Here is a 43,091-nt window from a genome sequence, read left to right on the forward strand (position 1 = left end):
GCCGAAACCGAGCTGGCCAAGATCATGGAGGCCAAGCCGGAGATGGTTGTCACCGTGCTCGACGAGGCGCAGCGCAGCTGTTTCAAGGACGCCGCCGCAGAGGTCGAGGCGAAGTTTGTCGAGATGACCGGCGACAGTGGTGCCGCCATTCTGGAGCAGCTGAAGGCCGATCTGGCCGCGACCGCCAACTGAGGCAGGACATCGTGCGGAAGCGGACCGGGTCAGTGTGCCCGGTCCGTGACACCGCGGGGAGTTTCACATGAACAATCCGAATGAGGTGGTCCTGCCGGGCGGGCTGGGGCTTCTGGATCGCGCCATCAGCAGGGCAGAGTCGGTCCTGTTGGCGGTCGGCGTGCTGCTGATGGCGGCAAATACGGTGGCCAATGTGGTCGGGCGCTACGTGCTGGGGCAGTCGATCTTCTTCTCGGAAGAGCTGAACCGGGTGCTGATCATCCTGATCACCTTTGCCGGGATCAGCTATGCGGCCCGCCAGGCGCGCCATATCCGGATGTCGGCCATCTATGACGTGCTGCCCGTGGGGCTGCGCAAGGTGCTGGCGGTCGTCATCGCCCTGGTCACCGCCGCGTTCATGTTCCTGCTGTGCTATTATGCGGTGAAATACATCGCCGCGCAGGCCGGTCGGGGGCGGGTGCTGCCCGCCCTGCGCATTCCGGTCTGGATCATCCTCGTCTGGGTGCCAGCGGGGTTTTTCATGACCGGCGTGCAGTACCTGCTGACGGCGCTGCGCAACATGACCTCCCCAAATATCTATCTCTCCACCCATGTCCAGGATGGGTACGCACGCGACGAAGAAGAACTCGAAATCTGAGGGCACGGCCATGGCTGCAACGATATTCCTGACCATGATTGTCCTGCTGTTGCTGGGCTTTCCGATGATGATCCCGCTGATCGCGGGGGCCTTTGTCGGCTTTGTGATGCTGTTCGGCGATCTCGCCCGCACCGAGACCATGGTGCAGCAGATGGTGGCGGGCATTCGTCCTGCCTCGCTGATCGCGGTGCCGATGTTCATCTTTGCCGCCGACATCATGACCCGGGGGCAATCCGCCGGGCGGCTGATCAATGTGGTCATGGCCTATGTCGGGCATCTGCGCGGCGGGCTGGCGATTTCGACGGCGGCGGCCTGCACCATGTTCGGCGCGGTGTCGGGGTCGACCCAGGCGACGGTGGTGGCGATCGGATCGCCGCTGCGGCCGCGGATGCTGCAGGCGGGCTACAAGGACAGTTTCGTGCTGGCCCTGATCGTCAATGCCAGCGACATCGCCTTTCTGATCCCGCCCTCGATCGGCATGATCATCTACGGTGTGGTGTCGAGCACCTCGATCGCCGAGCTGTTCATCGCCGGCATCGGGCCGGGGCTGCTGATCCTGCTGTTGTTCTCGATCTACTGCTACATCTACGCGGTGCGCAACAACGTGCCGACGGAGCCCAAGGCCAGCTGGCAACAGCGCCTGAGCACGATGCGTGCGGCGCTCTGGCCGATGGGGTTTCCGGTCATCATCATCGGCGGCATTTACGGCGGCATCTTCAGCCCGACCGAGGCGGCGGCGGCCTGCGTGCTCTATGCGCTGATCCTGGAGGTTCTCGTGTTCCGCTCGATGTCGCTGCGCGGGGTCTATGACACCGCCAAATCGACCGGGTTGATCACAGCGATCGTGTTTATCCTGGTGGCGGCGGGCAGTGCCTTTTCCTGGGTGATCTCCTTTGCGCAGGTGCCGCAGCAGATCCTCGGCGCCGTGGGCGTGGCGGAGATGGGCGAGATCGGCATCTTGTTCGTGATCTCCATCGCCTTTTTCATCGGCTGCATGTTCGTGGATCCGATCGTGGTGATCCTGGTGCTGGTGCCGGTCTTTGCCCCCGTGGTGGCCTCTGCCGGGATCGACCCGGTGCTGGTGGGGACGATCATCACGCTTCAGGTGGCGATCGGGTCGGCGACGCCGCCGTTCGGGTGCGACATCTTCACCGCCATCGCCGTGTTCCGCAGACCTTACGTAGAGGTGGTGCGCGGCACGCCCCCTTTCATCCTGATGCTGATGGGGGTTGCGGTGGCGCTGGTCTTCTTCCCGCAGATTGCGCTGTTCCTGCGCGACCTGGCCTTTGGCAAATAGGAGGCGCGTGCAATGTTCAAATCCATATTGGTTCCCTTCGACGGCTCTCAGGGCGCCGAAGGGGCGCTGGCCAAGGCGGCGGAGCTGTCGCTGCTGTGCGATGCGGAGCTGACCCTGCTGACGGTCTACCGGCATCATTCGCTGCTTGAGGCCTCGATGCATGTGGTGCAGGCCGAAGCGCCGGACGACCTGGACGCGATGATGCGCGCCCATGCCCGCGAGGTGGCGGAGCGGGGCAAGACCCTGGCGCGCGAGGCCGGGGTCACCCGGCTGCGGGGCTTCGTCAAGGGCGGTCCGGTTGCCCGCACCATCACCGGATTTGCCCGGGATCATCAAAACGACCTGATCGTCATCGGCAGCCGAGGGCTGGGATCGCTGGAGGGGGTGTTGCTGGGCAGCATTTCCCACAAGGTGACCAGCTTTGCCGAAATGCCGGTCCTCATTGTCTAGGAACAACCATGCCGCTTGATATTCATGTCTCCCCCTCTGGCGCTTCGATGCGGCTGGAGGAACGCCCGGTGCGGCGCCGCATTGCCCTGGTGGTGCTGGCCACGGATCACACCTCGGAGCGCGATTTTGCCCGCATCTGCGACCCGGTAGAGGTTGGCGTCTATACCAACCGCATTGCCTTCGAGAACCCGACCACGCGCGACAGCCTGTTGCGCACCGGACCGCGGCTGACCGAGGCGGCGGCGCAGATCCTGCCGGGAGAGCCGGTCGATGTGCTGGCCTATGGCTGTACCGCGGCCTCCATCGTGCTGGGCAACGTGGCGGTGACCGATCACCTGCAGGCGGCCAAGCCCGACACCCCCTGCGTGACCCCCAGCAGCGCCGCGTTTGACGCCTTTGCCGCATTGGGGGTGGGCAGGATCGCGCTGCTGGCGCCCAACAGCCTGCCGGTGACGGAGGATCTGGCGCAGTATTTTGCCCAGCACGGCCCGGATGTGCTGCGCGCCACCGCGCTGGGGCTGGAGGACGATCGCGAGATGGCGCGGATCTCCGAGGCCAGCATCATCGAGGCGGCGCTGGCGGCGGATGATCCGGCCGCTGAGGCGCTGTTTCTGTCCTGTACGGCGCTGCGGGCGCTGCCCTGCATCACACGGATCGAGGCGGCGCTGGGCAAGCCGGTGGTCAGCTCCAATCAGGCCATGATCTGGCGGTCCCTGCGCCTGTCAGGCGCGCGGCAGCCCGTGCCGGGCTATGGCCAACTTTTCACCCTCTGAACAAGACAAGACATCTGCCATGACATCATTTCCCACACTTCAGGACAGTTTCGCCGCCCGGGCGCGCATTGCCGGCGGCATTCGTCAGACGCCGCTGGTGGAGTCTGACGCCCTCAGCGCCCTGACCGGCGGTCGGATCGCGCTCAAGCTGGAGCAGTTGCAGATCACCGGCAGTTTCAAGCTGCGCGGTGCCACCAATGCGGTGCTGTCGCTGAGCGATGCGCAAAAGGCGGCGGGCGTGGTCGGGGTTTCCACCGGCAACCACGGGCGCGGTCTGGCCTATGCGGCGGCGGGCGCCGGGGTGCGCTGCATCATCTGCATGTCGGAGCTGGTGCCGCAGAACAAGGTCGACGGCATCCGGGCGCAGGGCGCCGAGGTGCGGATCATCGGCCGCTCGCAGGACGATGCGCAGCTGGAGGTCGACCGGCTGGTGGCCGAGGGCATGACCATGCTGCCGCCCTTTGATCATCGCGATATCATCGCCGGGCAGAGCACCCTGGCGCTGGAGTTGATCACGCAGGCGCCGGATCTGGACACCGTACTGGTGCCGCTGTCGGGCGGGGGGCTGATGTCCGGCGTCGCCATGGTGATGAAGGCCGTCAATCCCGCGATCCGCATCATCGGCGTATCGATGGAGCGCGGCGCTGCCATGCACGCCAGCCTTGCGGCCGGCAAACCGGTGCAGGTCGAAGAGCAGGAGACCCTCGCCGACAGTCTCGGTGGCGGCATCGGGCTCGACAATGCCTATACCTTCGAGATGACACGGCGGCTGGTCGACGCGGTGGTGCTGGTCACCGAAGCGGAAATCGCGGCGGCGATCCGGCACGCCTATGTCGCGGAGCGCCAGGTGATCGAAGGCTCCGGCAGTGTCGGCATCGCCGCGCTGCTGGCGGGCAAGATTGACACCCCGGGGCGCTGCGTGGCGCTGATTTCCGGCCAGAACATCGACATGGCGCTGCACAAGCGGATCATCGACGGCGAGGACGTGGATGTGGCGGCGCTCGCCCGGACCAAAGGAGGCGCGGATGCCTGATATCAAGATCCTGACCGAAACCGATCTGCGTGCCGCGATCCAGCTGGATCACGATGCGGTGGCCTGCGTCGAGGAGGCCTTTCACCTGCTGGCGACGCGGGAGGTGCAGATGCCGCCGATCCTCAGCTTTCACGTGCCGGAGCACAATGGCGAGGTGGACGTCAAAACCGCCTATGTGCCGGGGCTGGAGGGGTTTGCCATCAAGATGAGCCCGGGGTTCTTTGACAATCCCAAGCTGGGGCTGCCCAGCCTGAACGGGCTGATGGTGCTGTTTGATGCCAAAACCGGCATTGTGCGGGCGGTGCTGCTGGACAATGGCTATCTGACCGATGTGCGCACCGCCGCCGCCGGGGCCGTTGCCGCCCGGCATCTGTCGCGCGCCGACTGCAGGGTGGCCGGCATTCTGGGCAGCGGGCTTCAGGCGCGGCTGCAACTGGAGGCGCTCTGCCTGGTGCGGGACATCAAGCGCGCGGTGATCTGGGGCCGGGATGCGGATCGGGCCGCGGCCTGCGCGCGGGACTGTGCCGCGCGTCTCGGGATCGAGGTCACGACCGGCAGTATCGCCGAGGTCATGGCGCAGGCGGATGTTGTGGTCTCCACCACGCCTTCCACCACGCCGTTGATCTCTGCCGAGATGCTGCGCCCGGGACAGCACGTCACGGCGATGGGCTCGGACGCGGATTACAAGAGCGAACTGGCGCCGGATGTGATCCCGGCGGCCACGGTGTTTGTCTGTGACCGGCTGGCGCAATCCGTCGCCCAAGGCGAATTGCGCCCGGCGCTGGCCGCCGGCACGGTCACCGATCCGCAGATCTATCCCGAACTGGGGCAGGTCATCGCCGGCACTCGCCCGGGGCGGGGCTCGGATCAGGACATCACGGTCTGTGACCTGACCGGCACCGGCGTCCAGGACACCGCCATCGCAACCCTTGCCGGAACCCGCGCCGCAGCGGTCGGGGCCGGAACCCTCATCACCAGCTGATCAATCAGGACATACCCCAATGGCAGAGCCCAAGCTGCATTTCTCCCGCGCTGAATTCCAGCAGCGGATCGACCGGACGCGCGCGGAAATGGTCCGCAACGGTCTGGATCTGTTGATCGTGACCGATCCCTCGAACATGAACTGGCTGACCGGCTATGACGGCTGGTCTTTCTACGTGCACCAATGCGTGGTGCTGCCGCTGGAGGATCCGCCGCTCTGGTTTGGCCGGGAACAGGACGGCAATGGCGCCCTGCGCACCTGCTTCATGGGAGAGAGCCAGATCATCGGCTATCCGGACCACTACGTGCAGTCCAGCGTTTGCCATCCGATGGATTACCTCTCGGCGCAGCTGGCGGACCGGGGCATGGATGGTGGCAATATCGGCGTCGAGATGGACAACTACTGGTTCACCGCTGCCGCCTACGGGTCCTTGCAGAAGCATCTGCCGAACGCAAACTTCGGCGATGCCAACGGGCTGGTGAACTGGCAGCGCGCGATCAAGTCCGACGCCGAGCTGACCTATATGCGGCAGGCCGGGCGCATCGTCGAACGCATGCACCAGCGCATCTTTGACAAGGTCGAACCGGGCCTGCGCAAGAGCGACCTTGTGGCCGACATCTATGATGCCGCCCTGCGCTATGACGCGGAGACCGGTTTCGGGGGCGACTACCCGGCGATCGTGCCACTGCTGCCCTCGGGCGCCGATGCCGCCGCGCCGCATCTGACCTGGGACGATGAGCCCATGCGCCCGAACGAAGGGACTTTCTTTGAGATCGCAGGTGTGGTGAAACGCTACCATTGCCCCCTGTCGCGCACCGTGTTCCTGGGCAAGCCGACGCCGGCGTTCCTGGATGTCGAGAAAGCGGTGCTGGAGGGCATGGCCGCCGGGCTGGAACAGGCCAAGGTCGGCAATACCTGCGAGGATATCGCCAATGCCTTTTTTGCGGTGTTGCGAACCCATGGGATCGAGAAAAACAGCCGCACCGGTTATCCGATCGGTGTCAGCTACCCGCCGGACTGGGGCGAGCGCACCATGTCCCTGCGTCCCGGCGACCGGAGTGAATTGAAAGAGAACATGACCTTTCACTTCATGACCGGATTGTGGACAAAGGACTGGGGCTTTGAAATCACCGAGAGCATTCGCATCGGTCACAACGGACCCGAGTGCCTGGCCAATGTGCCGCGTAAGATGTTGATTAAGGACTGAGAGATGAAAGCGAACCCGATAAGCGCGACAATTCCGTTTGACGAGGACGGGGTGCACCACGGCTTTCTCAAGCTGCCCTACAGCCGCGATGACAGCGCCTGGGGATCGGTGATGATCCCGCTGACGGTGATCCGCAACGGCGCAGGCAAGACCGCGCTGCTGACCGGGGCCAACCACGGCGACGAATACGAAGGTCCGGTGGCCCTGCAGGAACTGGCCAGCCTGACCCGCGCCGAGGATGTCACCGGGCGGCTCATTATCGTGCCCTATTTCAACTACCCGGCCTTTCGCGCCGCAACGCGGACCTCGCCGATCGACCGGGGCAACCTCAACCGGGCCTTTCCCGGCCGTCCCGACGGCACCGTGACCGAAAAGATCGCCGACTATTTCCAGCGCACGCTGTTGCCGATGGCGGATCTGGCGGTGGATTTCCACTCCGGCGGCAAGACGCTGGATTTCGTGCCCTTTGCCGCCGCGCATATCCTCGATGACAAGGCGACCGAAGCGGCCTGTTTTGCCGCCATGCAGGCCTTCAACGCGCCCTATTCGGTGCAGATGCGCGAGATCGACAGCGTTGGCATGTATGACACCGCGGTGGAGGAGATGGGCAAGGTGCTCGTCACCACGGAGCTGGGCGGGGGCGGCATGTCCACCGCCCGCAGCAACGCCATTGCCAAGAAAGGCCTGCGCAACGTGCTGATCCACAGCGGCATCCTGCGCGGCGAGATGCAGATCGACCCCACCGTGGCGCTGTCGATGCCGGACGATGAGTGCTTTGTGTTCAGCGAAGGCGACGGTCTGTTCGAGGTGATGAAGGATCTGGGCGAGCCGGTGACCAAGGGCGAACTGGTGGCCCGGGTCTGGCCGCTGGATCGCACCGGCCAGCCGCCGGAGGAGTATCACGCACGCCGGGACGGTGTGCTGATCAGTCGCCATTTCCCCGGTCTCATCAAATCCGGCGATTGCGCCGTGGTGGTGGGCGTGGTCGAGCGCTGACATGCAACTGGACCAACGTGATCTGGAAATCCTGCGCGTCCTGTCCACCGAGGGGCGCATCACCAAGGCGGCTCTGGCGGACCGGATCGGCCTGTCGCCGACGCCCTGCTGGGACCGGCTGAAGAAACTGGAGCAGGCCGGGCTGATCGAAGGCTATGGCGCACGCCTGAACCTGAAAAAGCTCGCCCCGCATGTGACGGTGTTCGTCGCGGTGGAGCTGGCCGATCACACCGCGCCGAGCTTTCAGTCCTTCGAAATCGCCATGCAGCGTTACGAGGAAGTCGTGGCCTGCTGGGCCCTGGGGGGCGGGTTCGACTACCTGTTGCAGATCGTCACCCGCGACATCGACGCCTATCAGCGCCTGATCGACGCGATGCTGGATGCCCGGATCGGGTTGAGCCGCTATTTCACCTATGTGGTGACCAAACCGGTCAAGGGCCAGAGCGCGCCGCCGTTGCAACTGCTCCTGCAAGGAGAATAGCCACGGCGCGTTCCCCCGCTGCTGCGGCGCCCGGTTGCGGGGGCACTGGCACGCCCGATGACCTGTCCTCTGACCGTGGCTCTGCGCAGGGCTTTCCTCTGTCAGCTGCGCGAACTTCAGCCACATCTTCTGTCGGGTTCAGGCAGAATCCTCTGCAAGTCAAAGGAGGATTGTGATGACTGAGACCGCTCTCTCGGCACGTTCGGACATTATGGACAAGGCGCTTGTGCGTTCTTTTTCCTACGTAAATGGCAAATGGTGCGCGGCGTCGAACGGGGAAAGCTTCCCGGTTCTGGATCCCGCCAATGGGGCCGAGCTGGGTCACGTCGCCAGCCTCACCGCCGAAGATTCCTCTGCCGCCGTGGATGCCGCGCAGGCGGCCTTCGCGGATTGGGCGGCGATGCTGCCGCAGGACCGCTCTGCCATCCTGCGCCGTTGGTTTGACCTGCAAATCGCCCACAAGCAGGATCTGGCGCGGATCATGGTGCTGGAGCAGGGCAAACCCCTGTCCGAAGCGCTGGGCGAAATCGACTATGGCGCGGCCTTTGTCGAGTTTTATGCCGAAGAGGCAAAGCGGCCCAATATCGAAGGCGTGACCAGCCATCTGCCCGATGCCGAGGTCGAACTCTGGCGCGAGCCGGTGGGCGTTGCGGCGCTGATCACGCCCTGGAACTTTCCGGCGGCGATGCTGACCCGCAAGGCGGCGGCGGCGCTTGCGGCGGGCTGTACCGTGGTGGCGCACCCGTCGGGAGAGACGCCGTTCAGCGCGCTGGCGCTGGCGGAACTGGCAGAGCGCGCCGGGTTCCCGCCCGGGGTGTTCAACGTGGTGACCGGCAAGGCCGCCACCGTTGTCGAGCCCTGGACGCGCGACACCCGGGTGCGGGCCCTGTCGTTCACCGGCTCCACCGAGGTGGGCAAGCTGCTCTATCGTCAGTCCGCCGAGACGGTCAAACGGCTGGTGATGGAACTGGGCGGCCATGCGCCCGTCATCGTATTCAAGAACTCCGACCTCGACCGCGCGGTGGCCGAGACCATCAAGGCGAAATTTGCCACCTCCGGGCAGGATTGCCTCGGGGCGAACCGCATCTTTGTCGAACGCGCCATCTATGACGAGTTCTGCACCCGCTTTGTCGCGGCGACGCAAGCGCTGACCGTGGGTAAGGGGATGGACGATCCCGACATCGGCCCCCTGATGAACGAAAAAGCGGTGCAAAAACAGGAACAACACGTGGCCGACGCGCTGGAAAAGGGGGCGACCCTCGCTTGTGGTGGCAAACGCCACGCGCTGGGGCCGCTGTTTTATGAACCCACCGTGTTGACCGATGTGCCCGCAGATGCGGCCATCCTGCGCGAGGAGACCTTTGGCCCCGTCGCGCCGATCACGCCGTTTGACACCGAGGAAGAGGTGATCCAGCGTGCCAATGACAGCGAATATGGCCTCGTCGCTTATGTGCACAGCCACGACCCGCGCCGGATCTATCGCCTGAGCCGTGCGTTGCAGTTTGGCATGGTGGCGGTCAATCGCACCAAGGTCACCGGCGCGCCGATCCCCTTTGGCGGCACCAAACAATCCGGCATGGGGCGCGAGGGCGCACGTCTGGGCATGGAAGAGTTTACCGAGGTCAAATACGTCTGCCGCGACTGGGCGTAACCCTCGATGGATACGAGATTTTCCACCCCGCGGGTGGAGCACGGAAATAGGAAGGACACGAAATGCTGAAGAACGATCAACTGGACCAATGGGACCGCGACAACTTCTTTCACCCCTCGACCCATCTCGCGCAGCACGCGCGCGGTGAGAGCGCAAACCGCGTGATCAAGACCGCCTCCGGCGTCTTTATCGAGGACCGCGACGGCAACAAGCTGTTGGATGCGTTTGCCGGGCTTTACTGCGTCAACGTCGGCTATGGCCGTCAGGACATTGCCGAGGCGATCGCCGATCAGGCACGCGAGCTGGCCTATTATCATTCTTACGTGGGCCACGGCACCGAGGCGTCGATCACGCTGGCCAAGATGATCCTGGATCGCGCGCCCAAGAACATGTCGAAGGTCTATTTCGGCCTTGGCGGGTCGGACGCCAATGAAACCAACGTCAAACTGATCTGGTACTACAACAACATCCTTGGCCGCCCCGAAAAGAAAAAGATCATCTCGCGCTGGCGCGGCTATCACGGCTCCGGGCTGGTTACCGGCTCCCTGACGGGGCTTGAGCTGTTCCACAAGAAATTCGACCTCCCCGTCGAGCAGGTGATCCACACCGAGGCGCCTTATTACTTCCGCCGCGAGGATCTCAACCAGACCGAAGAGCAGTTCGTGGCCCATTGCGTGGCTGAGCTGGAAGCGTTGATCGAGCGTGAAGGTGCCGACACCATCGCCGCCTTCATCGGTGAGCCGATCCTGGGCACCGGGGGCATCGTGCCGCCGCCCGCAGGCTATTGGGAGGCGATCCAGACAGTTCTGAAGAAACACGACATTCTGCTGGTTGCGGATGAGGTCGTCACCGGCTTTGGCCGTCTGGGCACCATGTTCGGGTCGGATCACTACGGTCTGGAGCCCGACATCATCACCATCGCCAAGGGTCTGACCTCCGCCTATGCGCCGCTTTCCGGTTCCATTGTCAGCGACAAGGTCTGGAAGGTGCTGGAGCAGGGCACCGATGAAAACGGCCCCATCGGCCACGGCTGGACCTACTCCGCGCACCCCATCGGCGCGGCGGCGGGTGTGGCCAACCTGAAACTCATCGACGAGCTGAACCTTGTCAGCAACGCCGGCGAGGTGGGGGCCTACCTCAACGCCACCATGGCCGAGGCGCTGGGTGAGCACGCCAATGTGGGCGATGTGCGCGGCGAAGGCATGCTCTGCGCGGTGGAATTTGTGAAGGACCGCGACAGCCGCACCTTCTTTGACGCCGCCGACAAGATCGGCCCGCAGGTTTCGGCCAAACTGCTGGAGCAGGACAAGATCATCGCGCGCGCCATGCCGCAGGGCGATATCCTGGGCTTTGCGCCGCCCTTCTGCCTGACCCGCGCCGAGGCCGATCAGGTGGTCGAGGGCACTGTGCGCGCGGTGAAATCCGTGCTCGGCTGAGATCCCGCCCGTCTTGCAAGAAAGCACTGTCCCCCGGTTGGCCGATGCCAGCCGGGGGATTGCATTTGGGCGTAGCTCTTCGGGGCTGGCCGGACAGGGATACGTCGCAGGTTCACACCGGCTCTATCGCAACACAGCCGCAAAAATCCGTGGCCCTTGCACATTCTGCGCGACAGGGTCCTTCGTGTCATGGTTGTGATAGGGGGATGTATCCAAGCTTGAGACCAGAGCAGATTTGGAACGGACGTTCCTGTTCGCCCGGGCACGCCGCAGTCGCGGTCGGACGGAACCGGGTTCAGAGCAGGGGCCGCAGCAGGGGGACCAGATGAGCAATACTGATGATCCGCAGGAGGCCGGGATAAAGGCCAGCGCCATCGCCTGGGCACGCACCATGTATGACCTGTCCGGCTGGGTCTGGGACCACACCGGGGGCAAGCTGGCCTCCGGCGCCGAAAGCACCGAGGCCATCTCAGAGACCGCGATGCAGAAGATGCGCGCGCGCATGGATCCGCGCCCCGTCAAAACGGTCGTGCCGCCGGGGGCATCGTCGCAGGAGGAAGCGGCGATCGACCAGCTCTTTGCCGATTTGCTGGATCACCTCGACACCCATGCCGGGAGCGAGGATCCGACGCAGGCCAAGCAGATGTTCGTCGCGGTGGTCAATCGGGTGGATCAGGCGAAACAGGATATTGCACAGCGTGCGCTTGAGGCAAAGAAAGTTGAGCTGTCGGACCGGCTGAAGGCCATTCCCTTTTCGACCGAGGTGACAGCCACCGAGGCACGCGCCTTTGCCAAGAGCCGCAGCACGCTGTCACGGGTGATTGCCGGGGCGACCGACCTGTCCAAGCTGGAGCCCGTCGATCCTGCCCTGACCAAGCTTGAAAAGGCGGTGACGGCTGCCTTGGCGATGGTGGGACCACGCCAGCAGGCGCAGGACCAGATCACCGCCGCACGCAGCGCGCGCGACGCGATGGCCAGGGTCGTCGACAGAGGCTACTACAAGGCCGTCACCGATGCGATCGCGGCTGCGGACAAGGCATTGCACGCGGCCAAAACAGCGTCGGAGATCACATCGTTGCGGGCCGCCTTGAAGGCGGTCATGGACAAGGAAGGCGACGCGCGCGCCTATGCGGCGGAATATGAGAGCAAGTCGCTCAAGGTCGAACTGTATCTCTCCGTGCACGCGCCCGACCCGGACCGCGACAACCGCAGCCCCGCCCATGCGGCCTGGATCGCCCTGGCCAAATCCGCGGCGCAGAAATCGGCCGCGCTTGATTTCAGCGGCGCGCGGGCGGAACTGGCGAAGTTCGAAACCCATTCTGCGGTTTCCGGTGATGGCGCAAACGTCAGTGATTGCGGGAGTTTCGCCGCCGCCTACGACAGCTTCATGGCGAACTATGATGACAAACGCCTGTTTATCAAAGGCTCCAAGATCCGGGGCGCGGGCGCGATGGATGCGGATCTGGCGGCGGCGCGCAAGAAAGGCATCTGCGACACCGACTGGGCCGCGGCAAAAACACTGCTGGAGGATTTGCAGGACAAGATCGACAAGCTGCATCCGGTCGCTGTCGAATGGCGCAAGATCTATCCGCTGACATCGTCTCTGGCCAGTTCCGATCCCTTGCGGCAGGCGGTGGACACGGCGAAGTCGAAACTGAAATCGGACGGCAGCGGCGATCATGCAGCGGCAAAGGCCGCGTTGACCGGGGTGTCGGGCACAGAGCGCAAGCGCGCGGCCACGCTGGCGCGGCTGGCGGCGGTTAAGAAACGGGTAGAAGGCATCGACACCAGCGCCTTTAGCGCGGCGCACAGCTATGCCAACGGTCTGGTGTCCGGCGTGGAGGGCGATATTCCCGGTGACCTTGATGCGGCCAATACCGGGCTGGATGCGCTTGAGCCGAAACTGGATGCGATCGAGGCCTGGATGCCGCTGATGACGGATGCGCGTGCGGCGCGGGCGATGCAGGATGCATCGGATACCTATGGGTTCCTGGATGACGCCATTACCGAGGCCGGCAAGAACGACTATGCCAAGGCCAGGACAAAGGCGGCAGCAGCCCTGACCAACTATCAACTGCTGGCGCGGTATCAGCCGCTCCGGGCGCAGGTGACCGGCGTGCGGGACTGCCAGACATCGGGAACGCCCCCCCATGATCAGGTGGATGCGGCGCTGACAGAGGCGCATGACCTGGCGACCGTGCAAAAGGATCTGGCGAAGGCGATCACCCGTCTGCAACAGGTGCTGGCGGACCCTGCGCTGGCCGAATTGGCGCATGAGATCGGCCTGTGGCAACAGCAGTATCCGCGCGTGAAGAAACAGCACGACAAGATCACCACCGGGATGGAACCGGCCGCGGCCAAGAAGACCCTGACCGATGCCATCGCGACGGTCGAAGACAAGGCGAACACCGATCACGATTACCCTGCGGCGATGGAGCTGCTGGAGACCCATCGCCAGGCGCTGGTGGCCGGGCGCGCCTATGTCGCCGATCGCAAACGCGCGAAGTCGTTGAAAAAGGCGCTGGACCGGGCGGTTGCGACCTTTTCCGGCGTGCCGGATGTGGAACAGAAACTCTATGGCCACACGGACGACAGCAAGCTGCGGGCGGCGATGAAGGCGGCAGATGATCTCGCCATTGCGGGGCAGGTGGCGGATGCGGCCAAGGCCTATGCGGCGCTGCTGACATCCTGGCAGGGTTTTGCCAAGGAAACCGCCAAGCTGCACGAAGCCGCAGATGCGGTGGGGTCAAACGCGGGCCATTCGATCGACCGGCATGGCGCTGATGTCACGGACGCGGAGCTGCTGGCGCGACTGACCACCGGGGTTGCGCCGGATGGCAAGACCTCGACGACCAGGGCCTCGTCGAAATTCGACACGTTCGAAGCCTGGTTGCAGGCGCGTGAGGAAGGTGCGGCGATGCTGGAGCAGAAATCGCACCCGGGCAGCAGCGACACCATCAAGGTCTCTGACACCTCGGTACCGGCGGATGTGAATGCGGTGGTGGCGATGAAGGCGGAGATCGACCATCAAGGGCCGATCGACAAGGCCTATGTCGGGGTGAAACCCGCCCCGGGTGTGGATCCGGTCAAGGGCAAGATCGGCAAGGGCGATACCTACGAGACCTATGAGGCGCTCAACGGGATCACCCGCAGCCAGACGCTGTGGCTGTTCGAGATTGACTTCTCCGGGCTGACGATCCCGCCGGTGGGTCATGTCTCGCCGCCGGATTTCAGGCACAAGGGCGACCCCAAGGCCTATATCGACATCTACACCACCGAGCATGGTGCGGCACCGGCGAGCATCCCCGGCAAGTGGGTGATGATGCAACTGTTCCCGCTGGTCGACAAATGGAACCAGGAGCTGCAGGATTATGAAACCTAGTCAGAGGTTTGAGAGATGAAGATCAACTATTACGTGGTGCGGCGCTACCTGAGCTGGCTGACAGAGGGGCGTGCAGCCTCCGACCCGGATCGCCTCGATGACTGGGAGAGCTATGAGCCCGACATGGACCAGATGATACGCGAGGCCCGCGAGGCAGGCGACGAGGTCCTGCTCAAGCGATCCCTGGATTCGCTGATCGCCGACCCGGACGGGCGCATTGATGCCTTTGCCGGCCAGGTGCACGGGTTCGACGAGGATGATCTGGTGGCGCTGTTTACGGCCGCGTTCGACTATCTGTGGCCGGACGAGATGCTGAGCGAGCCGGGCGCGGGGCCGGCGCTGGAATTCGTGCCGATGTCGGATGAGGAATGGGCCGCGCGGCAAGGGCAGGGCTGAACCGGAGGAGGGTGCTATGGCGACGGGCGACACTGATCCCAGCTTCGATCTCGATGTCATTCAATCACTGATCAAGAAGGGCAAGGCGGGCGGGGGGCCTTTTCCCTTTGCCTTTGGTCTGGCGGCCAAGCCGGAGGCCTGCGGGTTCCTGCCGCATCTGCGCAAACCGGTGAAGGCGCTGAAATCCGAACTCAAATCCTCCAGCCCGGCGATCAAGAAAGTCTGCGTCGGAACCTTTACCGTGGAGGAGGGGCAGCTTCGGCTCAGCTGCGAAAAGCCGATCAAGGGGATCATCCGGCAGCTACGGGTTCGGTTTCGCAAGGCCGGGCTGGGCAAGTTCAAACCTGTGCTGGTGGGCCCCGATGGGCAGGAAATCGACGAGGACAGCCTGCCGGATGACGATGGCGCAGAGGAGCGCCAGCCGGCGGATCACACTGCATCGGATACGGCCACGGCAGATGCTGCAGCGCCATCGGAGGATGGCGGGGCCACCCTGAAAGCGCAGCTGGTGTCATTGAATGCGCGGCTGAAAGAGGCGCCCGAGGATCAGCGCGCCAAAATGGCAAAGGTCCTTCAGCTCGCCGTTGCCAAGCTGAAGGCGGGGGATATGGCCACCGCCCAAAAGGCCGCGGATCAGCTGGCTGCTGCGCTCGACCGCAATGGCGCCGAGACCGAGCGCGAGACTGGCAACACCGCGGCCCCCGGCGCGCCGCTGGACATCTGGATCGCGGCCAAGGACACGGTCGACGGGCAGATTGGGCAATTGCAATCGGCCTTGCGGGGGATCAAGCATCCCGCCTTTGACAGGATTGCGGATCTGGGGCTGGCGGGTCTGTCCGGGGGGACGGTGAACACAACATTGATGGCTGCCCTCTATGATTACAGGGACGCGCCGGCATCCCGGCAGGAGGACAGCCGCACGGCATTGCGCGCCGCCGTCGGGACCTATCGTGCGTTCCTGCACTCCGATCCCGTTGTAGCCCATTGCGAGAACAACCCCTTTGGCGTGCGCCTTACGCTGATCGAAACCCTGGGCGGGGCGCTGGATCGCATCGAGAGCGAGTTGAAAACCTAGAGTCCGGCACCGGGGCTGCGGGCTTGGCGGGGTCGTGCTTCAGCGCCGCCTGTGCCCTGCCGTGGGTCGACGGGTGAAATCTGCGCTTTGCCGATCGTCGCGGGTTGATCCTTCTGTCCCGGTGGCGATAAGCTCGCTGTCCAATATGACCCACGCCCCAGATCCCACTGATGAACCCTGTTCCGATGCGACCGCCCCTCCGGCGCCGCTCTTGACGTTCGAGCTGTTCGTACAGCCCGGGTTCTCGCAGCAGGAGCTGTCGTCGATCCTGGCGGTGCTGGAGGCGGCCAATGCGATGGAAACCGGGGCCTATTTCACCTGGCAGATCACCTCCGACTCGCCCGGGCTGCTGGCCAGCAACGGCGACATGCTGGTCCGGGCAGAGCCGGCGATCGGGGTGCAGTATCTGCGTGATGTTCTGTTCGTCGTCGGTGGGCGCAATTGCAGCGGCGGCAGCTGGCTGCCACGGGCGCGCGCCATGCAGAAGGAACGGCGCCCGGCCTTTCTGTTGTCGGAGGCGGCGGCGGAGTATATCCGGCGATCCGCGCCCCTGTCCGGACCGGTCACCACCCATTGGCTGGAGGCGCGCACGCTGCAGGAGACCGGAGACTATCCGACGCTCTCCAACCATCTGGTCGAGGACAATTCCGGTCTGCTGACCTGCGCCGGTCGCGGCCACACGGCAGAGCTTGTGATCCGTCTGCTGGCACAGGTCCTGTCGCCGCAGGATTGCGCCGAGTTGACCAGCCTCCTGGTGCTGGAGGCCACTCGGGGCTTCAGCGGCGAGCAGCCCAAGGGGGCGGCCCGGAATACCAATCTGCTTGAGGCCCGTCTGGTCAAGGCGATGGCGGTGATGGAGGCCAATGTGGAGCATCCGCTACCCACCGCAGAGATCGCCGAGCACGCCGGGGTGTCGATCCGGCATCTGGAGCGCCTGTTTCTGACCCATCTGCACACGACGCCGGCCAAACACTATATGAAGCTGCGGTTGAAACTGGCCAACAAGCTGATTTCGGACACCAATCTGCCGATTGCGGAGATTGCCTTTGCCAGCGGCTTTGCCTCTTCGACGTCGCTGGCACGGGCCTATCGCCGCGACTATGGGATGACGCCCTATCAGGTGCGCGCCCGCGATCGCGGTGTCTGACCGATCCGCCGCGCACTCGCTCCGCCGGGGTTTGTCAACAATTAACCGTCTTCTGCTAGGGTCGATGCGGGTCCAGAAGGTCGCTGACGCCGGCGGCGCCACCACGGGCAGGCGCGTGGCTGCCGGGGCGCCTGCGCCCTGCGTCGGGTTGGAAAGCAGAGACGATCATGACGGTATATGTCGTTACGGCATCGAACTATAACGAGCCTGCGTTCTGGGCAGGAATTGCCGAAGCGGAGGCGGGGCACACGCTTGATTTCAGCCCGCTGCCGCCGGGGTTCGAATTCTCCGTAAACGCCGCGACCAACAGCATTTCAATCTGGAACGGTGTGTCCTGGTACAGGATCGGATCGCGGGGCAACGCAAGGGTGGATGCCGTTCTGGGCGGTGCAACGCGCACGGATCAGTTTACCACGCTCATCGGGCGCGACCGAGACGGCGCGCGCCAGCGGATGGTCCTCGGGCAGGAGGCTGCGCCGCAGCCGCTGCCCCCCGGCGCGGTCACCACGCTGGAGGTCAGCAACGTCGCAGAGGCGCCGGTCGCTCTCTATGTGATGCGTGGCGCGGGCGAGCCGCTGCACATCGCCGACATCCCCGGAGGCGCAACCTATATCGCCACAACTGCGGCCGGAACGCGGTGGATGTTGCAGGACGGTGCTCGGGCAGAGCGGGTGTGGATCAACGTCGATGGCCCCACCCGGATCACGACCCGCATCACCACCCAGAGCGCCTCGGAACCGGTGGCCGTCGGGGAGATGCCGGTGACGTCTGCTGCGGCGACCGGATGAGGCAGGACGACCGGCATACTGCATGGTCCCTTGACCGCTGCGATCTATCTGGTCGCGACGGGCCGGAGGATCCCGGACCCGGAGCGGAAGCGACGGCGCCTGAATTGCCGGGGGCGCCACCTGCTGATGCCAGCGCCGCTTTTGCGGATGATAGGCAGCCGGTGATGCGGGCGGCGGGCACAGAAGACCAGCCGCCATCGGTGCAGCATTGCGCGCCGGGGGTGCCCTGTTTCACCCCGGGAATTCGCATTGCCACGGCGCGCGGGGCCATTCCGGTGGAGCAGATCGCGGTGGGGGATCTGCTGCAAACCGCAGACAACGGGTTTCAACCTGTGATCTGGGTCGGACGCCGTGATCTGAGTGCGGCGGATCTTTGGTCCCATCCGCATCTGCGCCCGGTTCTGCTGTCCCCGGGGGGGCTGTTGGCGAATGAACGCGCCTTGCTGGTGTCTCCGCAGCATCGTTTCATGCTCAACCGGCGGCGGCTGGGCGATCTCGGCGCGGTCGGCGAGGCGTTCCTGCGTGCGCGCCTGTTGCAGCACGTCGCGCCGCAGACCGCCTGTGTCCAGACAGCGGATGTGCCGGTCAGCTACGTCCATCTGATGACCGAGCGACATCAGGTGGTCTTTGCGGAAGGGGTCGCGACGGAGACCTTCTGGCCGGGACCGGAGGCCCTGCGCGGCCTCTCCCTGGCGGATCGGCAAGAGTTGTTCGATCTGTTTCCCGAATTGCTGCCCGCCCTGCGGTTGCAGGGCGCGGCGGGGCGGCAGTTTGTCGATCTGCGCTATTGCAGTTTGGCACGACAGGATGTGTCCCGCGGGGATCTGGCCGCATTGGCGCCGGGTGGGCAGGCGGTGGCGGCGCGATCCGGCGCCGTTGCCGGACCGCCGCGCCGTGGCGCCTAGGCGGCCTCGGCGCGTCCCTTGAGGAACTCACAGGTCACCTGGACGGCGGCGGCCATATCCTCGGCGCTGGCGAATTCTTCGGGCCGGTGGCTGATCCCGTCGCGACAGCGCACGAACAGCATGGCGGTCTCGCAAAGCGCCGCCATCGCCGACGCATCATGGGTCGCGCCGGAGGGCAGTCGCGGTGCCGCAATGCCGCTCTGGCGGCAGGCCGCCTCCAGCGTGTCCATCAACGCGGGGGCGCAGGGCACGGCCGGTTGCGCATAGGTGCGGCTCATGGAAAAAGCGGTGCCGCGGGCAGCGGCGATTTCGGTGCCCCAGACCTGCGCTTCGGCGGCAAACGCCGCGCGTTCCTCATCCGACAATGCCCTGATTTCAAGAGTGAGCTCGGCCTCGCGCGGGATTGCGTTCACCACGGCGGGTTTCAGGTTGAGCGTGCCGACCGTGGCCCGGAGCCCGTCGCGGCCCGCTGCCGTGTCATGCACCCGGGCGATGAAATCCGCGGCGGCGACCAGCGCATCGCGGCGCCCCTGCATCGGGACCGTGCCCGCATGTCCGGTTTCCCCGCTGAAGGTGATGCTGTTGCGCTCGATGCCGCAGATGCCGGTGACGATGCCGCATGGCACATTGTCCCGTTGCAGGACCGGCCCCTGTTCGATGTGGATTTCCAGATAGGCCTGCACGCTGTCACGAGGCCGGCGCATCTGACCCAGCGCATCCGGGTCGCCCCCGAACTGCGCGAGCGCCGCGCGCAGGGACACGCCATCGGCATCCGTCATCTCAAGCGCGTCGGGATCAAGCTGCCCCGTTAACGCCCGTGGTCCGAGGAGCGCGGTGGGAAATCGCACGCCTTCCTCGTCGGCGAAGGCCAATACCTCCACCGGAAACGGCAGTTGCACCCCCTCTGCGGCAAGCTGCTCCAGCGCGAGGCAGCCGATCAGGACGCCCATGACGCCGTCGTAACGCCCGCCTTCGCGCACGCTGTCCTGATGCGATCCAATCAACACCGCCGGTGCGCCGGTCGCGGAGGCGCTGCGTCCGATCAGGGTGGCGGCGGCATCCATGTGACAGGACAGGCCGGCCTGTGTCATCCAGCCCCGGATCACATCGAGGGCGGCCGCATGTTCGGGCGTGAAGGGGAACCGGGTCACCCCCGGTCCGGGTGCGCTGCAGGTTGCGATTTCATTCAATCGGCGCTCGGCCTCTTTGCCCCAGTCCATCGTGGTCCCCAATTTATAATGATTAATTTAGCTCTATCGTTCGCAGGTTTTCCTGTCTATGCTTTTTATCATGATAAAAGGCGGCAGAAGATGAGCAAACCGACCCGTGCCCCGGGCCAACCGCGTCGCTCGCGCCCGGTGCGCGTGGCGGATGAAATCAAGACCTGGGTGGTGGAACGCGACCTCCAGCAGGGGGACAAATTGCCTAATGAAACGGAGATGATCTCTCTGTTCGGCGTGTCCAAGGGGACGGTGCGCGAAGCGATGCGGATCCTCGAAGCGCAGGGGCTGATCCTGACCCGTACCGGCCCGGGGGGCGGCAGTTTTGTCGACAAGGTCTCGGCCGAGCGGGCGCGCTCCTTGCTGGCCAACTACTTCTATTTCCAGAACCTTTCGATCGCCGACATCTATCAGATGCGCCGCGCGCTGGAGCCGGAACTGGCCGCAAGCTTGGCCGGGACGCTCAGCGAGGAGCAATTGGCCGAGATGGAAGCGCTTGCCGCGCGCTATCCGGAGCCTGCGCAATCTGCCGAGGAAGAGAAAGAACAGCATATTGCATCGCTCGACTTTCACGCCCGGCTGGCGGAGTTCTCGGGCAATGCGCTGCTGGGCTTTGTCATTTCCTTCATGGCGCGGGTTCTCACGGACATGACGATCTATCGCAAGCTCTACGAGCCGCCGAACCACGAGTTGTGGCGCCGGGGGCGGGAGCATCAGATGCGGCTGGTGGAGGCCCTGCGCCACGGCAATGGGGATGAAGCGCGGCGGATCATGGCCTCGCATATGCAAGGGGCCGAAGACCTGATGACCGCGCAGGAGGCACAGCTGGCGCGGCGCTTTATCGGGGAATAACCGGCGCCGCTAGCCCGCTTCGGGAAGCACGGCGCGGCTTCTGTCGGTCAAGGTCGGAACCTCATCCAGCCAGTCGAAATAGGGCGACCGATGGGCGCGAATGCACAGGGCGCGCAGGGCGGAAAGGGGTTCTTCGCTGAAGTCGATCCGCAGATCCAGCGGCGGATGGTCCGGCCTCAGCACCAGCAGCGCCGCCGATTGCAGACCACGGGTGTCCCCGCCAGCCGAGGCCGCCGCATCCAGCACCGCAAGCATGTGATCGGGCAGGGTGGCAAATTCTGACTGCGCCGTCTGCTGCATCACGTCCAGCACATTGGCCCCGGACAGCATGTTGCCCGCCACCGCCAGGTTTGGCGCGATCCGGTGGCCGGCGTAGGCGATGCTGTCCCGTCCGGTGAACCCTGCGCCCTGGCCAGTGCGGTCCAGCGCCAGCATCTGCCGGTGGTGGCGGCCGGTGTCCGCCTGCGTGACGGCCTCCACCGCCTGTGTGGCGCTGCGTCCGTTGTACATGTGCCGCAGCCCGTCATCGCGCCAGAATGTGCTGGGGGCCGTGCCCTGCGACGCCACCAGCCCTGATTCGATGTCTCCGCGCAGGACCCAGCCCCCGACACAGAGACTCCCGGTTGCCGCAGCCGCCGCGAAACCGCCTGTTTGGGGGTCATGCATCAGTATTGAAAAGGTCATGGCGGTCTCCGAACGAATTTGGTGCAGGTTTAGACTTGTATTTATCATGAAAATTTGCGTGGATACAATTAATCATGAAAAATAAATCTCAGCAGAGAGGATCCGACATGAAATTTCTTGAGATGACGCGGCGCGGCGCGATGGCCGCGATGTTCGCGACGACGGCTCTGGCCGGTGTAGCGATGGGCGTGGCACCGGCGGCGGCGCAGACACCGCCGGGCGTGTTGATCGTCGGCCAGATCGCAGAACCCAAAGCGCTTGACCCGGCGGCGGTGACGGCGGTGAACGACTTCCGCATCCTGATGAACGTCTATGACGGCCTCGTGCGCTACAAGGACGGCACGCTGGAGGTGGAGCCTGCCCTGGCCACCGACTGGAGCATTTCCGAGGATGGCACCGAATATACCTTCAGCCTGCGCGAGGGGGTGTCCTTCCACGATGGCAGCGCCTTTGATGCCGAGGCAGTGGTGTTCAACTTCGAGCGGATGCTCAATGAGGATCACCCCTTCCACAACACCGGCCCGTTCCCGTTGGCCTTTTTCTTCTCCGCTGTGGAGAGCGTCGAGGCGGTCGATGATCTGACGGTGAAATTCAAGCTGAACGCGCCCTATGCGCCGTTCCTGTCGAACCTTGCCTATCCCACGGGCCTGATCGTGTCGCCTGAGGCGGTCAAAAACCATGGCGCGGAGTTTGGCCGCAACCCCTCCGGCACCGGCGCGTTCAAATTTGCCGAGTGGCGCTCCAATGAGGCCGTGGTGGTTGAGAAAAACCCCGACTACTGGGATGGCGCGGCAGAGCTGGACGCGGTGGTCTTCCGCCCGATCACCGATGCCAACACCCGCACGGCAGAAATGCTGGCCGGTGGCATTGACTTGATGGTCGAGGTGCCGCCGGTGGCGCTGTCGGAATTTCAGGGCGATGCTTTCACCGTGCATGAACAGGCCGGTCCGCACGTTTGGTTCCTGATCCTCAACGCCAAGGAAGGCCCCTTCGCCGACAAGCGCGTCCGCCAAGCGGCGAACTACGCGATCAACAAATCTGCGATCGTGAACGATGTGCTGGAGGGCACCGCCGAGGTGGCCGCAGGCCCGACCCCGCCCGCCTTTGCCTGGGCGTATAATGAATCGCTCGAACCCTATCCCTATGACCCCGACAAGGCGCGTAAACTCCTGGCCGAGGCGGGCGCAGAAGGGGCGGAACTCACGTTCTATGTGACCGAGGGCGGCTCTGGTATGCTTGATCCTATCGCCATGGGTACCGCCATTCAGGCCGATCTCAATGCCGTGGGGCTGGATGTGAAGATCGAAACCTACGAGTGGAACACCTTCCTGGGCGAGGTCAATCCGGGGCTGGAGGGCAAGGCCGACATGGCTGAGATGGCCTGGATGACCAATGACCCGGACACATTGCCCTTCCTTGCGCTGCGCACGGATGCATGGCCCGACAAGGGCGGCTTCAACTCCGGCTATTATTCTAACCCGAAGGTGGATGAGCTGTTGGAAGCGGCCCGTGTTGCGACCGATCAGGACGAGCGCGCCAAGCTCTATCAGGAGATGCAGACCATCGTGCAGGAAGATGCGCCTTGGGTCTTTGTCGCCAACTGGAAGCAGAACGCGGTGACCTCGGACCGGGTGGGCGATTTTGCCCTGCAGCCCTCGTTCTTCCTGCTGCTCGATGATGTGACCAAGAACTGATGAAAGGTTTCGGATCGGGCTTTGCCCGATCCGACCCGCGCGCCCCCCTGCGGGGCGCGCGCGGCCCCCGTTTCCCCGGAGTTTCTGCTGAAGCCTACCCGGAAACACGCTCCCCCCAATCGGCAGAGCAGGAAGGCACGCCATGACTGGCTACATTATAAAAAGGCTCATCTCCGCGGTGCCGGTCCTTCTGGGGATCTCGGTCATCGTGTTTCTGATCATGGCGATGATCCCGGGCGACCCGGCCACGGCGATCCTTGGCTCCTATGCGACGCCCGAGAATGTTGAGAAGCTCAATCGCGATCTCGGCCTCGATAAGCCCTTGGTGCAGCGGTACTTTATCTGGCTCGGCAATATGTTGCAGGGCGATTTTGGCCGCAGCTTCTCGCTCAATCGTGCGGTTCTGGACGAGGTGCTGGAGCGGTTCAATGCAACGCTGGTGCTGGCGGGCACATCCTTTGTGATCTGTTCGATCCTTGGCGTTGCGGCAGGTGTGGTCTCGGCGGCGCGCCAATACGGGCTGGCGGATAAGGCGATTACATTTGCAGTGCTTCTGGGCATTTCGATCCCGTCGTTTTTCCTCGGCATGATGATGATCCTGATATTTGCGGTGAATCTGCGCTGGTTTCCGGTGTCCGGCATGTGGCCCATATACGGCGCGCGGGATCTGTCGGCGCTTGTCAGCCATCTAACCCTTCCGGCCATTGCGCTGGCGGTGGTGGCCACTGGCGTCATCGCCCGCCTGTCACGGTCCGCCATGCTGGAGGTCCTGCGGCAGGATTTCATCCGCACCGCCCGCGCCAAAGGCGTGCATGAGCGCAGCGTGATCTGGCGCCATGGTCTGCGCGCGGCGATGGTGTCGATCATCCCGGTGCTGGGCATTCAGGCCGGGTTTGTGCTCTCGGGCGCAGTCTACATCGAGATGGTGTTCCAATGGCCCGGCGTCGGGCGCATGCTGGTCGATGCCATCCTCAAACGTGACATTCTGCTGGTGCAGGGCGGCGTGGTCTTTGTCGCTGCTTGCTATGTGCTGTTCAACATTGCCGTCGATGTCGCCCAAAGCCTTCTGGACCCGAGGATCAAAGCATGAGCTTCCTGCGTCTTTTGTCCCGCAACCGCCTGGCGCTCGCGGGGCTCATCGTGATGTCGGTGGTGGTGCTGCTGGCGCTGCTGACACCCATTTTGCCGCTGCCCGACCCGGATGTGACGAACACGGCAGAGCGGTTCAAGAAACCCTTTAGCGAAGGGGCATTGCTGGGCACCGATCACCTTGGTCGCGATCTCGCCAGCCGCCTGATGTGGGGCACGCGGCTGTCGCTGGCGGTGGGCTTTGCGGCGGCGGTGGCGGCGGCCACCATCGGGGCGGCGATCGGCGTGATCGCCGGGTTTTACGGCGGGCGCGTGGACAATGTGATCATGCGCGGCGTCGATATGCTGATGGGCTTTCCCTATATTCTGCTGGCGCTGGCGATTGTCGCCGCGCTCGGTCCGGGGCTGATGAATGCGCTGATCGCAGTGGCCGCCGTCAACATCCCCTTCTTTGCCCGCAACATTCGCGGTGTCACCGTCGGTATTGCGCATAAGGAATTTGTCGATGCGGCGCGGCTCTGCGGGATGTCGAATGCGCGGATCATTATCACGGAGGTGGTTCCGAATGTGATCCCGGTGATCGTGATCGCCATGTCCACCACCGTCGGCTGGATGATCCTTGAGACGGCAGGACTCAGTTTCCTTGGCCTTGGCTCGCAACCGCCGCAGGCGGACCTGGGCTCCATGCTGGGGGAGGCGCGCTCGGCGCTGATTACCAATCCGCATACCTCCGTGGTGCCCGGCGCGATGATCCTTGTGATCGTGATGGCGATTAACCTTCTGGGCGATGGCGTGCGCGACGCGCTTGATCCGCGTCTGAAGTCCGGCGCGCTCAGCCGTCCGATGCCGACCACCATGGTGCGCCGCAACGACCCCGTGCCGCAGCCCGAAGGCGACGGCATCCTGAGCCTGCGCGGCCTGCAAACCCAGTTCCACGTGAAGGATCGCATCTACAAGGCCGTGGGAGGAGTTGACCTCTCGGTAAGGCCAGGCGAATGCCTTGGGATCATTGGTGAAAGTGGCTCTGGTAAATCCGTGACGGCGCTGTCGATCATGGGATTGGTCGCCTCGCCCCCCGGTGTCATCACCGGCGGTGCGGTGCATTACAAGGGCGAGGATCTGATCGGCGCGCCCTATGAGACCCTGCGCCGCCTGCGCGGTGACCGTGTGGCCTATATCTTTCAGGATCCTCTGGCGACGCTGCACCCCCTTTATACAGTCGGCGCGCAGCTCATCGAGGCGATCCAGTGCCATCATCGCACCAGTAACTCCGAGGCCCGCGCCCGCGCGATAGAACTCTTGAAATCCGTGCGCATCCCCAATGCCGAGGCGCGGGTGGACAATTACCCGCATGAGATGTCGGGCGGCATGCGCCAACGGGTCGGCATCGCCATGGCGCTGGCCAATGACCCGGAGGTGATCATCGCGGATGAACCCACAACCGCGCTCGACGTGACGGTGCAGGCGCAGATCCTTGCGCTTTTGGATGATTTGCGGCGCGAGCGGGGCTTGGCGATCATCTTCATCACCCATGATTTTGGCGTGGTGGCGCAGCTTTGTGACCGGGTGGCGGTGATGTATGCGGGCCGCATTGTCGAGGAAGGCCCCACCGATGCCATCCTCAATGCGCCCGCCCATCCTTACACCGCGCGGCTGATGGCCTGCGTGCCGGAACTGGGTCAGGGCAGACGCCAATTGGCAGCCATTCCCGGTCTGCCGCCAGTGGTGGACAAACTGCCCGCAGGCTGCGCCTTTGCGGATCGCTGTCCCAAGGCCGCAAGTGCCTGTCGCAGCGGGGATATTGCGCTTGGTGCCTTGGGGCCCGCGCGCAAGATCCGCTGTATCGACCCTGAAATCCCAGTGCAGGAGGCCACGGCATGAGCGCGGCACTGAAACTCACCGACCTCAGCAAGACTTTCCCGGTGGGCAAGCGCCTGTTCGGCGCACCCAAGGCGGGCGTCAAGGCGGTGCAGCCACTCTCGCTGACGGTGGAGAAGGGCGAAACCCTCGGCATCGTGGGTGAGTCGGGGTGTGGAAAATCCACATTGGCGCGGATGTTGGTGGGCTTGCTGCCGCCCACCACCGGCCAGATTGAGATCGACGGCGCACCGCTTGATAACGCGGACCCGGCCACCTTTGGGCAGAAGATCCAATATGTCTTTCAGGACCCGATCAGCAGCCTCAACCCGCGTAAAACCATTCGCCAGATCATGGACGCGCCCCTGCGGCATCTGCACGGCATGGACGCCAAGGCGCGCACCACTCGCATTGCAGAGATCTTTGCCGCGGTGAACCTGCGCGAGGAGTTTCTCGACCGCTACCCGCATGAATTCTCTGGCGGACAGGCGCAGCGGATCGGCATTGCCCGGGCCCTAGCGGCGGATGCGCGTATCTTGATCCTGGATGAGCCTGTGTCCGCGCTGGATGTCTCCGTGCAGGCGCAGGTGTTGAACCTTCTAGCTGATCTGAAACAGAAATTCGGCCTGACCTATATCTTTATCAGCCATGATCTTGCGGTGGTGGAGGCGGTCAGTGATCGCGTCGCGGTGCTCTATTTTGGCTCCGTGGTCGAGGTCGGCCCCGCCGATCAGGTCTTTGCCAAGCCGACCCATCCCTATACGAAACTCCTGGCCGACAGTGCCCCCGTCGTCGGGCGTGCGCTCGCCGCGCCAGAGGCGAAGGAGACCGAACTGCCCGACCCGCTGAACCCGCCCGAGGGCTGCGCGTTTCGCGCCCGTTGCCCGCGCGCGGTCGAGGCTTGCAGAACCACCGTACCACCGCTGGATGTCGAACGCGCGCAAGTCTCCTGTGCCTGTTTCAACCCGCTTTAGGAGAAGGGGGCTGCGCTGTTGCTGATCTGTCCGACGCCCTGCGCCTTGCGCAGTCAGGGCGATCAGGGCAGCAAAGCAGGGCTGCGCCGAACTTACGCGATTTTCACGCTATCCGTGTAAATATGCGGGTGGACTCTCGCATTATTTGAGCAATACTGCGCGTGTGAGTGCGGACGTGGTGTTGAGTTCAAAGCCATTTTGAGAATCGTAGCCTTTTTCTACGGGTATTGAGTCGTTCCGCAACAACGGCGTGCTGTTTGGTTCGCTCCGAGCGATGCGGTTGGTGTGTGTCGTGTCGGGGCCGAAGTGCGCTACATCGGCGACCCTCGATCCCCAGGAGGGTCGCCGATCCCCCTTTTCCCATCGGATTGCAGGCGCTGGAAACCTTGCGTTTACGGTGAGAACACCTGCCGCAAGGCCGGCTGCACCTGTGTTGCGGGGGGAGGGGACACGCGCCTGATGGTGCGTGGACCAAAACAGGCCATCACGTCGTTTTCCTGAACGGAGCCATGCCTGGAGCTGCGTTCCCGAGTTGACAATGGCGGCGGAACCGGCCACGAAACGGGACACGCGCCCGCGTAATTCAACTGGATAGAATATCCGACTTCTAATCGGGCTGTTGGGGGTTCGAGTCCTCCCGCGGGCGCCATTCCACATCAAAAAAACCACCGCCCCGAGCCTGCGCGCACTAAACCCAGGCGAGGCGCCGAGGGCAAACCGGGCAAGTCCGTCCTGCGCGTTTTGACCCTCCCGATCCTTGTCATGCACTTGCATATCAAGATGTGAACTCTTAGAAGGAGGCCCATATCTGCCAGCCGCGTCCCCGAGCCAGCTTTCCAAAACAACGTGAAATTCGGGAACGTTCATGCTCAGATCACTCACTTCGCAACGTGGCCACCTCTTGGGTGGAACCGCACTGGCCCTGCTTGCGGCCTTGCCGGCCTCGGCGCAGGAGACTTTCTCCGACAATATCATATCGCTCGACCCCATCGAGGTCCGCTACAAGGATCCGGTTGGCACCGCTGCGGATCGGGCAACCGCAGCCTATGTGGCGGATGCCGAGGTCGAGCGGGCCCGTATGGGGGACCTCAAGGACCTGTTTGCCGGTATCGCCTCTGTCTCTGTCGGCGGGGCCATTCCGGTCGCCCAGAAGATCTTTGTAAACGGGGTTGATATGCTCAACCTCACCATCGCGCTGGACGGGGCGTTGCAGAACAATCGTGCCTTCCACCATGTCAGCGCCAATGCCTTTGACCCCGGTGTGCTCAAATCCGTGCGCGTCGATCCCGGCATTGCTGCGGCGGACACCGGCCCCAATGCGGTCGCGGGCGCCGTCGTCATGGAGACGGTCGATGCCGAGGATATCCTTCGGGACGGGCAGAATTTTGGCGGCGCGGCACGGCTGAGCTTTGGTGACAACGGGCAGACCTTTGGCCGGTCGCTGACCCTTGCGGGGCGCAGCGACGGCGGGTTCGAATTCCTTGCCTACGCCAAATCCGCCACCGGCGATGACTATGAGGACGGGTCGGGAACCACGGTCTCCGGCACCGGGGCAGAGCTGCAAAGCCGCTTGCTGAAACTGGCCTATGAATCCCGCGAGGGCCATCGGGTCGAGCTGTCGGGACAGCAGATCAAGGATGATGGCGCGCGCCCCTATCGGGCCAATATCGGCGCGGTCGTCGGTGGGCGTCCGGTGCCCGAGACCCGGATATACGACACCACCCGGACCAGCTACAGCCTGCGCTACGAGAACACCAATGACCTTGGCATGTGGGATCCCGAGGTCGTCCTGGGCTATTCCGAAAGCGATATTCGGGTGCCGTCGCCCTATCAGAGCGTCGGGATCTCCAGCACCTTGTCCGCGAAGGTGCAGAATACCTTTCACCTGTCGGACGGCAACACCGTGACCGCCGGGATCGACTACTACAAGAAGGAGTCGGAGTATTCCGACCCCATCGACGGGCGGTTTGACGAGGCGGCAGACAATCTCGGCGTTTTTGCCCAGGCACGGCTGACGCCTGCCGACCGCTGGACCGTGTCCGCGGGGCTACGCTACGACTGGCAGGATTTCACCGGTATCGGTGGCTATGAGACCTCTGCCAATGGGGCCAGCGGCAATGCCGCCGTCACCTTTGAGGTCAGCGAGAGCTTTTCTGTCCGCGCCGGCTATTCCAATGTCTTTGGCGGGATCCAGCTGGAGGACAACTACGAGTTCTGGCGGCAATGGGACTACAGCGGCCTGCGCAGTGCGCGGGCGCAGAACATGAACCTCGGGTTCGACTGGCATCGTGATGCCCTGCGGGTTGGTGGCGAGATATTCCTCACCGAGATCGACGATGCGCGCGGGGGCGGTGATACCTTCGACTTCCAGAGCCGTGGCTACAACCTCGGGGCCACCTATGACTGGGGCGATGGCTTTGTGCGGATGACCTATTCCAACAGCGAGATCGAAGTGAACGGAGCGTCCTCCGGCAGCTATGAGGCATTGGACTATGGCGCGCCATTGGGGCAGGTCATTGCGCTGGAGGTGCAGCACGAACTGGTCGCCTATGATCTGCTGATCGGGGGCAGCCTCGATATGGCGCTGGACTATGACGACACCCAGAGCACATCGGATCAGGGGCTTGACGGCTATCAGGTGGTCAATGTCTTTGCGGAATATACCCCGCCGCAGCTGCCTGCGCTGACCCTGCGCGCGTCGATCAACAACCTGTTCGACGAGAGCTATGCGGACCGCTCGACCTATGGCGCGGATTATTCCTCGATCGTGCCGCTGAATGAACCTGGCCGGACCTTTGTGTTCGAGGCCATTGCCCGGTTCTGATCGCCTGTGATCCGGGGCGCGTCAGCTGCGCCCCGGGTCCCGCCCGCCGGGCAGAAGTTTGATCATCAGGCGTGACAGCAAATAGGCCTCGTCGGTGCTCATGCAGCCTGCGACGTCTGCCTGAATCGCCGCCATATAGGTCGGCCATATGCGCTGGTGCAGCCCGGTTCCCGTCTCGGTCAGGAACAACACCTGCTTGCGGCGCCCGTCCGCGATATGTTCCCGGCGCAGGAACCCCTCCTTTTCCAATCGCGAGATATGGCGCGACAGGGCATATTGCGGCACGAACAGGATCTCTTCCAACGGGCCCATCAGCTGGCCCTGGGGTCCTGCGCGCTCAACCTCCATCAGGATTTCAAACCAGATCGGATCGGCCAGCCCCTCGGCCTTGAGCGCCTTGGCAATCGACGGCAACAGTCTGCGATGCGCCCGCATGATGTTGAACCAGACCCGGTTGTAGGCAATTCGCGGATCGTCATCGTCAAAGAATTCGGCCGGGCTCCGGGGCGGTGAGGGATGTGACATCAATAGACCTATCTGGCTGCAATAGCTTGGGAAAACCACGTTTAGTCCTAGCCCATGGGCCGTGGCTTTGAAAGCACGAGCCGACACAGCGCCGACCGGTGCGACAGAGGTCCGGCCACTGCATCGGGGCGGCTGGGATGCGGTCGGAGCAATCTTGGATTGCCGAAATCGCCGGGTGCAGTAACATGGGGCCGGGGAGGACGTAGATTGGCGAAATCTACACAACACATCGATCGTATCGTCGAAACCGCGACGGATCCCGCGGCGGCCGCGCGCAGTCGTCTGGCCGCGTCCTGGCGACGCTCGTTGCAGCATCATGGTCTGGATCCGGGGCAAAAGGGCGATGTGCAGCGCATTTCCGCAGCGGCACTTGCCGAGCGCCGGCGCCGGGCGGAGGCGATGATGCGCGTGGCCATGCCGCGGCTGGATGCGCTCTATCGGCTGGTGGGCAGTTCCGGGTGCGGCGTCCTGCTGACCGATGCCGAAGGGGTGGTGCTGGACCTGCGCGCCGCGGACGGGGATGCCGACATCTTTCAGGCCTGGGGGCTGGCGCCCGGGACCGATTGGTCGGAGGCCTCCGAAGGCACCAATGGCATCGGCACCTGCATTGCCGAGGGCCGGCGGGTGACCATTCATCGCGACGAGCATTTCCATGCCCGCAATATCGACATGAGCTGCATGGATGCGCCGATTTTTGGCCCCGAGGGGGATCTGGTCGGCGCATTGGATGTCTCCTCGGCGCGGGCAGATCAGACCGAGGCCTTCAACCGGTTGATCGCGGCGCAGGTTGCCCAGACCGCGCGCCAGATCGAGGTGGATCAGTTTCGCGCCTGTTTCGCGACCGCGCGGATCATTGTGGCAGATCACGAGGAGAGCGACGCTGCCATCCTGCTGGCCGTGGATCAGGACGATATCCTGCGCGGTGCGACACGCGGTGCCCGCAGGGCTTTCGGTTTGCAGGCCGCCGGTCCGGTTGCAGCAATACCCGCTTCGGATCTGTTCGGGCGCGAAGACGGGGCGAGCGGTTTCGAAAAAGCCGAGCGCGCCGCGGTGGTGCGCGCGCTTGCGCGGGCGCATGGCAACGTGTCTCAGGCCGCCCGTAGCCTCGGAATTGGGCGCGCCACCCTCTACCGCCGCATGAAGCGGCTGGGGATTGGCGAAACTTCGGCCTGACCGTCTCAGTTCTGAGACAGATGCGCGACGAGGCTGTGTGCCGGATGCTGACGCGCCCCGGCAGTATCGTCATCCTCCTTGCATCCCCGGTGGAGGACCGGGATGCAGAGGAGGATATCATGAACGAACAGACACAGATCGCGGGTGAACACACATCGCCCTTCAAGGCCCGTTATGACAATTTTATCGGCGGGCGTTTTGTGGCGCCGGTCCAGGGGCGGTATTTCGACAACATCACGCCGATCACCGGCGCCAAGGTTTGCGAAGTGGCGCGGTCCTCTGCCGAAGATGTGGAACTGGCGCTGGATGCCGCCCACGCTGCCAAGGAGGCCTGGGGCAAGACTTCGGCGGCGGACCGGTCAAACCTGTTGCTGAAGGTCGCCGACCGGATCGAACAGAACCTCGACCTGATCGCCACCGCAGAGACCTGGGACAACGGCAAGCCCATTCGCGAAACGATGGCCGCCGACATCCCACTGGCGGTGGATCACTTCCGCTATTTTGCCGGCGTTCTGCGCGGGCAGGAAGGCGCCATGTCCGAGATTGACCAAGATACGGTGGCCTACCACTTTCACGAACCGCTGGGGGTCGTGGGGCAGATCATTCCGTGGAACTTCTCTGTTCTCATGGCCGCCTGGAAACTGGCGCCGGCGCTGGCGGCAGGTAACTGTGTGGTGTTGAAACCGGCAGAACAAACCCCGGCAGCAATCATGGTGCTGGTCGAAGCGATCGCGGATCTGTTGCCGGCCGGTGTGCTGAACATCGTGAACGGCATGGGGCCGGAGGTGGGCGGGCCGCTTGCCAAATCCCCCCGCATTGCCAAGATCGCCTTTACCGGATCGACCGAGACCGGCCGCATCATCATGCAGGCGGCGACCGAGAACCTCATTCCCGTGACGCTGGAACTGGGCGGAAAGAGTCCCAACATCTTCTTCTCCGATGTCATGGCGGCGGATGATGCCTTTCTCGACAAGGCCGTGGAAGGGTTTGTCCTGTTTGCCTTCAATCAAGGCGAGGTCTGCACGTGCCCGTCGCGCGCGCTCATTCAGGAAGACATCTACGAAGAGTTTATTGCCCGCTGTATCGCGCGGGTGAAGGCGATCAAACAGGGCGATCCGCGTGACCCCGCGACCATGGTCGGGGCGCAGGCCAGTCAGGAGCAACAGGACAAGATCCTGTCCTATCTGACCATCGGCGTCGAAGAAGGGGCAGAGGTGCTGACGGGCGGTCAGGCGGCCCGGTTCAACGGCGATCTGTCGACCGGTTTCTACGTGCAGCCCACGATCCTGAAGGGACACAACAAGATGCGGGTGTTCCAGGAGGAGATCTTTGGTCCGGTGGTGTCTGTGACCACCTTCAAGGATGAAGCGGAAGCCTTGGCGATTGCCAACGACACGATGTACGGCCTCGGCGCCGGGGTCTGGACGCGCGATGGCACGCGGGCCTATCGGTTTGGTCGCTCGATCGAGGCCGGACGGGTCTGGGTCAACAATTATCATGCCTATCCTGCCCATGCCGCGTTCGGAGGCTACAAACAATCGGGCATCGGGCGCGAGACTCACAAGATGATGCTGGATCACTATCAGCAGACCAAGAACATGTTGGTGAGCTACAACCCCAACAAGCTGGGTTTCTTCTGAGTGTAACAACCCCGCAGATAAAAGGCGGGTCCGGCGCTCTGTCGGTCCCGCCGCACGCATCACACCACCGATGCCGGGGCAACCCGGCCTGGCGCACGGGATGATGGGGGGCTGCCCCCCGGCGTTGCGACCCGCGCTCTTGGCAGACAGGGCCTGCGGCTTACGCGTCTTGGGCAGCGGCGCGAGGCGACTTGCGGCGGGGCTTTTCGCTTTAGGCAAAACCCTCACGTCCTGCCGGCACAGCGATGGGGTCAAGGGGGATCAGCGGGGTGGGATCAGAAATCTTCCCAGCCGGCTGCCGGTTTCAGGGCCGGCGTGTCATCGTGATCCGGCGCGGCGACCTCCATCGTTGCGGCTTCTGCCACAGGCATTGCGGCCTGTTCAAACTCCGCGATCATGTCGGCATCGCTGTGTGCAGACGGCTCTGGCGGCGCGGCGGCCTCCTCGGCATGCGCGCGGACCTTCGCGCCATCGGTTTTGAACACGGCCACGACTCGGGCCAGCTGAGCCGCATCGTTGCGCAGCACCTGGCTGGCAGCGGTGGTTTCCTCGACCATGGCAGCATTGTGCTGCGTGACCTGGTCCAGTTGCGAAACCCCGGTGTTGATCTCGTTCAATGTGGTGGACTGCTCTTCCGCGCCGGTTGCGATGCCGCTGACATGGCCGGAAATGGTGCCCACGCGCCCGATGATCTTCTCCAGCTCCTCGCCGGTGCGCCCGACGAGACGCACACCTTCGCCGACCTGTTCGGTGCTTTCCACGATCAGGTGCTTGATCTCCTGAGCCGCATCGCCCGAGCGCTGGGCAAGGGCGCGGACCTCGGCGGCCACCACGGCAAAGCCGCGACCAGCTTCGCCCGCGCGGGCCGCCTCGACCCCGGCATTGAGCGCAAGCAGGTTGGTCTGGAAGGCGATATCGTCGATGACGGTGAGGATCTTCGAAATCTTGCTCGAGGAGGCTTCGATCTGCGACATCGCATTGACGGCATCCGCGACGACCTTGCCGCTTTGTTCGGCTGTGGCGCGGGCTTCGTCCATGACGCCCTCGACTTCGCGGGCGCCTTCGGCGGCGGAGCGCACGCTGCCGTTCAGCTGTTCCATCGCTGCCGCAGTCTCTTCAAGGGTCGCGGCCTGGCTTTCGGTGCGTTGTGACAGATCACCGGAGGAGACGCTGATCTGCTCGGCGCTGGAGCGGATGCGTTCGGAACTCTCGATCACGGAATCGATGATGCTGACCATCGTGGCGCGAGTCGAGTTGAAATGGCGGCGCAGCGTTTCATACTCTTCGGCAAACGGATCGGTGATGGCATGGGTCAGGTCGCCGTCGGACATCTGCTTCAGCGCGTGGTTCAGCGCGTCCACCACCTGTTTCTGGCTCGACTGCGCGGCCATGCGTTCTTCTTCGAGGCTGCGCACCTCCGCCAGCTGCTGCTTGAGATTGTCGATATTGCGGGCGATGCGGCCGACCTCATCCGACCGGGTCTGATGGCCGACCGACTGCGCGTAGTCGCCCTCGGCAATGCCGGCAACCACGGTGCCAAGATCGGTCAGGGGGCGGCTGATCACCCGTCGCAAGACCAGCGCGGACAAGCCGCACATGAGCAGGAAAATCCCGCCCGCCAGACCAAATGCCATCATCTGGTCCCGCAGAGCGACAGCTTTTGCGGCCTCGCTGGACCAGAGCATGGCCACGGCCCCAACCGCAGTCCCCTTCGATGTGGTTGCGGGCGCTGCGACCAGCCGGCCGTCCCCGGCAACCTCGACGGTGCCTGTCTCTGCCGCGGTTGTGGCAAGTGCGGTCAGATTGGCAATCTCGGCCTCGCTTGCGGTACCGACGGTTGCGACAATCTCGCCGTCCAGATTAAAGGCCACGCCGTGCAAGGCGCGGCCTTCGGTCATCTCGATCACCCGTTGCAGATCGGCAAGGAGCTTTTCTTCATCGCGGAAGCGGATGGCGCCGCCGCTGCGTGAGGCAACGGAATAGGTGACATTGCGTCCAAGCGTGTCGACACCGTTCTGAACCGCCTTGTCGACGATCAATTTGTTTGCCACGGAGACAAATGCCGCGGTGACAAAGGTGGAGATCGCGATCAGAAGCCCGATCTTTACAAAGATCGACAAGCCTTTGATGCTGGGAGGCTTTTTTGCCATAGCTGCCATCGAGTGTCCCGTCCCATTCCCTGGATTTCGGTTGGATTACAGAAGGCTTTCTGCATCCACGCCCACAGTGATCGCCCCGATCGCGTTGCCGCTGTCCGGGTCGACAATGGTGACGGAGATCTGCCCCTGGTAGCGCTGGGTCGACTCGTCCAGTTCCACTTCGCTGATGTGGATGCTGCCGGCGCCATTGCCGTAGGTTTGCTGGAATTTGGCCTCATCGCCCTGCCACATGTCGGAGGTCACATCGGAGGCGGCGACGTTCAGACCGTGCTCGTCCATCACGAACACCTCCGTCATGGCCCCCATAGAGGCCTCGACACGGGCGCGGAGATCGTCGGAGACGGGGTGGTTCAGGACCGCGGCCAGCAGCGGGGTCGAGGGATCCCCGACATTGGCGCGCCATTCCTGGTCCATCTCTTCGATCTGATCCTGGCTCAGACCGGCATGCGCGTCGTTCTGCGCCTTGATCGCGGCCACGATGGCCGGGTCATTGGCCCAGTCGCTGATTTCGTCATTCATGTAGGCTTCGAGCGCCGGGGTGAATTCATCGGCAAAGGCTGGGACAGATAGCAGCAGCGCTGCTAGGGTTGAGACAAGACGCACGATTTAACTCCTTCAAGCCAGGGGCATCCATAGATACCTATTTTGCTTAGCCCAGAGAGTTTACCAGCCCATTAATCGGCGCCGCCCTGGCACGAGGTACCCGGAAGGCGCGTCCCGCTCTGATCGTCGCCGCGCGTGCCACAGCAGGCGGCGACACGGTTGTAACCATAGGCATCTCAATGTGTTATAGCTGCGCCAACGGTTGAAGATTGTCGTTTTGAGGCAGGCATTGTGTCGGTGCATTTTGCGATGAATATGCGCAGACTGCCCCCAGTTCAGACCGTTTGGCGGGTCGTGCTGACGCCGGACGCTGGCGCCTTGATGGAGAAATGCGCGCATGATCGAACTCAAAGACCTGCAATTGTTGACGGCGCTGGCACGTCACCAGCATTTTGCCAAGGCGGCCGAGGCCTGCAACATGTCCCAACCCGCTTTCTCGATGCGCATCCGGGGTCTGGAGGAAAAGCTGGGCCTGTCCATCGTGCGCCGTGGCAACCGGTTTCAGGGGCTCACGGGCGAGGGGCAGATGATCGTTGATCGGGCGCGGGGCATTCTGGATGATGCCAAGGCGCTGGATCAGGAAATCGCCGCCGCGCGTGGCGAGGTGACCGGAACGCTGGTCATCGGCGCGGTGCCGACCGCGACCTCCTATGTTGCGCAATTGATTGACCGCCTGCATCAGGCCCATCCGCGCATGCTGGTGCGGCTGGAGGTCACGACCTCGCTGTTGATCCAGCAACGGCTTTATGACGGGACGCTCGACGCCGGGGTCACCTATAGCGACAGCGTCGGGCGCGACAGCATGAGTCTGCAACCGCTCTATGACGAAACCTATGTGTTGCTGGCCTCGGACGAAATGCTTGCCCCCTTTGGCGAGAGCGTTTCCTGGCGCGACGCGGCCACCCTGCCGCTGAGCCTGCTGGAGCCGCAGATGCAGAACCGGCGCATCCTGGACCGCGTGTTTGCGGATCTGGACCTGCGTCCCGAGGTCATGTCGGAGTCCAGCGGTTTCATGGCGGCGATGGTCATGGCGCGGGCGGGGTCGGTGGCCACGATCCTGCCCAAGGCGCTGGTGCAGGCGCTTGGTCCGCTGGATGGCACCCGCGCGCTGCCGCTGGTGGACCCGGAGCCGGCGCGCCCTATCTGTCTGGCAAGTGTCGAGCGACAGCCCGAGCTCACAACGATCCGCGCGCTGAGACAGGTCATCGCGGCAAGTGCATCATAAGGGATGCTTATCGCGCCATCGGTCATTCGAATTTGACCGCCGGAATAAGGGGTGGGATTGCGGTCTGAAGGCACCTGAATTGGGAGACACCCATGGCACCTCTGGACAATACATCTGGCGTTTGGAAATCCGGGCGCGGCAAGGGCCGCAAGACGCCCAAGGGCCGCCAGCTCGACGATCAAGCGCATTCCGAAATCCTTGACCTGCTGGGCGAGCGCCCGCGCAACCGCGATCTGCTGATCGAGTTCCTGCACCTGGTGCAGGATCGCTTTGGCCATATCTCTGCCGCCCATATCCGGGCGCTGTCGGAAGAAATGCGCGTCGGCCAGGCGGAAATCTACGAGGTGGCCAGCTTCTATGCGCATTTCGACGTGGTCAAAGAGGGCGAGACCCCGCCACCGGCGCTGACCATCCGGGTCTGCGACTCGCTGTCGTGCGAGCTGGCCGGGGCCGAGCAGTTGAAACAGGCGCTGGAGGACGGCATGGACCCCACTCAGGTCCGCGTCCTGCGGGCCCCCTGCATGGGCCGTTGCGACACCGCCCCGGTGCTGGAGATCGGTCACAACCACATCGACCACGCCACCGTCGAAAAGGTCGAGGCCGCGATTGCCGCGGATGACACGCACGCGCATGTCCCGCAGTATGAGACCTACCGCGAGTATGCCATCGCGGGCGGCTATGAGGTGCTGAAGGACCTGCGCCAAAACGGCGACTGGGAAGCGGTTCAGGACAAGGTGCTCTCTGCCGGTCTGCGCGGTCTGGGCGGGGCCGGTTTCCCGTCGGGCAAGAAATGGGGCTTCGTGCGGATGAACGAAGGTCCGCGCTATCTCGCCGTCAATGGCGATGAGGGCGAGCCGGGCACCTTCAAGGACCGCTATTACCTCGAACGCACGCCGCATGTGTTCCTTGAGGGCATGCTGATCGCCGCATGGGCGGTGGAGGCGGAAAAGGCCTTTATCTACATGCGCGACGAATATCCGGCGGTGCTGGAGATCCTGCGCCGCGAGATTGCCGCGCTGGAAGAGGCGGGCATCGTCGAGCCAGGTTACATCGACCTGCGCCGCGGGGCAGGGGCCTATATCTGCGGTGAAGAGAGCGCCATGATCGAGTCGATCGAAGGCAAACGCGGCGAGCCGCGCCACCGTCCGCCTTTTGTGGCGCAGGTGGGCGTCTTTGGCCAGCCGACCCTCGTGCATAATGTCGAGACATTGTATTGGGTCACCAAGATCAACCGCGAAGGGCCGGAGTGCCTGAACGCGGTGGAAAAGAACGGTCGCAAGGGGCTGCGCTCCTACTCGGTGTCCGGTCGCGTGAAAAATCCGGGCGTGCATCTGCTGCCGGCAGGCTCCACCATTCTGGATGTGATCGAGGCCGCTGGCGGCATGCTGGACGGCCAGACGTTCAAGGCCTACCAGCCGGGCGGCCCGTCCTCCGGCCTGTTGCCGGCGCATATGGATGACATCCCGCTCGATTTCGACACGCTGCAACCCCACGGCACCTTTATCGGTTCGGCGGCGGTTGTTGTCCTGTCGGATCAGGACTCGGCGCGAGATGCGGCGCTCAACATGCTGCGTTTCTTCGAGGACGAGAGCTGCGGCCAGTGCACCCCCTGCCGGGTCGGCTGCGAAAAGGCCGTGAAGCTGATGCAGGCAGACAAATGGGATCAGTCGCTCCTGGAAGAGCTGAGCCAGACCATGGTGGATGCCTCCATCTGCGGTCTTGGCCAGGCCGCGCCGAACCCGATCCGCCTGACCATGAAACACTTCCCCGAGGAGGTGTGAGCATGGCCTCCGCAATGATGTCTCGCCCGGTGGGAACCACCGGGCCGCGCCTGACCTTCCCCCCGGGAAGGCGCGATTGCGCCTCCCCAAGGTCAGTCGCAGCCCTCATCTCATCTTCGCAAGCCAAGGAGATCTGAGCCATGTCGAAGCAAATCACCTTTACCCTCGACGGCGAACAGGTCACGGCCGAGGCTGGCCTGACCATCTGGGAAGTCGCCAATGGTCGTGGTCTCAAGATCCCGCACCTGTGCCACAAGCCCCAGCCGGGCTATCGCCCCGACGGCAACTGCCGCGCCTGCATGGTGGAAATCGAGGGCGAACGGACCCTCGCGGCCTCCTGCATCCGCGAACCCAGCGAAGGCATGGTTGTCACCACCAACAACGCCCGCGCCGAAAACGCGCGCAAGATGGTGATGGAGCTGCTGGTCGCCGATCAGCCCGCGCAGGACGTCGCGCATGATAAATCCTCGCATATGTGGGACATGGCCGAGCTGAACGGGGTTTCGGAGTCGCGCTTCCCCAAGATGGAAGAGGGTCATATCCCGCTTCTGGATGACAGCCACGTCGCGATGAGCGTGAACCTGGATGCCTGCATCTCCTGCGGTCTTTGCGTGCGCGCCTGCCGCGAAGTGCAGGTGAACGACGTGATCGGCATGGCCGGTCGCGGTCACAACGCCTATCCGACCTTCGATATTGCCGACCCGATGGGCGCGTCCTCTTGTGTGGCCTGCGGCGAATGCGTGCAGGCCTGCCCGACCGGCGCCCTGATGCCCGCCACCGTGGTGGACGAAAACCAGGTTGGCGACCGCGCGGATTTTGACTCTGAGACCGAAAGCGTCTGCCCCTTCTGCGGGGTGGGGTGCAAAGTGTCGCTCAAGGTCAAGGACAACAAGGTCAAATATGTCGAGGGCATCAACGGCCCTGCCAACGAAGGCCGTTTGTGTGTGAAGGGTCGCTTTGGCTTTGACTACATCCACCACCCGCACCGGCTGACCAAGCCGCTGATCCGCCGCGACGACGCCCCCGCCAAGGGGCTGAACGTCGATCCCGGCGAGTTGGCGACCCACTTTCGGGAGGCGACCTGGGACGAGGCGATGGATCTGGCCGCCAAGGGGCTGGTAAAGCTGCGCGACGAGAACCCGAAATCGGTTGCGGGCTTTGGCTCTGCCAAATGCACCAACGAGGAAGCCTATCTGTTCCAGAAGTTCATCCGGCAGGGCTTCGGTCACAACAACGTCGATCACTGCACCCGGCTGTGCCACGCGTCCTCGGTGGCCGCCTTGATCGAAAACGTCGGCTCTGGTGCGGTGACCGCGACCTTCAACGAGATCGAGAATGCCGATGTGGCGATCATCATCGGCGCCAACCCGATCGAAAACCACCCCGTTGCGGCGACCTACTTCAAGCAGTTCACCAAACGCGGCGGCAAGCTGATCGTGATGGACCCGCGTGGCGTCGGCATGCGTCGCTACGCGGATGAAATGTTGCAGTTCCGCCCCGGCGCGGATGTGTCGATGCTGAACGCGATCATGAATGTGATCGTCGAAGAAGAGCTTTACGACAGCCAGTACATCCACCGCTGGACCGAGAACTGGGAGGCGGAGAAAGAACACCTGCGCCAGTTCACCCCCGAAAAGATGTCCGAAATCTGCGGCATCGACCCGGAGCAACTGCGCCGCGTTGCCCGCACCTTTGCGGGCGCCAAGGCGGGGATGATCTTCTGGGGCATGGGTGTCAGCCAGCACATCCACGGCACTGACAATTCGCGCTGCCTGATCTCGCTGGCACTGATGACCGGCAATGTCGGCAAGCCGGGGGCGGGTCTGCACCCGTTGCGCGGACAGAACAACGTGCAGGGGGCCTCGGATGCGGGCCTCATCCCGATGTTCCTGCCGGATTACCAGAGCGTGATGTCCGACGACGTACGCAAACGCTTCACCGATGTCTGGGGCGGCGGCGATTTCTCGAACGAGAAGGGCCTGACCGTGACCGAGATCGTCGATGAGGTCTACGCGGGCAACATCAAGGGCATGTATATCCAGGGCGAAAACCCGGCCATGTCCGACCCGGATGTGGACCACGCCCGGGCGGCCTTTGCCAAGCTGGACCTGATGATCGTACAGGATATCTTCCTGACCGAGACTGCGAACTTTGCCGACATCATCCTGCCGGCCTCGGCGCTTTATGAAAAGAACGGTACGGTGTCGAACACCAACCGTCAGGTGCAGCGGGTGCGCCCCGCCGTGACCCCGCCGGGCGAGGCCCGCGAGGACTGGAAGATCACCGTCGAGCTGGCGCAGCGTATCGGCCTGCCCTGGAACTACGGCGATGTCTCGGAAGTATTTGCCGAGATGAAGCTCAACATGAAGTCGCTGGACAACATCACCTGGGCGCGTCTGGAGACCGAGACCATCACCTACCCATCGTTGCACGAAACCGACCCAGGTCAGGCGATCGTGTTCGGCGATGGCTTCCCGCGTCCCGAGGGGCGGGCGAAGTTCACACCTGCGAGCGTGATCCCGCCGGATGAGGCGCCGGATGCGGACTACCCGATGATCATGACCACCGGGCGCCAACTGGAACATTGGCATACCGGTTCGATGACCCGCCGGTCGCAGGTGCTGGACGCGGTGGAGCCGGAGGCCAACTGTTCGCTGCATCCCAAAACGCTGCGGGCGCTTGGCGTGGAGCCGGGCGAGATGATCCGCCTGACCACCCGGCGTGGCTCGATCGAGATCATGGCGCGGGCGGACAGGGCGATTGCCGAGGACATGGTCTTTGTGCCCTTCGCCTATGTGGAGGCGGCGGCCAATATCCTGACGAACCCCGCGATCGACCCCTATGGCAAGATCCCGGAGTTCAAGTTCTCCGCCGTGCGCGTAGAAAAGGTCAGCAGCAAGATCGCTGCCGAGTAACGCGCATTTAATGTGTGACGCTGTTTTTTGGCGCGGAGGGTTTGGTCCTCCGCGCCTTTTTTGTTTTTGCGCTTGGCTTGTCGGAGCGAGTCGGGTGGGGCGTGCTGGGGTTTGGGCGATTCATCTGCGCGTTTCGGGCGATTCCGGGTTGATTCCGAGGACTGAGTCTGTGGGTAACTGTGGGCGTCTTGTGGATAAGGCGGTTTGGGGCGGGATTTGGGGCTGTCGGGGCGTTGGACGTGGGCGGGGAGCGGGTCAGTGGCGCGATGGTCTTTCGGTGGGTTAGGTGTTTAAGTCATTGTTTTATTGTGGTTTTGCTAGAAACTTCATCTTTTCTGATGGTTTTCTTGATTTTGGGGTTGCGGGTTTTGTCGGCTCACCATAGAACCCCCTTCACCGGCGGCGCTGAGGCGCTACGGGGCGCGGTGGCGACGCTGCTGACGGATCGGAAAGACGGTTGTGACGCTCAGGAGAGACTGGGGCATTCTTGGTTGGATGTAGGCGGTGGCGCTGCAAGATTTGCGCGACGGTCTGCTTTTGGGTCTTGGATGTTTGCTCTTTGACATTGTTGGATGACTGAAGAGATATGTGGGCGGTTTGGTTCATTTCGATGGATCAACGTCTGTATATCAACGCTCTTAGAACGCAAGTTCGATGATGGAGTGTCAGCTTCACTGTCTTGTTCGGCTTCGGTTTCTTTTGAAACCAAGCACAACAGACAGAGAATAATTGGTTGCATTTCTGGTTCCTAGCCGGGTCAGATCGCAGGTTCAGTTCCGCCCTTGGGATTGGATTTTGTTAAAGCAACCAGTGATGTGCAGAGGTTCGAACGTCAAGGATAGCAACGTAAGTTGCTTTCAACTTGAGAGTTTGATCCTGGCTCAGAACGAACGCTGGCGGCAGGCCTAACACATGCAAGTCGAGCGAGATCTTCGGATCTAGCGGCGGACGGGTTAGTAACGCGTGGGAACGTACCCAAAGGTAGGGAATAGCCACTGGAAACGGTGAGTAATACCCTATGTGCCCTTCGGGGGAAAGATTTATCGCC

Annotated in this window: 34 protein-coding genes, 1 tRNA gene and 1 rRNA gene (2 of these 36 cut by a window edge); 31 read left to right on the top strand and 5 right to left on the bottom strand. The window is 63.5% G+C overall.

The window, feature by feature from the left end; translation table 11 throughout:
* The 18 genes from ACXAF5_RS06435 to ACXAF5_RS06520 all read left to right on the top strand — a co-directional run.
* Positions 1–192, top strand: partial view of a TRAP transporter substrate-binding protein gene (locus tag ACXAF5_RS06435; protein ID WP_474945969.1) — the final stretch only. 828 nt of this gene lie to the left of the window's left edge; 192 of the gene's 1,020 nt are visible here — the last part of the coding sequence; the start codon falls outside the window, past its left edge; the stop codon is at positions 190–192.
* Positions 193–259: 67 nt separating this feature from the next.
* Positions 260–829: a TRAP transporter small permease gene (locus tag ACXAF5_RS06440; protein ID WP_474945970.1), complete on the top strand. Its 570-nt coding sequence runs from the start codon at positions 260–262 to the stop codon at positions 827–829.
* Positions 830–839: 10 nt separating this feature from the next.
* Complete coding sequence (locus tag ACXAF5_RS06445) at positions 840–2,126, top strand: TRAP transporter large permease (RefSeq protein ID WP_474945971.1); 1,287 nt, start codon at positions 840–842, stop codon at positions 2,124–2,126.
* Positions 2,127–2,138: 12 nt separating this feature from the next.
* Positions 2,139–2,576 (top strand): universal stress protein, encoded by a 438-nt coding sequence (locus ACXAF5_RS06450; protein ID WP_474945972.1) that lies wholly within the window; start codon positions 2,139–2,141, stop codon positions 2,574–2,576.
* A gap of 8 nt (positions 2,577–2,584) precedes the next feature.
* A complete protein-coding gene (gene eutA, locus ACXAF5_RS06455; protein ID WP_474945973.1) occupies positions 2,585–3,349 on the top strand; it encodes an ectoine utilization protein EutA in 765 nt (254 codons plus the stop codon).
* 19 nt (positions 3,350–3,368) lie between these two features.
* On the top strand, positions 3,369–4,382 hold the full coding sequence (eutB, locus tag ACXAF5_RS06460; protein WP_474945974.1) for a hydroxyectoine utilization dehydratase EutB: 1,014 nt from the start codon (positions 3,369–3,371) through the stop codon (positions 4,380–4,382).
* Positions 4,375–5,364, top strand: coding sequence for a cyclodeaminase (locus ACXAF5_RS06465; protein ID WP_474945975.1), 990 nt, complete (start codon positions 4,375–4,377; stop codon positions 5,362–5,364). Before eutB ends, ACXAF5_RS06465 begins: the two co-directional genes overlap by 8 nt.
* 19 nt (positions 5,365–5,383) lie before the next feature.
* A complete protein-coding gene (gene doeA / locus ACXAF5_RS06470; RefSeq protein WP_474945976.1) occupies positions 5,384–6,571 on the top strand; it encodes an ectoine hydrolase DoeA in 1,188 nt (395 codons plus the stop codon).
* 3 nt (positions 6,572–6,574) lie between these two features.
* Positions 6,575–7,567 (top strand): N(2)-acetyl-L-2,4-diaminobutanoate deacetylase DoeB, encoded by a 993-nt coding sequence (gene doeB, locus ACXAF5_RS06475; protein WP_474945977.1) that lies wholly within the window; start codon positions 6,575–6,577, stop codon positions 7,565–7,567.
* Position 7,568: 1 nt separating this feature from the next.
* Positions 7,569–8,048: an Lrp/AsnC family transcriptional regulator gene (locus ACXAF5_RS06480; RefSeq protein WP_239323092.1), complete on the top strand. Its 480-nt coding sequence runs from the start codon at positions 7,569–7,571 to the stop codon at positions 8,046–8,048.
* Between the two features lie 175 nt (positions 8,049–8,223).
* Positions 8,224–9,699 (top strand): NAD-dependent succinate-semialdehyde dehydrogenase, encoded by a 1,476-nt coding sequence (locus ACXAF5_RS06485; protein ID WP_474945978.1) that lies wholly within the window; start codon positions 8,224–8,226, stop codon positions 9,697–9,699.
* Positions 9,700–9,761: 62 nt separating this feature from the next.
* Complete coding sequence (locus ACXAF5_RS06490) at positions 9,762–11,135, top strand: aspartate aminotransferase family protein (RefSeq protein WP_239362684.1); 1,374 nt, start codon at positions 9,762–9,764, stop codon at positions 11,133–11,135.
* 325 nt (positions 11,136–11,460) lie between these two features.
* Positions 11,461–14,517 carry a hypothetical protein gene (locus ACXAF5_RS06495; protein ID WP_474945979.1) on the top strand — a complete coding sequence of 1,019 codons (3,057 nt, stop codon included), beginning with the start codon at positions 11,461–11,463 and terminating at the stop codon, positions 14,515–14,517.
* Positions 14,518–14,532: 15 nt separating this feature from the next.
* A complete protein-coding gene (locus ACXAF5_RS06500) occupies positions 14,533–14,913 on the top strand; it encodes a hypothetical protein (RefSeq protein WP_239323096.1) in 381 nt (126 codons plus the stop codon).
* A gap of 16 nt (positions 14,914–14,929) precedes the next feature.
* Entirely contained in the window at positions 14,930–15,988 is a 1,059-nt protein-coding gene (locus ACXAF5_RS06505; protein WP_474945980.1) for a hypothetical protein, read from the top strand.
* Positions 15,989–16,133: 145 nt separating this feature from the next.
* A complete protein-coding gene (locus ACXAF5_RS06510; protein ID WP_474945981.1) occupies positions 16,134–17,135 on the top strand; it encodes a GlxA family transcriptional regulator in 1,002 nt (333 codons plus the stop codon).
* Positions 17,136–17,302: 167 nt separating this feature from the next.
* Positions 17,303–17,923, top strand: a complete 621-nt coding sequence (locus ACXAF5_RS06515) for a hypothetical protein (protein ID WP_474945982.1) — start codon at positions 17,303–17,305, stop codon at positions 17,921–17,923.
* A 164-nt stretch (positions 17,924–18,087) separates the two neighbouring features.
* Positions 18,088–18,828 carry a Hint domain-containing protein gene (locus ACXAF5_RS06520; protein WP_474945983.1) on the top strand — a complete coding sequence of 247 codons (741 nt, stop codon included), beginning with the start codon at positions 18,088–18,090 and terminating at the stop codon, positions 18,826–18,828.
* Here ACXAF5_RS06520 and ACXAF5_RS06525 read toward each other — a convergent pair.
* Positions 18,825–20,048, bottom strand: coding sequence for a hydantoinase/carbamoylase family amidase (locus ACXAF5_RS06525; RefSeq protein WP_474945984.1), 1,224 nt, complete (start codon positions 20,046–20,048; stop codon positions 18,825–18,827). The two genes, ACXAF5_RS06520 and ACXAF5_RS06525, sit on opposite strands and share 4 nt — an antisense overlap.
* Positions 20,049–20,138: 90 nt before the next feature.
* Between ACXAF5_RS06525 and ACXAF5_RS06530 the strand changes: the two genes are divergently transcribed.
* A complete protein-coding gene (locus ACXAF5_RS06530) occupies positions 20,139–20,900 on the top strand; it encodes a FadR/GntR family transcriptional regulator (protein ID WP_474945985.1) in 762 nt (253 codons plus the stop codon).
* A gap of 9 nt (positions 20,901–20,909) precedes the next feature.
* Here ACXAF5_RS06530 and ACXAF5_RS06535 read toward each other — a convergent pair whose 3' ends face one another.
* Positions 20,910–21,584 (bottom strand): DUF1028 domain-containing protein, encoded by a 675-nt coding sequence (locus ACXAF5_RS06535; protein ID WP_474945986.1) that lies wholly within the window; start codon positions 21,582–21,584, stop codon positions 20,910–20,912.
* Between the two features lie 107 nt (positions 21,585–21,691).
* Here ACXAF5_RS06535 and ACXAF5_RS06540 point away from each other — a divergent pair, with 107 nt between their 5' ends.
* The 6 genes from ACXAF5_RS06540 (at position 21,692) to ACXAF5_RS06565 (ending at position 30,022) form a co-directional block, all read left to right on the top strand.
* Positions 21,692–23,278 (top strand): ABC transporter substrate-binding protein, encoded by a 1,587-nt coding sequence (locus ACXAF5_RS06540; protein WP_474945987.1) that lies wholly within the window; start codon positions 21,692–21,694, stop codon positions 23,276–23,278.
* 142 nt (positions 23,279–23,420) lie between these two features.
* Positions 23,421–24,368, top strand: a complete 948-nt coding sequence (locus tag ACXAF5_RS06545; protein ID WP_065328499.1) for an ABC transporter permease — start codon at positions 23,421–23,423, stop codon at positions 24,366–24,368.
* Positions 24,365–26,248, top strand: a complete 1,884-nt coding sequence (locus tag ACXAF5_RS06550; protein ID WP_474945988.1) for a dipeptide/oligopeptide/nickel ABC transporter permease/ATP-binding protein — start codon at positions 24,365–24,367, stop codon at positions 26,246–26,248. The genes ACXAF5_RS06545 and ACXAF5_RS06550 overlap by 4 nt, the downstream gene beginning before the upstream one ends.
* Positions 26,245–27,198: an ABC transporter ATP-binding protein gene (locus ACXAF5_RS06555; protein ID WP_474945989.1), complete on the top strand. Its 954-nt coding sequence runs from the start codon at positions 26,245–26,247 to the stop codon at positions 27,196–27,198. Before ACXAF5_RS06550 ends, ACXAF5_RS06555 begins: the two co-directional genes overlap by 4 nt.
* A gap of 572 nt (positions 27,199–27,770) precedes the next feature.
* Positions 27,771–27,847: transfer RNA gene (locus ACXAF5_RS06560), tRNA-Arg, on the top strand.
* A gap of 216 nt (positions 27,848–28,063) precedes the next feature.
* Positions 28,064–30,022, top strand: a complete 1,959-nt coding sequence (locus ACXAF5_RS06565; protein ID WP_474945990.1) for a TonB-dependent receptor domain-containing protein — start codon at positions 28,064–28,066, stop codon at positions 30,020–30,022.
* A 21-nt stretch (positions 30,023–30,043) separates the two neighbouring features.
* Here ACXAF5_RS06565 and ACXAF5_RS06570 read toward each other — a convergent pair whose 3' ends face one another.
* Positions 30,044–30,547, bottom strand: coding sequence for a MarR family winged helix-turn-helix transcriptional regulator (locus tag ACXAF5_RS06570; protein WP_474945991.1), 504 nt, complete (start codon positions 30,545–30,547; stop codon positions 30,044–30,046).
* 207 nt (positions 30,548–30,754) lie between these two features.
* On the opposite strand from ACXAF5_RS06570, the gene ACXAF5_RS06575 reads away from it, so the two are divergent.
* Both ACXAF5_RS06575 and adh read left to right on the top strand, forming a co-directional pair.
* Positions 30,755–31,720, top strand: coding sequence for a GAF domain-containing protein (locus ACXAF5_RS06575; protein WP_239323110.1), 966 nt, complete (start codon positions 30,755–30,757; stop codon positions 31,718–31,720).
* A 119-nt stretch (positions 31,721–31,839) separates the two neighbouring features.
* Complete coding sequence (adh, locus tag ACXAF5_RS06580; protein WP_239323111.1) at positions 31,840–33,360, top strand: aldehyde dehydrogenase; 1,521 nt, start codon at positions 31,840–31,842, stop codon at positions 33,358–33,360.
* Between the two features lie 275 nt (positions 33,361–33,635).
* Here the strand turns inward: adh and ACXAF5_RS06585 are convergent, their stop codons facing one another.
* Both ACXAF5_RS06585 and ACXAF5_RS06590 read right to left on the bottom strand, forming a co-directional pair.
* Positions 33,636–35,519, bottom strand: coding sequence for a methyl-accepting chemotaxis protein (locus ACXAF5_RS06585; protein WP_474945992.1), 1,884 nt, complete (start codon positions 35,517–35,519; stop codon positions 33,636–33,638).
* A gap of 36 nt (positions 35,520–35,555) precedes the next feature.
* Entirely contained in the window at positions 35,556–36,122 is a 567-nt protein-coding gene (locus ACXAF5_RS06590) for a hypothetical protein (protein WP_474945993.1), read from the bottom strand.
* Positions 36,123–36,459: 337 nt separating this feature from the next.
* Between ACXAF5_RS06590 and ACXAF5_RS06595 the strand changes: the two genes are divergently transcribed.
* From ACXAF5_RS06595 to ACXAF5_RS06610, 4 genes are all read left to right on the top strand, one after another.
* Positions 36,460–37,347, top strand: a complete 888-nt coding sequence (locus ACXAF5_RS06595; protein WP_474945994.1) for a LysR family transcriptional regulator — start codon at positions 36,460–36,462, stop codon at positions 37,345–37,347.
* Positions 37,348–37,439: 92 nt separating this feature from the next.
* Positions 37,440–39,128, top strand: coding sequence for an NAD(P)H-dependent oxidoreductase subunit E (locus ACXAF5_RS06600; protein ID WP_474945995.1), 1,689 nt, complete (start codon positions 37,440–37,442; stop codon positions 39,126–39,128).
* Between the two features lie 140 nt (positions 39,129–39,268).
* The gene (fdhF, locus tag ACXAF5_RS06605; RefSeq protein WP_474945996.1) at positions 39,269–42,043 is read left to right on the top strand and encodes a formate dehydrogenase subunit alpha; all 2,775 of its coding nucleotides are present in this window, start codon (positions 39,269–39,271) and stop codon (positions 42,041–42,043) included.
* 858 nt (positions 42,044–42,901) lie between these two features.
* Positions 42,902–43,091, top strand: a 16S ribosomal RNA gene (locus ACXAF5_RS06610) (it continues 1,272 nt past the right edge of the window).

Source organism: Epibacterium sp. ABV4_022 (assembly GCF_056159345.1).

Bases quoted from the DNA above. Each gene is read 5' to 3' on its own strand.
- ACXAF5_RS06440 (WP_474945970.1), top strand. From the start codon at position 260: ATGAACAATCCGAATGAGGTGGTCCTGCCGGGCGGGCTGGGGCTTCTG.
- ACXAF5_RS06445 (WP_474945971.1), top strand. From the start codon at position 840: ATGGCTGCAACGATATTCCTGACCATGATTGTCCTGCTGTTGCTGGGC.
- ACXAF5_RS06450 (WP_474945972.1), top strand. From the start codon at position 2,139: ATGTTCAAATCCATATTGGTTCCCTTCGACGGCTCTCAGGGCGCCGAA.
- eutA (WP_474945973.1), top strand. From the start codon at position 2,585: ATGCCGCTTGATATTCATGTCTCCCCCTCTGGCGCTTCGATGCGGCTG.
- eutB (WP_474945974.1), top strand. From the start codon at position 3,369: ATGACATCATTTCCCACACTTCAGGACAGTTTCGCCGCCCGGGCGCGC.
- ACXAF5_RS06465 (WP_474945975.1), top strand. From the start codon at position 4,375: ATGCCTGATATCAAGATCCTGACCGAAACCGATCTGCGTGCCGCGATC.
- doeA (WP_474945976.1), top strand. From the start codon at position 5,384: ATGGCAGAGCCCAAGCTGCATTTCTCCCGCGCTGAATTCCAGCAGCGG.
- doeB (WP_474945977.1), top strand. From the start codon at position 6,575: ATGAAAGCGAACCCGATAAGCGCGACAATTCCGTTTGACGAGGACGGG.
- ACXAF5_RS06480 (WP_239323092.1), top strand. From the start codon at position 7,569: ATGCAACTGGACCAACGTGATCTGGAAATCCTGCGCGTCCTGTCCACC.
- ACXAF5_RS06485 (WP_474945978.1), top strand. From the start codon at position 8,224: ATGACTGAGACCGCTCTCTCGGCACGTTCGGACATTATGGACAAGGCG.
- ACXAF5_RS06490 (WP_239362684.1), top strand. From the start codon at position 9,762: ATGCTGAAGAACGATCAACTGGACCAATGGGACCGCGACAACTTCTTT.
- ACXAF5_RS06495 (WP_474945979.1), top strand. From the start codon at position 11,461: ATGAGCAATACTGATGATCCGCAGGAGGCCGGGATAAAGGCCAGCGCC.
- ACXAF5_RS06500 (WP_239323096.1), top strand. From the start codon at position 14,533: ATGAAGATCAACTATTACGTGGTGCGGCGCTACCTGAGCTGGCTGACA.
- ACXAF5_RS06505 (WP_474945980.1), top strand. From the start codon at position 14,930: ATGGCGACGGGCGACACTGATCCCAGCTTCGATCTCGATGTCATTCAA.
- ACXAF5_RS06510 (WP_474945981.1), top strand. From the start codon at position 16,134: ATGACCCACGCCCCAGATCCCACTGATGAACCCTGTTCCGATGCGACC.
- ACXAF5_RS06515 (WP_474945982.1), top strand. From the start codon at position 17,303: ATGACGGTATATGTCGTTACGGCATCGAACTATAACGAGCCTGCGTTC.
- ACXAF5_RS06520 (WP_474945983.1), top strand. From the start codon at position 18,088: ATGCGGGCGGCGGGCACAGAAGACCAGCCGCCATCGGTGCAGCATTGC.
- ACXAF5_RS06525 (WP_474945984.1), bottom strand. From the start codon at position 20,048: ATGGACTGGGGCAAAGAGGCCGAGCGCCGATTGAATGAAATCGCAACC.
- ACXAF5_RS06530 (WP_474945985.1), top strand. From the start codon at position 20,139: ATGAGCAAACCGACCCGTGCCCCGGGCCAACCGCGTCGCTCGCGCCCG.
- ACXAF5_RS06535 (WP_474945986.1), bottom strand. From the start codon at position 21,584: ATGACCTTTTCAATACTGATGCATGACCCCCAAACAGGCGGTTTCGCG.
- ACXAF5_RS06540 (WP_474945987.1), top strand. From the start codon at position 21,692: ATGAAATTTCTTGAGATGACGCGGCGCGGCGCGATGGCCGCGATGTTC.
- ACXAF5_RS06545 (WP_065328499.1), top strand. From the start codon at position 23,421: ATGACTGGCTACATTATAAAAAGGCTCATCTCCGCGGTGCCGGTCCTT.
- ACXAF5_RS06550 (WP_474945988.1), top strand. From the start codon at position 24,365: ATGAGCTTCCTGCGTCTTTTGTCCCGCAACCGCCTGGCGCTCGCGGGG.
- ACXAF5_RS06555 (WP_474945989.1), top strand. From the start codon at position 26,245: ATGAGCGCGGCACTGAAACTCACCGACCTCAGCAAGACTTTCCCGGTG.
- ACXAF5_RS06565 (WP_474945990.1), top strand. From the start codon at position 28,064: ATGCTCAGATCACTCACTTCGCAACGTGGCCACCTCTTGGGTGGAACC.
- ACXAF5_RS06570 (WP_474945991.1), bottom strand. From the start codon at position 30,547: ATGTCACATCCCTCACCGCCCCGGAGCCCGGCCGAATTCTTTGACGAT.
- adh (WP_239323111.1), top strand. From the start codon at position 31,840: ATGAACGAACAGACACAGATCGCGGGTGAACACACATCGCCCTTCAAG.
- ACXAF5_RS06585 (WP_474945992.1), bottom strand. From the start codon at position 35,519: ATGGCAGCTATGGCAAAAAAGCCTCCCAGCATCAAAGGCTTGTCGATC.
- ACXAF5_RS06595 (WP_474945994.1), top strand. From the start codon at position 36,460: ATGATCGAACTCAAAGACCTGCAATTGTTGACGGCGCTGGCACGTCAC.
- ACXAF5_RS06600 (WP_474945995.1), top strand. From the start codon at position 37,440: ATGGCACCTCTGGACAATACATCTGGCGTTTGGAAATCCGGGCGCGGC.
- fdhF (WP_474945996.1), top strand. From the start codon at position 39,269: ATGTCGAAGCAAATCACCTTTACCCTCGACGGCGAACAGGTCACGGCC.